Here is a 57,671-nt window from a genome sequence, read left to right as displayed (position 1 = left end):
ATGGATGGAAGTCTGGAGCGGATCGTACTGAAGCGAGATTTCCCGGAGGTACCCCTGTTCCAATTGATGGAGCTGCGCGAAACCGTGATCATTGTCAATCTAGCGTTGTCGGAGAGCATTCTGCGGCGAGATGTCGCAGGAGTACAATTCATTCCGTTGGATTTGGAACAAACGAATTAGAAAGGAGAGGTTATGATGGCGCAAAGTCAAGATCAGGAGGCCCAGATTCATACGGCTGGAGAAGCCTCTAAAAGCTATGTCGTTGCAGGAGCGATACTTAAATGCAATTGCGGGACGCAGCGTACACGATTGAAGATACCATTCAGTCATGGCGTATATATCAAGGGAAAGGCGAAGATGACTGTCGAGGATTATGTTCCAGGTATTCATATTGGATCGTTCGGTAACTGTTCCAATCCAGTTAATCCAGTAGTGGCGGCAAGCACGATGGTTGACATCTATGGGGTTAAGAAAGCGCCTTGCGCTCCCGTGCTGACCATGCCTTGGCTTCATGGAAAGGGAGATACCAAGGTGGAAGGGAAAGCTGCACTGCTCAGTCACTGTACGCACAAGTGTCTGTATGGCGGAGATGTCGTCATAGAGAATGACGGACAGCAATTGGACTTTTGACGATGAATGAAATTACGGAGAAGAAACTCGACCAGATCGGTTATGAGCAAATTCGTCTATATTGGCCTTATCGTGCACAGTGGTTAGAAGGCGTGCAAATTACCCGCCAAGTGAACGAGCATGCGAAACTCTACGTCAGCGGTATAATTCCGGAAGAGGATGGGCCGGGCATTCTTCAAGTTCAAGCTGAAGGGGAATCTATCATACTCAGACAAGTCGATGAAAATGGTAGATCAGTGAGGAGACTCTTCCATGGCGTAATGACATCGCTCTCGGTTCATTTGTCGGGAGGGGTCTATCGATTCGAACTTGAAGCTTTGTCCAACTCCTATCAAATGGATATGCGAATTGAGGAACGAGCCTTTCAAAACAGAGGGTGGACGTTCAAAGAACTAATTCAATTCATTATGAATTCTTACCGCTATTCGGATGTCATGGATCAGGTTACAGAAAATACCTCATTGAGCGGACTTGTATTACAATATAAAGAGACCGATTGGATGTTCCTACGCAGGCTTGCCTCGCGATTCGGTACAGTGCTGGTCCCCGAAATCACAGCGGCATCACCAAAACTGTATATCGGTTTGCCCGCAGGTAAGTTGTGGAAATGGCCAGAAGACCAACCTTATCAGGTTCGTAAGGAGCTGGCCGGAATCGACTGGCACGGCTCCGGAACGGAAGATCGATATATCATTCAGGGCCCCAAGGGATCGCAAGGCGTATTGCAATATACGGTGGAAAGTGTCGAGACCTATGCGTTGGGAGATAAGGTCGAACTTCCGGATGGCAGAGAGCTGACCGTGGTGTATGCCCATTCGCGACTGGAATCCGGATTACTCATGACGACATACCGCATGGTACTCGAAGACCACATTCATGTACCTAGATGCAACCTATCGGACCTGATTGGGTTATCGCTGTACGGCGAGGTGGTCCGCGTGATTCATGATCACATTCAGATCAAATTGCCCATGGACGAGGGCCCGATGACGCAAGGCTCCGCCTGCCCCTATCCGGTCGCGCCAGTTTATGCTGCGGAAGGGCATAGCGGATTATACATGATGCCGGAGATCGGGGATCAGGTGGAATTATATTTTCCAAGTAGTCTGGAATCCGGAGCGTACATTCGTCATTCTATCTCTGAGGGTAAACGTTCCACTAACGGAGGAACAGAGCATAAAGTCTGGGGGCATCCTGCCGGGAGCTCTATCGGGATGTCGCCTGAGGAGGTTACACTGCAAGCCGGATCCGGGTTAACGATTACCTTGAATGATCAGGGGATCGTATTGAATAGTCCAGGCAATCTGTCCATTCAAGGTAGCAATATCCTGCTTGCGGCCGGACAGATCGAAGCTACAGCACCAGAAGCGATTTGGCTGCTTGGCGGGGGTGGTAGCTTCATTTTGGACGGGGAGGCCAACGTACGAGCAGGTCTATTGCAACAGGAGGGCAGCAACAAAGCGCCTGTTCATGTGGCGGATCTGCCTCCGGAGCCGGAGCCACCGCTGATGCCGATTGAGGAGTACGAAGCGGCTCAGGCCGCAGAGGCTGCTGCAGTGACGCAGGCATCAACGACGAACCCGAAAGATGGATCGTTGGCTGGAGCTGCGTTGGCCATCACTGCTATGATTCCGATCCTGGGAGCTCTAGGGGGGATTGCTGCTCAGACAGCCATCGGCGTAGGTATTGCTGCCGTTGCCACGGGTCTCATCGCGAGCGTGCCGAAGATAGGCTCCTTCAAGCCTTCGGCTCTGAATTTGCTGGACCGATTTACGAATGGATTTGCTGAACTGCAACAGCAGGAGAACGAAGCAAAATGGACGATGTTGGGTAAAATGCTGACGGCCGCCAAAGAGTTGACTACATCGACTTCCCACATTGATCTACTCAAGAAGTTGCATCAGCAGCATCAGGAAATTAGTGCCACATACTATGATATTCCAGCTTATATTCGAGAGAAATGGACGAAACAACAGGCGGATCAGGAACTGAAAAGTTCGCTGGATTATTACAATAAAGTGATGGAAAATCCGGAGGAATACGATATTCTTTTTGTAGGGCCTCATTTTGCGAATATTACCTTCGATATTGGCAGGCCTCATATCACGGTAGAGGAACTAGGGAGTTATGATTATTGGAAGGCACAAGGGCTAAGTGTTGAGGAGATGAAGTATCTATCATGGAGGCTAAAGGCCCCCATGAGCGATGAAGCCTTTGCTGAACTATGGGATGGATATTATCAATATGATGCGACGCTGAAAGGCCTGGATACTCAAATTAATTTTAAGGGCAAGGGAGGTTCGGCAGGCGGTTCTGTAGGCCTGAGACGGTCCATCCCGCAGGCAAGTGGAACAACGACGCCCAAAGTGAACACGAGCCCGTCTTCGTCCATCGTGCCCAAAGTGAAGACATTTGTCCGAAAGTATTGGGAAGACAGTCAGAAGATGGGGATCGTGTCTGGTGGAGGGAGTCATTGGAGCAATAATAAGACGAACAAAACAGGTGAGACGGCTTCAGTGAATGGAAAGACAGCAAACAGTGGGGGCGGATCAACCTCTAAGCCTGTAGAGAACCCACCGAAGTCGAAAACAAGTTCGGGTAGTTCACCTTCTTCGAAAAAGAATGAAGGAAATTCAACGACAACGTCGAAACCAAGCACGACACCAAAGACGAAACCAGAAAAAAATGAAACACCGAATGAAGTGAATACGTGGAAGCCGTCTTCAACGAAGAAAAAGGACGAGGTAAAACCACCAGCCGACACGAAACCGCCTAAATCATCCGAATCGGAGAAACCAGAGGAGAATACAAACAAACCGAAGGATAAACTGGAAGGCACTGAGGGGATGGGTAAAGATTTACTGTCTTCCAATGGAAAGTTTAAAGATTCTAAGTTAGAATCGGATTATCAAAAGTATCTTGCTCGTAAATCTAAAGAGGGGAAACCACCACGAGATCGGTTGGAGTGGAAAAAGGCCAGAGATTACTGGTTGAATGATTCGCCAATGGCTAGAGGCAATGCATTCAATAAAAAGTCAGTTGTGGAAGAATGGTATCCATGTAATGAAGTACATTTGAGTAATGGAAAACGTTTGGATTCATACGATCCTATAAAAGGCGAGATAGTATCAAGAAAAGCGACTGATTTAGCAGATATTGAGTTATCTACATTTGAGAGTTATTTAAAGGAAATGAAGGTGAAGTACGAGCCGGGAACAATAATTAGAACAGATAAATACGCTGATTTTAAACCTCCAATTGACGGTCAACCACTTAAGGGAAAACAAATACTTGAGATTCCTGCGTCTAATAAGAACTTTTCAGGGATACAAGATTACATTGATTTGGCAAAGAATAAATATGGGATCGAAATCAGATTTAGGGAGGAGTAAATATGATAGATAAACATACCAAATACACTTTTGAGAAGATAAAATTTATTGAAAGGTATAAGAATCTAGCCACAAAGTATCAATTTAATGTTAGTGAAAGTTTCGAAGACTATGAAAGTAACCAAGTAGTAAAAATTATTAGTGAATTAGGGTACGAGTCCTCGTTTAATAAGAAGGAAAAGTTTTTTAAGATTACAGAAACACAGAATAATTATAAGTTTCAATATGTTATTTCTTTAAAATATGGTGTAGCTGAATTTATATGGTCTCTATGGGAAAATTCCGAACTTAAGATTGGTGGGACATGGGGAATATTAAAAGAACAACTAGATGGTCTGGAAAATGATAAAGTAAGGAAGCCGATATTCCGTAATTACGAAGAATTGAAAGAATTATTAGCTGATGCATTTTTAATTTATGAAGACTTTAAACGAGAGTATATGCACTAATGAAAAACGATTGAGAGGTTTGTAGCATGGCGATTTCAATATATTACTCAGCAAAACGAAAGGAATCATTAACAGATGTCGAAGGAGACCTTATAAAGAAATTGATTTCCGAGTATTCGGTACAACAAGAAATTGAAAAATTCAACAATACAGGAGAAGGATACAATTGGACTGGTTTTGATGTATATGATCTGAAAGATTCGTCTGATCCGGAGATTATTTTTGAAGGTTCTACACAGTTACCTGATAACATGGATGATGCAATCTGGGAAGGTGTTCAGCATTGGACTGCTTTACTGTCACAAATACGATGTACTGTTTTGAATACTGAATGGTATGTGGCGGTAGAAGATCATGTTCTCAAATGGGATGAGGAATATTTAGAATACGATTTATCCCCACCCAGTGCCGAATAAGTCGGGCGGCTGATTTCAAGTAGACTTAACCAATGTAATACTTGTATAAAGATTTCTACATTCCGTTGGTACGCACATCAAATGCTTTGATTTTATAACCTAAATAACGCTATTCCGTTACATTGAACAGGTCGATTATGGTCAGATACCACCATAATTGATCTGTTTTTTGTTATGTTCTTGGAAAAAGAATGAAGGAAAAGGAAATTTAACGACAACGTCGAAACCAAGTACGACACCAAAGACGAATCCAGAAAAAAAGAAACACCGAATGAAGTGAATACCTGGAAACCACCAACGAAGAAAAAGGACGAAGGTAAACTGCAAGCCGATACGAAACCACCTAAATCATCCGAACCGGAGAAACCGCAGGAGAGTCCGAAAGGTACAGAGGGAACGGGTAATAGTGGCAGTGTTGACAGGACAGCTAACCTTGAAAACATAAAAGATTTTGCAAAAGGTAATAAAAAATTTAATGAGGTTCTTGATGATTATGCTTTAATATATGGGGATATTGTAAAATTAAATAAAGTGTGGTCATGGCAAGATGACTTTGTTGGTAAATTAAATTCAGACCAAAGAAGTATGATTAAACAGAGAGCCTTAGAATTACATTCTGATATTCCTACGATTCAAGTGAAGAAGATTCCAGGATTGAAATTTGGATATGCAGACTTTAAAAGAGCAGGTGCAGTATTGCATGAAGATGTATTACCAAAGGACCTTTGGAAGGCAACAGATGCTGTACAATTCAAATGGTTGAATGATAGATTACCAAATAAAGTACAGCCAGAAGGAACAACTTGGAACATAATGAAGAAAGTGGTTTGATGCAACTTGTACCTTTTGGTATTCATAATATTACAAAGCATAATGGAGGAAGAACAAATGGACACTGGGCAGATGCCCCAAGACATTAATTTGAGAGGTGAAATATGTTGGAAATACAAAAAAAAGTATAATTTATCCGCTTCCAGGTAGTAATTTAATTAAGCGTGTAGAAGAAAATTTTGAAATCGAGTTTCCCAAAGATTTTATAGATTTTATATCGAAAAGTAATGGATCTATTCCAATAACTCGATTTTTTGAATTTAAATCGAATAGATATGTGGTTGATCGTTTTCTTTGTTTATTGGACAAGCCAAGCGAGCATGATAAAGGTATGTATGATATTAAGGTTGTTTTCAGTCAATTGGATGAAAGGATACTCTCTGATGGAAATATGACAGGTGCTGAATTAGTACCAATTGCAGCTCTATTTGCAGGAGATTTCGTTTGTTTAGACTATACTGAAAGTAAAATCAATCCAGTTGTTTGTATATGGTATAATGAGGAATCAGATGAGTATGACCCAGTTACAGAAAAGATTGCAGATAATGTTAATCGTTTTCTTGATATGCTAGAAGAATAGGTTCTTCCTATAATGCAATCATATGACAAAAATAATTAAAAAGGCTTATTCCTACTCAAACAATGAGTCAGGAGTGAGTTTTTTTAATGTTTATGAAATGGATATATCGAAGACAGCACCCGAAACTCCGAAGCCTACGGTAAAACCTGGTTCTACCGCCGGACCTCAGAAACCAGCAGGCTCAAAACAAAGCTCTGGCGGTGAATATGGAGTCTAAATGGGCGGATGCGTTGAGAGAGATACCTCCGAAAAAAGTTACTGTAAAAATTGAACCAGTTTATTCAGGTACTTCAATGAGACCCGATTCCTTTGAAGTAACTTATCAAATTGAAGGAAATAGGCCAGTACAAAAAACTATTAAAAATCAAGCTGGAGGTTGATTTCGTTGAGCATGGAAAAAGAGATGAATCAAATATATAATCAAATAGCTGAAACAGTTAATGAAATGATCCCGGAAGAATGGGAAAAATTTCATTACTATGCACAAATTTCTGAAACCGGGGGCGGGACATACTTTTTTTATAACACACCTGAGGATGTGGAAAATTTTAAGTATAGTTTAGAAATCCCTCTTTATTATCATGATTATAAAGATCAATATAAAATCAAAGGCAGAGTTCTATTTGAACTGAGTGAAAAACTAAGAAAGAATTTTATAGATAATGAACAAGAACCTTGGTATTCCTTCACATTATCTATTGATAGGAATGGGAAATTCAAGATTCATTATGATTATACAAATTGGTTTGATACGAAATATAGTTTTGATGACCAGCTACTTATTTGGGAATATAAATATTTGGGTAACATACCAGAGGATGAAAAAAGCAGAAAACTAATAGATAGGTATCTAGAAGAGTATCCCGATAATCCAATATAAACCCATTAAAATGAGTGGGAGTATGAGCTTTAAAGTTACTGTCAAATGAGTCAGGTAATTGACTCCATATGATTTAACTCATGTAATAAAAGTCTGAAGATTTCTCCATTCCAGATTATAAGAAAGTTAAATGCTCTAATTTTATATTCTGAAATCTACTTTTTAGTTACATTAAACAGGTTGATTATGGTCTGATACCACCGTAATTGACCTGTTTTTTTGTTTCTTAGTTTTCTTGCGTTTCAAATTTACTCACAACTGTAGATGAGCTTAATTTTGCATATTCCGTAGTAGACATAACAGGAATAGACAAAAGGAGTTTTATGCACATTGTAGTTCGAATGGAGATAACAAGGCAAAAGACTATGCTGATTTCTCGTTAAAGCTACCTAAACCAAAGTATGAGGCCACTCTTGCACCAGATAGGGGTGGGAATATAAGGAAAAGATATAACACCGTCTTCGAAAACGAATGAACCTAATGCAACGACAACACCGAAAAGTAGCACGACATCGAAGACGAAACCAGAAAAAAATGCTACTCATGGAAGAAATCTCTGCCAAATAAGGTGGAGGGTAATTCTGAAGCGATACAAAACCACCCAAGCCACCAAAACCAAAGGTAGAATAGGATACAAAAAATCCGAAGGAAAATACGGAAGGCACTGAGGAGACGGGTAAAGGTAAGAAGTGAGAACTTTCGGATTTGACATAAGAAGTAATGGAAACGAGGCCAATGATTTCACCTGTCCCTAAAAATGGTAGGATAAAGGTGGACATATCTCAATTGATGGGAATGGAACATGGACATATACTAACAAAAATGGAATATCAGTTAGTTATCCTAATGGGTGTCCTGACTTTTCAGCATTTTACCATCTAACTATTAAACCAGCAGTAACAATAGAAATTACTATTCCTAAAAACCCTCAGGCGGACTCCAAGAAGGCGAACTTAGAAGCAGGACTAAATAAGGATTCTGATCCACCAGTTACTGAACTAAATCAACCTCCAACTGGGTACACTTGGCATCATCATGAAGATGGAAAGACAATGGTTCTTGTCGATGAAGATATTCATAGGGAGTTTAGACATATCGGTGGTCAGTCTACAGTTAACGGAAAAAATGATTATAAAGGAGAATTACCATGGCAACGATTTATAACACAAATAAAAAAATTAAATTAAAAAATATTGAGGAATTTGAAGCAAAATATGCTTTCTTGCTTCCGGTTCAATATCGCGATTTTTTGCTTGAGTATAACGGTGGTAATGTAAAGCCAAATGTTTTCAAAATTTCAGATGATGAAGGAGAGACTGCTCTCAACACACTTTATGGGCTAGATATCAATGAATCCTACGATGAGTTATCAAGTGTGTTTGACTCATTATATGGCGAAATCCCAAACGAATTTATATCTATAGGTGATGATTCTGGAGGAAATCAAATTTGTCTGGGAACTAGCGAAGAGTATGCGGGGAAAATATATATTTTCCTTCATGATATAGAACCTACTGAGAAGATGAGCAATATGTTTCTTATATCTGATTCTTTTGATAGCTTTTTAGATAGTTTATATGAAGTTTAATCTTTAGAAAATGACGGATGCAGAAATGCTAATTTCAACTTGAATTATAAGTCGAAATTGGCTTTTTTATTTGTCTGATCCCTGATCTTTCACCAGTAGCTAAAGCAGAAGTGCAAATTGAGTATATGTTAGGTGGAAAAGGCACATACGGAGGAGCAGCGAGAAGAGCTAATTTTGCTCAATCAGATCAAAGGTTAGCTGAACAACTTAATAATTCTCCTGAAATAGCACGCCAATTTGGTATGGAGTCTGGTAAAATTACTGCTAAAGATATAAAGATTTATCGAGATGGAAATAAACTAACATGGCACGAATTAAATGATGTTAAAACAATGCAACTAGTACCTACAAAGATGAATAGTACTTTTGGGCATCTTGGAGGTGTGGGAGAAATGAATGCAGGAGCGTTTGAACCTGGGGGATTTCTAATAAACAATAAAGAGGGGAGTACACAATGATAAAGAATGATCCTGTTTTTGGAGTGCTCGAATATAACTATGGTTGGACTAGGAAGACTATGTTTCAATTATTCGGAGGAGAACTTGAAATTACATTGATGATTGATGGAGATGAAGATGGAAGATTTGATGAAAAACAATATTCGGCATATCAATCATTGATACAAGATTGGAAACAAGTGCAATTTAACTTATTACAACCTATTTTGGATTATTACATACAAAAAAGAAGTGAATTGGGTTATGATGTTGCGTTTAATGAGAATTATCCATTAGTTGAAACAACAACTCAACTGATGAAGATGATTACTTTAGAGGGGATTGTTGTTCCGTATGGAGACATTAATGAAGAACGTGACATTGGAGTTCTTTTTAGTTGTACATGGGATTCAGAGAATGGTTTAGGGTTGCGTTTATTAGATGAAGAAATAGCTGATGTAGGATACCAAGATGTTGCAATTTGATACCAGGCTAATTAAATCGTATAGCACAACCATATCCAACGAACCCAACATTAAATGATTCAAACATTTGATTAACATTCAAAAGCTCTTTCTTACTTGATTTATGAGTTGGAGAGAGCTTTTTGCGTGTCGAAAATAACTAATGGCTACTTGACGGGGGTGGTAGCTTCATTTTGGACGGGGAGACCAACGTACGAGCAGGTCTATTGCAACAGGAGGGAAGCAACAAAGCGCCTGTTCATGTGGCGGATCTGCCTGCGGAGCCGGAGCCACCGCTGATGCCGATTAAGGAGTACGAAGCAGCTCAGGCCGCAGCTGCCGCAGAGGCTGCTGCAGTGACGCAGGCATCAACGACGAACCCGAAAGATGGATCGTTGGCTGGAGCTGCGTTGGCCATCACTGCTATGATTCCGATCCTGGGAGCTCTAGGGGGTATTGCTGCCCAGACAGCCATCGGCGTAGGTATTGCTGCCGTTGCCACGGGTCTCATCGCGAGCGTGCCGAAGATAGACTCCTTCAAGCCTTCGGCTTTGAATTTGCTGGACCGATTTACGAATGGTTTTGCTGAACTGCAACAGCAGGAGAACGAAGCGAAATGGACGATGCTTGGGAAAATGTTGACGGCCGCCAAAGAGTTGACTACATCGACTTCGGTGACTGATTTCTTTAAGAAGCTGGAACAACAGAACAAGGAGATTAGCCTTGCTTATGAGCAGATTCCGAGTTACTTCCGTGAGAAGTGGGCGCATGAAAAAGCCCAACGTGACCTGCAGAAGTCGCTGGAATTTTTTAAGAGTGTGGAGAAAGACGATGTTCAACATCAAACCTTCTTTTCGCCCTATTACCAAGAAATTTCATGGGCATTAGACAGGGCTGGCATATATCATAATATTACCGTCGAGGAAGTAAAAGATTACGATTTTTGGTTGCGTCAGGACCTGACATTGGAACAGATGAAATATCTGACACAGTTGATTTACAATCCGATTAGCGATGAGAAATTCGTAGAGATGATCTACGATTATGAAATGAATCGCGATTTAATAGAGAACGGAACGATGATTGGTGGTAATCTAAGGGTAAGGACGCCAGACATTGAAGGAAAGGTCATGCAAGTTGTTGGTAACGGATTAAAAACAGCAGCGACATTTGCAAAGAAGAAATGGACAGACGGTCAGAAAATGAGGATCGCTTCTGGTGGAGGAAGTGATTGGAGCGGGGAAAAGTCGAAAAAAACGGGACAAGCAAGTTCTGGTGGCAAAACAGAAGGTGAAACTGAAACTAAACCTAACCAAGCGGGTAGTGATCAGAAGCCACCAAAACAGAAACCAAAAGATACCGAAACTAAGACGAATCCAGAAAAAAATGCTACTCCAAATGAAGTGAATTCATGGAAGAAATCTCTGCCAAATAAGGTTGAGGGTAATTCTGAAGCGGATACTAAACCACCCAAGCCACCAGAACCAGAGGGAGAACAGGATACAAATAAACCGAAGGAAAATACGGAAGGCACTGAGGGGAAGGGAACGGCTAGAATACCTAAGCCAATTGACCCACGTGGAGAACCTATTCAGTTTGTTCCTAATTTTAAACAGGAAGAGATTGCTTTACAGACATATGGAAAATTAAGATCCACTGGTTTAGATGCCGTAGAATTAGAAACCTTTTCACGGAATACAGGACTTAGTTTTGAAGAGGCAAGTCAGTTAAAAACACATGTAATACTGTCAGAACATATTAATTTAGTTGATACTGTTAACGGCAAGTACTATTATAAAGGATACTTTGACCCGGATATTGATATTGCCTATGGATGGAAAAAAGCACTAGAAGGTGAATTGTCAGCAAAGGAAAAAGCATGGTTTAGACAATTAGCCGACCATGAATTGGCAGAAAGTAAAATGATGCAAGAAGGATTGCCGTATCGTGATATTAATTATTTCAAAGATGGTACAACGAACGAAAGTACAAAAGGTGCTCATGAGTTAGCACCACCACAACCCGGCGGATTTCCTGGGTTTAAACCGAAAATTTGAGGTGGAAAAATTGAATTCTAACTTGGAACAAGCCAAAGAAAGAATAAAGAGCATTAACTGGGAAAGTAATGCGATGGATAAACCTTCATATGCAATTTTAGTAACAGAGTTTATTAGAAGAGGTAATATTTTTATGGATTTCAACTCCAAGGAGGATAACAGACGTGCAGTATTTAATGCAGCAGAAATAATTAATTTTGATGTACCTGTTCATATAAAAGAAGAATTTAATAAATTGGTAAACGAAGACATTGATTGGGTTACGGAGTATCTTTGTACTTTTTATCTTGAATGGTCATACGTAGTAGACCAACACGTGCCTATTGCTCTGCAGTTTCACGATCTATATGACCCGATTATTAAGTTGTTTGAGAGAGGTGGAAGGATCAGTTATCATCATAATGAGTTAGTATGTGGGAAACATGCATGGTCGCGTAATTCTGGGGCAATAACTAGGGAACTTTCCCCAAGGGATATTAAAGATGAGGTTCTGGATGCACTCGATAATGAAAAAAATTGAATCATAGAGTAATAAATTTTTTCACAAGACGGACTGTAATACGAAGTGCGATAAATTTCAGAGGCTATTCTAACTTGAACAACGGGTAGGAATAGCCTTTTTTATATGCCTAAATTCAAATGGTGAAGGGACAGGATCATTAAGTAGTGGAAAGATAGAGGATCCAACTCCGAATACCAGTAAGAAGACCCAAACATCCGGAGAACCGGATACTACAGGATCAAATACAGGTACAGGGAAAAAGTCGAGCGAGGGTGAAGGAACAAGCTCATCTAGCTCTAACAAGAAAGAGAATCAGATTCCCGACAGTCATAATCAGTGGAAACAAGATTCATCGAAGAAAAAAGGAAAAGGTAAAGATGGTAAAGAGAAAAAAGAGGAGGAAAAACGTAAAAGGGAAGAGGAAGAAAGACAAAAAAGTGAATCAGAGGCTGATGGGACGGGTGATGTTCCTAAGGTAACAAAAGGTTATGATGTAACACCAAAGTATAGTACTTATGATGACAGACTAAAAAGAATACCAGTTAATAAAGGGGAATGGAGTGGTGAAAGAGAAGAGTCAAAATTTGTTTCAGAGAAACCTGAAGTGAAGAAATATCTAGATGAAGCGGGCGTTGATGGAGTAGAGTATAAGAATGCAATGCCTGATTTTTCTCCTTTTACAAAGGCTGAGGTGAAAATTCCGAATATGACTAGTGACAGAAGAAAGAACTTTGCAATGGCTGATGAAATATTAGCTAAGGAATGGTCGACTCCTGAGAAAAAGTGGACTGCGGGTGATGTTGCAGATTGGCGAAAGGACAATAATTATACTTGGCATGAACTAAATGACCTTGAGGGTATGCAATTAGTATCCAAGCAAAATTAATGGTATGTACATATAATCATTTAGGTGGAGTTGGGGAACATAGAATCAAAGAGAAGCTAGGAGAGTGACGGCATGGCTAACCTTAACCATGAACTATTTGGTGAAATTTCTTACGATTTATATTGGAGCGGACAACAGAAAATGAAAATGTTTGGAAAAGACAAAGCCATAATTTTAAGTGTTGATGGAAATGAAGAAGGTGAATTCCACGATGCTCAAAAAGAAGCATATACCAATCTTATTGGAAATATGGACGATATCATGACTAAAGTAGAAGAGGCTATCTTTGACTATTATCAAGAAGTATACATGGATTATAGAGAAATGCTGGGAGAGGAAGAAGCTGACAAGATTGCATCAATTATTGAAAATAAAGAAGAGTTAGATCATTTAATTGAACCAACTCAATTGATTATCAGAAGAGTGCGAAAAAATGGAGTTAGAAGAATTGGGTTGCTTTTTAATTGTACTTGGGAAATAGAACATGGGCTTGCTGTGAAAATTGAGGATGAAGAAATAGTTGAGGTAGGCTTTCAAGATATAGTACTATAACAGTATGAAGTACCTACCCAGTGAGAAATGAGCCAATTAATCAATTAGTAACACATCTAACCCTATATTACTTGTATAAGATTGCACATTTTCGGTTGTAAGTACATCAATTGCATAATGTTATAACTAAATAGCGCTATTCCGTTTCATCAAACAGGTTGATTATGGTAAGATTCCACCGTAATTGACCTGTTTTTTCATTTTCTTACCTTTTATCAAATTTACTTGCAAATGTATTAATTAAATCAATCATGAGTATAAAAAAAGATGAATCACAAATTTTATTGGAGTAAGGAAATCAAATAACGATTGAGGAGAAGTCAAAAAAAATGCAAATGGCATATAAACAATCCTCCTGGTGCACATGATGTAGCTTCTGATCAAACCTTCATTTGAATTCCCAGGAGCATATGAATATTATTCGAAAAATGTTCTTGGTCAATAAAAATACAGAAGATGGAGCGAAATAATTGATGGAAAATTTTAATCAGGCAATTAAGTGTATTTCTGCAATAGATTGGGGTTGTATTGGAAATAAGCAAGCAAGATCACATGTTCACTTGAGTAAAGAATACTTAAGAAGAGCATCAATATTTCTTCAATCTTATCCTGGTCCGTGTAGGTATCCTTTTATTATCATTTCAAATTCAATAACTAAGTCACAAGTAAGTGTTGATGAATTACAGATACTAAAGGAGATTGACAATAGTTATGTTAGAGAAATTGCTACCAGTTATTTAGAGTTAAACGCACTCATTGATGAAGGAAATCAAATTGCTATTGATAATAAAGATTTGTTTGAGCCAGTAATAAAGCTCTATGAAAGAGGTGGCTATTTCTTTATAAGGGCAGGTTATTTGAATGTAACTGGTGCTACTAATTTTCTTTCGCTTGCAAATCGAGTTAAAAGGGAACCACTTGATATAAGTGAAGAAACCTTGGATGCACTTGACAATGGACATGCTGATTAATTTATGGATTTGCTCGGATTTTAAACAACTTACAATATTAATACAAGATCGTAAAATACATCAACAAATCCAAGACTAGGCTATTCAAACACCTGGATAAGCTTTTCAAAAGCTTTTTCTCACTTGAATTATGAGTAGGAATGAGCTTCTTCATGCTCAAAATCAAAGGAACACGAAAAAAAGATAATATAGGGAGTGAAAAAAATGAGAATGGATGTTAATACGATTGTCGTTCCATTACCAAGCGATGATTTATTAGATGAAGTTGAGCGAGGTTTAGGAGTTTCATTTCCTGAATCTTATAGGAACTTTATTAAGGAACATAATGGAGCTGTACCAATCACAAATATATTTAGTATGAATCAGAAAGAATACATAATAGAAAAATTTCTATGTTTATTGAGTGACAGTGAGTCTGGTCCTATTAATGGATGGTATGATGTTGAAGTTATTATTACACAAATAGGAGATAGATTAACTGATAATGAAGATTTAGTGGGGATGAATGTAGTTCCTATTGCGGTACTTTTTTCAGGAGATTTTATTTGTTTGGACTATAGAGAGAAGAAAGAGCCTGTTGTAGTTATTTGGTTTCATGAAGAGTCAGAGGAGTTTTCTCCTGTGACACAAAAAGTCGCGACCAATATATTAGAATTTTTTGAATTGCTGAGTAAATAAAGTTCTCCTAGTTCATGTTAACGAATGTCCCAGTTGTCAGTATCTTGTAGAGAAATTAGGGGTGCGTTTTGAACGTGAATTGTAAAACTTAAAGAAGATCTGTGGAAATATTTGAGTTGAGCGATGTGAGTGGAGAATTAACAGAAGATAGAAGAGAGATCTGTCTAATGAGAGATGACAAAAATCAGTAAGGAAGTGACCTGATGGAATTTGAATATCATGTAACCATGCGTGATCTGAAGCAGAACGAGAAAGAGACCTTTATCAACATCTGTAATGAAGAGAACGTGAAGCCCGTGTTGATCGTCTTGGACAAAGGTGAATATATTAATCAGCCAATGATTACAGGCATTGTACATAGCACGAATTACGAAGAAGTGAAGAATGTTATTGAAGAAGTTGGGGCGAAGTTTCGGGATAACGGATTCACAGTTGTTCGGACGAAGGTGGAAATTCCGGCTAAGGAAGAAACGTATTTTGATCAGCCGATGCTGGCACAGTCCAAGCCTTATTTCGAATGGCACGGAAAGGTATATGTGGATGATGTGGCCGTCTTTAAACAACTGTGCGCGGATTCGGGCGGAAATATCTCACGGAATTCGCTGCATGCAGATGGAAAGGTGAGATTCGTAACGGTTCGTGAATATGAGAGTGCAGAACATTTTTATCGTAGAGTGGGAGAGATACATACCATTTTGCATACGAACAAGATCGAACTGTTAAAACAGCAATATGAACTGTGCATCTATGACAGCCGGGAAGAACTGGATCGTGGATGGATCTAATTGGATGTTGAGTACGATGAATGGAGGAGGAGAACGAGTGTCAGAAAAAAACATAAAAATGCACCTCCTAAATGAGGATGAGAGATTCATTGTTGTGTTAGAAGCTCTATTAAAACGCGCTTCTCTAGTGAATAGTCCATTTGTATTAAAAGGAAGCTTATTAACAAGACAGTATTTGGAGAATCCCAATATTCGTTATGTGGATGACATCGACTTTCTGTATACAGGTCGAATTGAGACTGAGGATCAGGCCAATGCAGTATTTACAGACTGGATGATCCAGGTAACGGAGATGGACCTGAATGACGGTATCATATTCCGTAGCTTTCGGGAGAATGCCTTCTGGAGAAGAATAGACTACGCGATGGCGGATGATTTTCCTACGGTGAACACGGAGCTTGCCTTTTATATTGATAATGAACCAAGGAATGAAAATGAGTATGAGGATGAACTGCATCTTGATATATCTTTTAACCTCGACTTGGATGAGAAGCCTGTTACTCTATCCTACCAACCCATGGTTGGTGAAGCTTTTGTCGTTCCTTACACTGTACCACTCTCCATCCAAATTGCATGGAAGCTGCATCAAACGATAGTGAGGCCCAGGTTTAAAGACTTGTATGATTTGCAGCATCTGTTGTCTAACCCGTTATACGATCAGCAGGCGCTCAAGGAGACAATGCAGACCCTGGCCAACGAGTGCAGCATGGACCCAGCTATTACGAGAGAGGATATGAAAAAGATACTGGTTGACGATCTGCATGATGTATTTTCGAGGTTGAATTACGATTATGACTTGCAGTATTATGCCGGAAGCCGTAGTCCTGAAGTGTATTTTATGGAATTTGTATCGGAGCTGCGCCAAACGATGAATCACGTTGGTATTAACAGTGACGCATATGAACATTTACCAAGTTGCCCCACGCATACATAAAGATCTTCATGCACTGAAGAAGCAGACCTAAAAGCTTTCTGTAAGAAAACTGCTTCGGGAGCATTCACTTCGCCTTTATTCGTAGATGAGTTTGAAACGAACACCCCAACTCCGATACAATGTTCTCATAGAGTCTGAGAGAATGGATCAAATACGGTGCAGAAATGGAGAAACCAATATGACTGAATTTATCAACGCTGACGATATTAATGACGTAATTCTGGCTGCGGCAGCAAACGAGCTGGAGCAGATGGTGGACAAAATGTGTGAGCTGATTGGCACGCCATTGGAGCAGACGACAGAACTGGAGCGTCAGGTAATGGCTGCTTTTGGTTTTGGTGCGGTGTATGGCATCACTCATCGGGATCAGCTAGCGGAGCCGCAGGCCCATGCCTTGAGCATTCGGATGCTGATTAAACCATTTAATTATAGTGAACAGCAGGCGGTTGATTTTGCCGATGATCTGATTCGAGTGGCTTCCGATCGTGAGGTTCATCCGGTGATGAATACGATTATCCAACGTGGGATTGATGGACACCGCCAATTCAATCAGGAAGACGATGAAGGATTGGAACGTAACATTCAGGAGATTTTAACCGCGGTTCAATCGCAAAATTAGACGGTTTTATTAGATGTGGGAGATGATTGCATTGGATCTGATGAAATTAAGCAAAGAACTCTCATACGCTCTGCGACATGCACCATGGGAGTATGAGTTGGAACTGGATGAAGAGGGTTGGGTGGAAATCTCGCAATTGCTGGTGGCTTTACATGAAAGTCCGCAGTGGAAGGAAGTCACGCAAGCCGATCTGGAGCAGATGATTCAAGCCTCGGAGAAAAAGAGACATGAAATCCATTCTGGCCGCATCCGGGCATTGTATGGACATTCGACGCCACATAAGATATCCAAGATAGCTGCTGAGCCACCGGAAACCCTTTACCATGGTACACCGGCACGCGCCGTGAATTCTATTATGGAACATGGCTTACAGCCGCGGCAAAGGCAATATGTACATCTGTCCGCAGATATTGATACGGCCAATCAGGTGGGGCGAAGACGTGATGATCAGCCTGTCATTTTGAAAATCAATGCTGCTCAAGCGGCCATAGATGGAATCCTCTTTTACCATGGAAACGAAAATATCTGGCTGGCCGATCACATTCCCGCACGTTATATTCTTGAGCAGTGACCAATGAGTGATGAACTGTTGTGGAAAGCATAAATACCTATCTCGAATTACAGCAGTCGCAATCAACGGGTGAGTGTACGGTCATTCGTACAACGGGAATATCATTGTATTGATCTTTAGCTACACAAAAAAGGGACACATCCAACATTTGTTGGTGTGTCCCTTTCTCATATCCAAAACTTACTTGCCTACAATTGCTTTAATACCTTCGCTAAGTGGCTGAGCCGGACGGCCAAGCAATTTCTCTAAAGTATCACTCTCTACAGCCAATGCGCCTTCAAGGATGGCACTTTGCATATCAACGAGCATCGAAACGACAAAATCCGGTAGACCTGCACCTTTCATGATGTCAGCGTAAGCGGCATCGTCCACGTTTTGCACGTTGATGTCCTGTCCAAGCACTTCACCAACAATGGCAGCCAGTTCAGCTTGCGTGCGTAGTTTGCCGGACAGTTCATATACGGTATTCTCGTGTCCTTCGCTTGCGAGTACAGCTGCTGCAGCATGGGCGTAGTCACTGCGGGTAGCCCAGCCTACTTGGCTGTCATTGGTGGCATGAACCCAAGGTGCACCTTGCGTAGCTGCTTGTACACTGCCTGCTTCATTTTCCAGGTACCAGTTGTTGCGCAGGAAAGAATACGGAATGCCGGATTCACGAATAGCTTTTTCTGTAGCGCGGTGGACTTCCGCCAGGGAAAGGGTATTTTTCTCTGCATTCACAACGCTTGTATAAGCGATGAAACCCACGCCTGCTTTCTTGGCAGCGTCAATGGCAGCCTGATGTTGGCGAATACGCGTTTCATTGTCACCATCAGTCGAGATGAGCAACAGACGGTCTACACCGGCAAAAGCTTTCTCCAACGTCTCCGGTTGATCGAAATCACCGTGACGCACGTCAACGCCTTGAGTGCGGAGTGCTTCAGCTTTTTCCGGATTACGTACACTTACTGCCACATCTTTGGCAGAATCCGTTTTTAACAATGCCTCTACAACCAGTGAACCCAAATGACCTGTTGCGCCAGTAACCAAAATTTTCATTTTCTTTTCCTCCTAGGATATGTGTTGTTGGTTGCATATGGATGTAATCAAAAATGTTATAACAGGTGTGATTACAACGAAAGGGTTAAAAAAAGCTCATAATGAGCTTTTTTATTCAGAGACATGAATCTGATCCATCATCTGCTGTATGGTTACACGATTCAAGCGCTGTTCCATGGCTGTCTGAGCCTCAATGAGTTCGGCACGCAAGGTGTGTTCAATCATGTTGCCGACCGGACATTTCGGATTCGGATGTTTGTGAAAGTTAAACAATTCCCCATCCTCCACGACCTCAAGCGCTCGATATACATCAAGAAGGGTAATGTCGGCTGGATCTTTCAACAAGGAAGCACCGCCCACACCGGGTCTGACGTCAATCAGACCCGCCTGTTTCAGCTTGGACATAATCCGCCGAATAATCACGGGATTTGTATTCACACTCTGCGCGATAACATCTCCGGTGCATTCATTGGGCATAACAGCGATCAGGGACAGGGTATGAACCGCAATGGAAAAGCGACTGCTGATTTGTCTCATGGGATAATCACCACCGTTGTAACTATAATAGTTACAAAGTGATTGGTTGTCAATTCTTTTATATCATATGTGAATTGATAGTTGCTGTTATCCTGTAATCGTAGATGATCAAACAAATGATAATTGAACTATCACCTATGTCAAATAAATGAGTTGTGGTTCTTTTGAAGCGTTAAAAAAGAAGTAGGTTTCAAACCTTTTAATGTAATAATAGGGCTTGATTCCTATTATTTTCAAGTTAAATGGAACTATATGGTTTTCTTGTTTGCGTACAGAAGAATAAAAATGACAAAAGCTTCGACAAAATAGAAAATTATGTATGAATTGACAAATGTAAAAGCGATTATATAATGTGTGTATCTACAAGATTGTACATTTAGTTACAAATGATTCCAAATAACAAACGGCGGGAGTGGGACAGGCATGTGGTTTTTGGTTCTATGGTTGTTAGGTCTAATTTCAGGGGGAGTACACCTATATGTGTTAGGTTTTCCCGGAGAAATGAGCGAGATTAGCAGAGTATTGCTGCTTCATCAGTTTGTGGTTACGTTTGGATTGGTTGGAGTGATTGGTTATGTTGTCAACATTGCCAGAGCGGATCAGACAGCCAAAATGTTAGGATGGCCTGGTGGACCATTTCAGGTTAAATACGGTTTTTCCCAGGTAGGGCTTGGAGTTATGGGGATTATGGCCATCTGGTTCCAGGGGAACTTTTGGGTTGGTGTATTGGTAACGATGTACATATACGGATTAAGTGGTCTTTGGTCACATACTTATGTCATGATTAAAAATCGCAAGGCAGATGGAGACAGTATCGGGAATCTCATTATGGATGTGGTGTATCAAACGTTTATCACGGTTCTCTCCGTATTGGCTGGTGGAATCTGGGTAATGCACTAAGCTGTAATTGATTTTTTGCCTTACACAGCTTGAATCTCAATTAAACGATGAGGTGTGGTCGTGATGGTACAAAAAACCGTTGAACTTTCCGAAACACAAAAGGGAATCTATTTTGATTGTCAGGTGAATGATCCCACTTCGTATAACATCTCAGCTTCAATGCAATTTGATCATCTTCAAATGGAGATATTTCGCCGGGCCATCGAATTGCTTATGTATGAGCAAGTGGTGCTGCGTACTCGAATTGAGATTCAAAATGATGTACCCGTGTTATCCGTTCATGAAGATATGGATTATTCACTTACCTTCTGGGACCTAAGTAGCGAGAATCAGGAGAATCCCAAGGAACAACAGTTAGAAGCATTGGTGGATGAATGCATCGGGACACCTTTTGATCTAGAGAAAGGTCCTCTGTTCCGTATAATGATTGTTCAGATGGATAAAAGCCGATATATTCTGACCTTATGTATTCATCATTTAATATGTGATGGCATGTCGCTTGAACTGATGAAAAACAAACTTATTCAGTCATATACGTGTCTTTTTGAAGATCAGCCTGTGGATGTCAAGCTGGATGAAGGATTCATCTCTTATGTTGAGGCAGAGAACAAGAAACTGCACGAAAACAAGTACTTCAAAGAGCGGGAATACTGGTTAAACAAAATGAAGGGAGCGGAACCTCTTTCTCTAAAGCACGACTTTCCAGCAGGTTCTTTACAAGAAGGAATTGGTCATGAACTGCGATTTGATATTTCGGAATCGTTAATGGCTGATATTACACAGATGTCCAAAGATAATGAAGTAACCGTTTTTATGTTCTTTATGGGTGCCTTTGGCATTCTTATGAGCAAATATGTCGGTACAGACGATATCACCTTTGCCTCCCCATATTCTCATCGTCCCGGTATGGACTTGGAAGAAACGATTGGATGTTTTGTCCATATGTTGCCTATGCGATTCCATATTGACCTCGAATCAACTCTAAAACCTCTGCTGCAACAAGTAGCCACAACCTGGATGGATACGTATAGAAACATCGGATATCCCAATAACCTCATTGTCAGAGACAGCATGTTACAGGCTCAACCCGGATCACCATCGTTGTTTGATATCTCCTTTGTTTATGATTCCTATGAGGAAGATATCCTCGGAACTCGTATTCTGGATCAGGATAAGGTTACGTTTCCAGGAGATCTAATGGTGGTGTTGAGTCGTCTACCGCAAGGGGCTCAGTTGAAGCTGCAATATAAACCGAGCTTGTTCCGTGAAGATTCAATGGAGCGAATGGGCCAACGATTTTTATACTTGCTGAATCAACTAGTAACCAATTCTGATCAAAAAATCAGTGAGTTCAGCCTCCTGATGCAGGATGAGAAAGAAAACTTACTGTACCGATTCAATCAAACTTCTTATTTTCCCTACACTCCACAACATATAATGGATATATTTCACGATAAAGTAGCACGTTTCCCGGAGCGGGTAGCTCTAATGGAAGGGAAGCATCATCAGACCTATGCGCAGGTCAACGCAAAAGCGAATCAATTGGCTAGGCAGATTGTTGCGAGTAAAAAAAGTGATAACGCGGCAGTTGGCGTGCAGATGCCACGTTCCTCGGATATGGTCATTGCCCTATTGGCTGTATTAAAAGCCGGATGTGCTTTTGTGCCTGTAGACCCTTCCTATCCTTTGTCCAGAAAGGACTATATTATATCGGATGCAGACATATCCATAGTGCTGGCTATGCAGCCCGAAAAAGATGACAAGACTCTGGATGTCCAGTACATCTACGTTGAGGGAGATCAGGCCTATACGGGGGATGCCTCAAATCTTGAAGAGGCGCTGAATCCGCATAGCCTTGCCTATATCATGTACACATCCGGATCAACAGGCAAGCCAAAAGGAGTCATGGTTGAAAATCATAGCGTAGTCAATACACTGCTTGATCTGGAGCGTCGTTTTCCAATGCAGGCGCAGGATGTTTACTTGCTGAAAACAGCATATACCTTTGATGTGTCCGCCACGGAACTTTTCGGCTGGTTCATGGGTGAAGGCGCACTAAGTATTCTTGAGCCTGGAGCAGAAAAAGACCCTGCTCGTATTGTGTCTACGGTGGCATCACATAAGGTGACGCACATTAACTTTGTTCCAACGTTATTCCGTCTTTTTCTGGAAACGATGGAGCTTCGCTCCGATCTGTCAGCATTGGAAACGCTAAAATGGATGTTTGTTGGCGGAGAGGCAGTCACGCCAGACATCATTGAGAAATTTAACAGGTTAGGCATTAGAGCAAGTCTGGAAAATGTATATGGTCCAACCGAATGCACCATATGGGTTTCTCATTATCCGTTAAGCCATTATGAAGGCTTGGGCAATGTACCGATTGGCTACCCGCTCAATGAGTCCAGATGGTATGTCGTCGGACATCATGATGAGCTTCAGCCGTTAGGTATTCCAGGGGAGCTTTGTCTTAGCGGTGTTGGGCTTGCACGTGGATATCTGAATCTGGAACAGATGACCCGAGAGAAGTTTATCCCTAATCCTTTCTTTCAAGAAGGACAGGACGCAGAACATTTCAGGTACATGTACCGCACAGGGGATCTGGTACGTTCACTCCCAAGCGGTACGATCGAATATCTGGGACGCATTGATTTCCAGGTTAAAATTCAGGGAGCCAGACTGGAGACAGGCGAAATTGAGAATACCCTGTCATCCTATCCGGGTGTCATCCAGACCGTGGTAGTCATGAAATCATTTGAAGGTAGGTCCGGCTTGCTGTATGCCTACTATCTGTCAGAGCAGGAGCTGCCTTCTGTCGAATTGAGAGAGCACCTGTCTCGTTTGTTACCGGCATATATGATACCATCCGTTTTTGTACATAAATCCGAATTTCCATTGAATAGCAGTGGGAAGATTGACCGGAAGGCACTCATGGCAGATATCACGCATGCTCACGCTTCCAGTACGTTCTATACCGCCCCGTCTTCTGAGCTTGAGAAGGTTATAGCCGAAGTGTGGGCCGAAGTGCTCGGTGTTGAGAGAGTAGGGCGCGATGACCATTTCTTTGAATTGGGCGGAAATTCATTTTCTGTCATTCAGGCTCACAATAAACTAAAACATTATACCGATGTGGAGTTCCCTGTTCCTCGTTTTTTCGAATGCCCGACATTGCGTCAATTTGCCGCGCTGGGACCAAAAGATGAGGGAGTTCGGATACCAACTGAAAGGGAACAATTGTTTCAACGAAAAGACGGTATTATGCGTGAGGACATTGCAATTGTGGGCATGGCGGTGAATGTGCCGGGCGCTGAGGATATAAGGGAGTTCTGGAGTAACCTTGTTGAACGACGGGAAAGCATTCACTTTTATAGTGATGATGAATTGAGGGAGCTTGGTGTGGAGGAAGCTCTGCTGCGTTCACCTCGTTATGTCAAGGCAAAAGGACGTGCCAACGGCATCGATGAGTTTGACGCAGGGTTCTTTGACTATACTCCCGGTGAAGCCAAAATGATGTCTCCCCAATTCAGACTTTTGTATCAGGGAATATGGGAAGCGCTGGAGGATGCAGGCTGCAGACCGAATGAAGCGGGTAAGGTGGGTGTGTTCCTTGGCGGGTCCGATGACTTCGAATGGTACCGTCAAGTGCTTTTTAACGATGCTAACTATAGCAGTAAATACGAAGCATTTACCCTCAGTACCAATCATTTTCTCGCTACCCGAATGGCTTATAAGCTTAACTTAAAAGGGCCGGCCTATACCGCTCTGACGGGATGTTCTACTTCACTGGTTACACCTCATCTGGCATGTCAATCTTTGATCGTTGGAGAATGTGATGTGGCCGTGGCTGGTGGGATTACCGTGGAGTTGCCCAATGAAGGGGGTTACATATTTGAGGATGGCATGATGTTCTCCACAGATGGACACTGTCGTCCATTTGACGCGGCAGCCAGTGGAACCGTCTTCTCCAATGGTATGGGAATTGTGGTGCTGAAGCGGGTAACCGATGCTCTGCGGGACGGAGATCATATCTACGGGGTCATCAAAGGCTCAGCAATTAACAATGACGGACAAGAGAAACTCAGTTTTCTTGCTCCTAGCGTAAGCGGACAGGCTGAAGTCATTCAGGATGCTTATAAGGTAGCCGGAGTAGACCCGGAAACGGTGAGTTATATCGAAGCACATGGTACGGGAACGTTGCTTGGTGATCCAATTGAAGTAAACTCGTTAACTCGGGCCTTTGCTTCCGACCAAAAGCAATTTTGTTATCTGGGTTCGGTAAAGGGCAATGTGGGACATATGGATACAGCCGCAGGTGTGGTTGGTTTAATCAAGGTAGCGCTCAGTCTTGGACAAGGTTATATCCCTGGAACAGCGAATTATGAGCAGCCTAATCCCAAAATTGATTTTTTGAATACGCCTTTTAAAGTTAATGCACAAGGTGTGGACTGGAAACAGGGCCATGTTGGAGTCATGCGCGCAGGAATCAATTCATTTGGTGTGGGGGGCACGAATGCTCACATGGTATTGGAGGAGGCTCCCGAGATGGAGAAGTGCAGTCCGGATGATGACGTAAATATATTGCTTTTTTCCGCCAAAACAGAGTACTCGCTGAACCGCACCGCTGAACGGATTATGGAACATCTGACTCAGCACCCGGAGCAATCTGTATCGAACGCAGCGTGGACCTTGCAGTCAGGTAGATCTGTTTTTGCGTATCGTAAGGCACTCATTCTGGATAAGACATGGAAGGATAATCCGGACAAGCTGATACAGCAGCTGGGGAAAGCACGCGTATACCATTCAGCTCAAGGCAACCGTCCCGTATACTTTATGTTCCCCGGACAAGGCAGTCAGTATCAGGGAATGGGTGCAGAACTATACAGATCTACAGAGCAAGCAGGACTAGCTCCAATCTTTAGAAGTTATATTCAGGAAATATTGGACCTTCTGCCTGCGGAAGAACGAGAAGAAATGCTGTCCGTTGTATACGGAGATCAGCAGCCTGAGCGAATAAACCAGACAGAGTACAGCCAATTCGCACTGTTCATGACAAGTTATGCGCTGGCCAAATCGCTGCTGGATCTGGGCATCAAGCCAGATGGCATGATCGGGCATAGCATTGGTGAATTGGCTGCCGCAGCGGTAGCGGGTGTGTTCGAACTCGGAGATGCTGTCAAGTTAGTTCGACTTCGCGGACGTCTGATGCAGCAACAACAACCCGGGGTCATGCTTGCCGTTATGGCGGATGCACAGCAGGTGAAGTCACAACTGGAGGAAGACATGTGGCTTGCCCTGGTGAATACTACAGGTTCCAGTGTAATTGGTGGGACAGCTGAAGCCATTTCACGGATGGAAGCCAAGGCTGAAGGACTGGGCTGGAAATGCATTCGTGTGAAGACCTCCCATGCATTCCATACGCCAATGATGAATCAGGCTGCCGAGGAATTTAGACGTTATCTAGCAGAGCATTCACTTCATACGCCACAGATCCCATTACTGTCCAACACCAGTGGAACATGGGCGCTTGGAGATGAAATCACACAACCTGACTATTGGTCCCGTCATATTTTACAGCCGGTGTTGTTTGAATCAAACCTGGCTGAAGTGTTGAAGGATGAGCGGGCTGTATTAATTGAAGTAGGTGCAGGACGAACGCTAAGTTCCTTTGCCAGACAGCACAGTCAATCAAGAGATTCCCAGGCGGTACTGAATATGCTGCGTCACGTAAGGGAAACGGAGCAGGATAGTATCTATGTGAACCGCAGACTTGCGGAGTTATGGTGCGAAGGCATTGAACCGGACTGGAAGGTGCTCAAAGGGCAGACGGTACGACGCAAATGCTCTCTGCCTACTTATGTTTTCAACAAACAATCCTATCCTGTCAGTGTTTCTCTTTCTGGGTCATCAGCAGCGGAAGGAATGGGTACCGGGGATGATACGGGGCATGCAGAGCAGGGTAAGGGAAGTGGCTCTACTCTAGTAAAAGGGACAGTTTATACAGGTGATTCCGACCAACTGAAACAGATTGTCCTGGACGCATATCGAACGATTTTTGGCATCGATGATCTAGATGAAGAGGTTAATTTCTTTGCGGTTGGAGGAGATTCTCTCAAAGCAGTCAGCTTGTCTGCATGGATCCGGTCTCATTTTGGAATTCAGCCTGAGGTAGCAGATATTTTCAATCATTCAACGCCTATTCAACTGGCGGAGCATCTCTATGTCATGGCGAAACCAAAAGTGGACCAACAGACCATTCAATCTGCACCCACTATGGATGCGTATCCAATCTCTTCTGCACAGATGCGTATGTTCACACAAGCGATGCTTGATCCAGGCAATACGGCTTACAACCTACCATCTGCAACCATTATTGAAGGTGAATTGGACCGTATAAGAGTTGAGGCTGCTTTGCAGAAGTTGATACAGCATCATGAGGCGCTCAGAACATCGTTTGAGATACGGGGCGGTCAGATCGTTCAGATCATCCAACCTTCGGTTCGCTTAATTATGGGCTATGCAGAGCAGCATGTGGCAGATGACCAAGAGTTGCCTGCGATGATCGAGACATTGATTCGTCCTTTTGATCTGGGGAGTGCTCCGCTTATGCGGGTTGAACTGATTAAGATAGGCGAGCGCAGGCACCTGCTATTCTTTGATATTCACCATATTATCGCAGATGGTACATCTGTCGAAATCATCACTCGTGACTTCAATGATTTATATTTTGGCAAAGAGCATGCAGTCCGATTGCAGTATAAAGATTACGCGGTATGGCAGCAGCAGCGTCTCGCTTCAAATGAATACAATTTACATCAAACATACTGGTTGGACCATCTTGGCCCTTCTTTACCTGTGCTGGAGCTCCCACTTGACCATGAACGTCCATCACAGCGATCCATGCAAGGGGGACGTCTCCATTTCACGTTGAATCGTTCGGTAACACAAAACTTGCACGAGCTGGCTTCCTCATCGGAAGCATCCATGTATATGGTAATGCTAAGTGTGTGGAATCTTCTTCTCGCACGCCGCTCAGGTCAGCAGGACATTGTGGTAGGAACGCCTGTTGCAGGAAGGATGCAAGAGGAGTGGAAAAAGACGGTAGGCATGTTTGTCAATATGATTGCGATGCGGAATTTTCCAACGTTTGATCGTACGTACACTGATTTTTTACGCGAACTTAAACAACATACTCTGGATGCTTTTGCGTATCAGGAGTATCCGTTTAATGAGCTTGTGGCACAACTGGGCGTGACACGTGAGTTGAACCGAAATCCGGTATTTGATGTTTGTTTTGATTATCAGAACATGGATTTGCATGGACTTGAACTTCATGGTTTGCAATTCAGTTCTTTTCCGGTGGAGACAGGTACGTCTACTTATGATCTGTTAATGACTTGTCAAGAAAACAGGGAGAAGCAGGTGATTGAAGGATATATCGAATACTCGCTGGATCTGTTCCACCGGGACACAGTGGAAGGTATGATGCAGGAGTTTATCGGACTCTGCCAAGAGGTTGTACAACAGCCTAATCTGTCTCTGAGCGAACTGTTTGAGAGAAACGAACGTTCTCATGAGCACCCAGTCCATCGTCTTGCTGGTCCACGTCTGGATTACAATTCTGCGGGGGGGCTGCATCGGCTGTTTGAGCTGCAGGCAGAACACACACCAGACAAGAAAGCTCTCCTTGTATCATCCGGAGCCTCTTTTACCTACAGGGAGCTTAATGAAAAAGCTAATACGCTGGCTTGGAAGCTGATTGATCAAGGTGTGCGCCGGGATGAACCTGTAGGCATATTATCCAGACGAGATGAATCGTTGATCATTATGCTATTGGCGGTGCTGAAAGCTGGGGCGGCTTATGTGCCTCTGGACCCTGCTTTTCCGCCGCAGCGCATCGTGAATATGATCGAAGATAGCCGAATGAACGTATTGCTGTGTACGCCTGATGAAGAAGGCACAGTGACTTTTAGCGGAGAGAGATTTGTGTATGATCCAACTGCCCAGGATGTGCGCTCATCCGTTAACCCGGACATAAGCTTCCTGTCTTCGGACCTGTCCTGTGTGATTTTTACCTCAGGATCAACGGGGCGTCCCAAAGGGGTCATGATTACTCATGAGGCGATGGTCAATTTTGTTGAGGACATCAGGCACCGACATATTTTTGCACATGAGACAGATCGCATCATCAGTGTAACGACCATATCTTTTGATATTTTCGGATTTGAAGTGTGGACACCATTATGCACCGGATATTCGCTGTATCTGGCCAATGAGCAGGAGCAGCTTGACCCGGCTCTTGCTTCACGTCGAATACGTGAATATGGTATTACGCACATTCTTAGCACGGTCTCACGCATTAAGGCATTTGTCGAAAATCCGGAATTTGCTCAGGCGCTGGGCAATCTGCGGTGTGTTCTTACCGGAGGGGAAAATGTCCCTGTGGGACTCCTCACCGATCTGAAGCGGCTTACGCCTGCTCGAGTCTTTAACATGTATGGACCAACGGAAACTACGATCTGGTCAACGACCAAAGAATTGAATGACACAGCCGCGATTACCATTGGCAAGCCCATTACCAATACAGAGATTTATATTCTGAATGATGAAGGTGAAATACTGCCACCTGGAAGTTATGGAGAGCTGTGCATTGCAGGAAAAGGAATATCCCGCGGTTATCTGCACAATGCAGCCGAGACCGATGCCCGATTCATTGCAAACCCCAATGTTTTGGGAGGCCGTTTATACCGAACTGGCGATCTGGCCCGTATACTGCCGGATGGGGATGTTGAGTTAATGGGACGGTTGGATCAGCAGGTGAAGATTCGTGGCTACCGGATTGAACTGAACGAGATTGAGCAGGCAGCGATGAATTATGAACGTGTAAGAGAAGCTGTCGTTAAGGTAGAAGGGGCCGAGCAACATTCATTGCAATTAATCCTTTTCTACAGTCTGAAGCCTGGGATTGAGCCTTCCGTTATGGAAGATGAAGACGTACAGCTTCGGACCTGGTTAAAGCAGCGGCTTCCACAGTACATGATGCCTTCTCGCTTGATTCGTCTGGAAAATCTGCCTGTGCTGCCTAATGGCAAACTGAATCGCAATGCCCTTCGTCTGGCTGATTTTAAAACGGGAGAGAAGGCTAATCCGGCTCTGGTTTATGGCTCATCGATTCAAGGAATGGAGCAGGCAAAAGTTGATCTGGAGCAGATGCTTATTGCAGCGTGGAAGGAAATATTGAATCTGGATACGGTTAATATCCATGATCACTTTTTTGACATCGGAGGCAACTCGCTGGGGCTTATTCTGATTAATAATCGGCTGAATGCCTATCTGGATAAAAGCGTTCCGCTGGTGCAATTGTTTGAGCATTCCTCCATTGCATCACTGGTCAATCATCTGGTGGCGGAGCAGATGCTGCCGACAGTTACACAACAGGTACAAGAGGAGAGCGGGAATATCGCTTCGGTTGGATATCCTGTTACGAACCCGGGCCCGACAGCAGCTCCCAAAGAGTATGTGAGGAGCACAGTTGAAAACAGCAAAGTGGAGCAGAGCAGACCGGAACAGAGTATCCCGTTTGCTTCAGAACACAGTAGCAGAATTTCTTCTTCGACGGATATCGCAGTCATTGGCATGGCAGGGCATTTTCCCGGTTCAAGAAATATTGAGGAGTTCTGGGATAACCTAATGGCAGGTAAGGATGGTATCACCCGTCTGAATGAGGAGGATCTAACCGCTGCGGGTGTACGACCGGAAGACTTCAAACATCCCGATTATGTACGGGCCAAAGGTGTACTGCAAGACACTGAGTATTTTGACTCCGGATTTTTCGAATATCCGCATCAGGAATCCAACATGATGGATCCGCAAATACGGCTGCTGCATCAGTGCTCATGGGAGGCGCTTGAGCATGCCGGGTGTGATCCTTACAGTTTTGAGGGAGCTATAGGATTGTTTGCCGGAAGTGGACTGAGCTTGCCATGGATGGTGCAATTTCTAGGTCGTTCCGGTAATTTGCTACAGGCTTTTGAAGCCATGACTTTGAATGAAAAGGACTATATTACAACCCGAGTATCTCACAAATTAAATCTGAGAGGGCCAAGTATGGCCGTACAGACCGCATGTTCGACTTCTTTGGTCGCCATCCACCAAGCTGCTGAATCGCTGATCCGGGGAGAGTGTGATGTGGCACTTGCGGGAGGTGTCTCTATCTCCTATCCGCTCAAAGAAGGTTATCACTGGCATGAAGGCATGATTTATTCAAAGGATGGTCATTGCAGACCGTTTGATGAGCAGGCATCTGGTACTGTGTCTGGTAATGGATGCGGAATGGTTGTGCTCAAGTCACTCCGCGACGCGCAGAGAGATGGAGATCATATCTATGCAGTCATTAAAGGTTCAGCGATTAATAATGATGGCATGGACAAAATTGGATATACGGCACCGAGTGTGGCCGGGCAGGTCAAGGTTATTCAATCAGCCCTCCATCGTTCGGGAGTGTCTCCTAAAGAGATCTCCTATCTGGAGGCGCATGGAACAGGAACCAAATTGGGGGACCCGATTGAAATTGAAGCGCTCAGGCAGTCATGGGGAACAGATCGTAGAAATTATTGTGCTCTAGGTTCTGTGAAAGCCAATATTGGGCATCTTGATGCGGCAGCAGGTGTCGCCGGTTTTATTAAAACCGTACTGACGCTTTATCACAGGGTGGTTCCGCCACAGATTCACATGAATCGGGCAAATCCGATGTTGGAGCTGGAGCATAGTCCCTTCTATATCAACAGGGAGCCACAGCCACTAGAAGACGCGAAGCGTATCTTGCGAGCAGGTGTCAGTTCGTTTGGGATCGGGGGGACCAATGCTCACGTCATTCTGGAGCAGCCGCCCGTCCAAGAGAGCCAAGTCAATTATGAATCTTTGCTTCTGCTGCCCTTCTCGGCCAAGAGTGAATCTGCGCTGGAACGCACGTACGATTCGGTTCTACAGGCGATCCATGCATTGCCGGAGCAGTTGCCCAATGCTGCGTGGACGCTACAGAAGGGAAGAAGCAGATTCATTCATCGTAAAGCGCTAATCGTTGTAGACGGTTATATTCCGCCAAGCGAGCAGTCTGTGGAGTTTGAGACACAGGCAAGTGTGATAAATGGGAAGCCTAAGGTCATGTTTTACCTCAGCGGAAATGCAAATTGGGAAGCGCGCAAGATTCGGGAACTATATGCTTCTGTGTATCGGAGCCAGGTCTCAGAGATATTCAAACAGCACTTTGAAGAGATACTGAACCTCTTTGAGTCCAAGGAACAGTATGCCATTCGCCAAGGCATAGGGCGATCGTTAACCGATTCAAGGCTTGAGCGCATGCAGTGCTTTGTTGTGCAATATGCTCTTTATAAAACCGTGATGCAGCTTGGTGTCAAGCCAGATGCTGTCTGTGGACAAGGCGTTGGCGAACTGGTGGGGTTGGTTATTAGTGATGCACTTGATCCAGTACATGCCGTAGGGCTTTTATACAATATGGAGCATTGGTCACTAGAAGAAGGAGCATTGTCAGATGCTTTGACTGGAAGGATGACAGATGCAACTGTAACAGACCATGCGTCGAGTATTGCACCACTGTTATCTCCAAATTTCCTGTTTACGCTGCTAAATCGCAAAACGCTTTCTGAATCTGATGGGCATACGTTGTGGATCGTTTCGAATCAGCTGCAGGATACAGAACCAATTGTCCCGGATTCATTTTCAGAGTCAAACATCATTGCTCTTACTGGAGATCGTCAGAGCTTGCTTGAGGCAGACGTGTATTTAATGAAAGTACTTGCTTTTTGCTGGTGCTCTGGCATGGAGTTGGATTGGGAAGAGTTAAACGGAACGGGGGGTAGGCAAAAAATTTCCCTGCCGACGTATTCCTTTGATCCCATTGTTCATCAACATGATGTTGCGTTGTATCAGCTTGCAGCGGGTTCTATCGCAGCATTAGACCAATCTCCATTTGGGAAAGTCAGGGTTCAACGGACTGATGATGAGATAAGGCATGTATTGTCGCAATTGTGGCAGGAGTTGCTTGGTAATGGAGAAGTCGGCCTTGAAGATGATTTCTTTGAGCTTGGGGGTCATTCATTAAAAGCGGTTTCCTTGGCGTCGAGGATTAAAGAAATGTTTGGACTGAATTTGGGGCTGGAAGAGGTTTTTGATCATTCTGTGTTTGAACACATGGTCCAATGGATTGCTGAACATCAGGCTACAAGTGACTCTGATTCAGTGAACCCAATCTTGCCTGTACCTAAGAAAGAGAAATACAAGACCACTTCTGCACAGCGAAGAATGTATGTGGTGCATGAGTGGATGAAAGGTGAGAGTACGGCGTACAATCTCGCCAGTTCCTATAGGGTAAGAGGAAAACTTGACCCTACCCAATTCACATTAATAATGGATGCACTGGTAGAGAGACATGAAGCATTCCGTACCAGATTTGAAATGATTGACGGTGAGCTTTTCCAGGTTGTCGAGGATCAGGTTCCAAGCGTGGTGGAGTTGCTGGAATTGGAAACGGCAGGGTTAGAGCAGGTCATGGAATGGATCAAGCCTTTTGATCTGACCAGCGCACCATTGGTTCGTGTTAAGCTCATTCGCCTTTCTCAAGAGGAACACATCTTATTCATAGACATGCATCATATCATTTCGGATCAGAGTTCCATTGCGATCCTGATGCAGGATTTTGCACGCATGTACAGAGGAGAAACATTGCAATCTCTTGACATTCAGTATAAGGATTATGCGGAATGGCGAGATGAAGCTGCGTCACATGGACAATCTGTTGAAGACGCCAAGTTTTGGATACGGGAATTCGAGGACATGCCTGCACCGGTTGAATTGCTTACAGACTTCCCAAGGCATGGCGCGTCATCCTACAGCGGAGACAGACGTTCCATTGAACTTGGTGAGTCGTTAAGCACACAGGTCAATGACTTCTGTACTCAACAAGGGCTTACACCCTACATGTTGTTCATGGCAACTTTGAATCTATTAATCTGGAAGTATACGGGTCAGGGAGACTTGGTCGTTGGTACAGCGGTTGCGGGGCGTGAGAAGCCAGAACTTAATAACGTTATGGGTATGTTCGTGAACATGCTCGCCATTCGCACCAGCATGGACAGAGAATGGTCCACAGAGGCGTATTTGAATGAGATGCGTGGCAAGCTGTTATCTTGTTATGAGCATCAGCATTATCCTTATGAAGCACTTGTGCAACAACTTGGTCTGTTCGGTGATTTAAGCCGCAACCCCCTATTTGATGTGGTGTTAAATTACATTAATATGGGAACCGATGATCCTGAAGCCGGGGAACTGATGCTTGAACCATGGGTCGAAGGTAAGGTGGATGCCAAATTTGATCTGACTTGGACACTGGTCGAGCATAAGCAATGTTACACGGTTGAACTTGACTATCGCTCGGATTTGTTTAAAGCGGAGTCCATGGAACTGATGCTGGATAAATTCCGGTATATCCTGTCTCAGATCACAACAGGGGATAATGAACGAATTGGTCAGATTAAGCTCACTACACCGGAGGAAGAGGAATGGCTGCTGTACGGAGTCAACGATAATGCAGCCCAGTATCCGCGAGATGCGACCATTTCCCAATTATTCGAGGAACAAGTTCATGTGCATGCACAGAAGACAGCATTGGTCTGGGAAGACGGTGAATGGAGCTATGCGGATCTGTATGAACGTGTTCAGTGGCTGGCGTGCAGGTTGCTTGGACAAGGGATAAAATCAGGCTCCAGTATTGCTCTCATTCTGGACCGTGGACCGATCCAGATGATCAGTATTCTTGCTACACTCCAAGTGGGTTGCAGTTATGTTCCGATCGACCCGGCTTCGCCGCCATCGAGAATTGAATTTGTTTTGCAAGATTGCGATGCGGCTGTGTTATTGACTGAAACGGCATATGTCTCCACATGGCAATCTGTAGTACCTTGTATCGTGCCGGCAGATGAACTGGCAGCATTTGATTCAGGAGACATGCAGGAGCCCGTTGAACATATGAACAAGACTGCTCTTGACCCGGCTTATATCATTTATACATCAGGGTCAACAGGAACCCCAAAAGGGACTGTGATGAGTCATCGCAATGTGACCAAAGTCATGAAAAATAGCAATTTTGTCACCGTTGTGCCAGAGGATCGTATCCTGCAAATTTCTAACTATGCGTTTGACGGTTCCATTTTTGATATTTTTGCTTCATTAATAAATGGCGCTACTCTTGTATTAATCTCAAAAGAGACCATTTTGGATATGGCTCGTTTGGCGGATGTCATCCGACAGCAACGGATTTCAGTATTTTATATTCCGACATCCTTGTTTAATTTGCTGGTGGATTGGGATGCTGATTGCTTGAAGAGTGTGCGTAGAGTGATGTTTGGTGGTGAAGCTGCATCGGTGAGTCATGCCAACAAAGCGCTTGCATGTGTAGGGCCGGGCAGGCTGTTAAATGGATATGGGCCAACGGAAGCAACCTTTTTTGCCTCCTACCACTTATTAATGCAAACAGAGCCTTATACTGGCTCACTGCCCATAGGTTACCCCCTGTCTAACACAGCCTTGTATGTTCTGGATGATGAGCTGAAGCCTGTACCACCCAACGTTCCAGGTGAACTGTATATCAGTGGGGATGCGGTAGGTATTGGATATCTTAACCGTGAGGATCTTACCCGAAAACACTTTCTTGATGATCCCTTCCGCACGGGAGAACGAATGTATCGGACAGGTGACATCGTCAAACGTCTGATTGACGGCAGTCTGATTTTTATTGAACGTTCGGATTTCCAGGTCAAAATTAGAGGTTTTCGCATTGAGTTATCAGAGATAGGCAATTGCATGGAGCGTCTTTCGGGAGTTCGTGATGCCTTTGTCATGACAGCTACAGAATCATCAGGAAGCCTATACATTGCCGCTTTTTATACAACCGATACTGGAGCAGATGCTGAGTATATTCGAAGAGAACTTCACCAGCAACTGCCAGAGTACATGGTGCCTGCACGAATTATTCGACTGGATCATCTTCCGATTAATGCCAATGGCAAAGTGGACCGAAGAGCATTGTTCGAGAATTTGGTTGAAGAGCAGCAGAGGTCTCTGGAAGTGAATTCACCTCGGACAAAAACGGAGCGTGTCATTCTTGCCGCCATGCGACAGATTCTGGGTAATCCGGGCATTGGTGTGGAAGATCACTTCTTTCAAAATGGGGGGCATTCGCTCAAAGCAATTGCATTCACTCAAATTTTGTCAAAAGAAGGAATTGCCATCAATGTGAACGAATTATTCCAATATCCGACAGTTAGAGGACTTGCCAAATTGGTAGACATTAATCCTCCGGCGTCAGTTTGGTCCGAAGATAGCCTGCATATTCAGTCCCCGATAGTCATACCACAGGACATAACACTTCATGAGAAACAACTGGACAGCCTGGTCCTGCACGTTTTAAACAGCTGCAATCAGGTTTCATCTTTTATGGCGGGCATGACCCCTATGGGTCGATTCCCACTATCTCCAATTCAACAAGCACATGCTTCTACGACTTCACGAGCAAGCGGATTTACAACAACGCTGGAAGGCGAATTGAATGAACAAGCTGTAAAAAGCCTGATTCTTGGGGTTATATCCCGGCATCAGTTGCTGCACAGCATGATATATGAGGAAGAACAATTGTATTGGCATCCATGTGATATGTCATTAGCGGCGGACATGCTGCAACAGCTTATCCCATATCTTGATATTCGTCATTATGCTTCGGATACGATTGAGCAGTTGGAGTACAAACTGGTTCAGTCTCTGTTACACAAAACGTATACGTTGAAGGAACTACCATGGCGTCTGTGTATTTTGCGTACAGGAGCCACAGAGCATAAGCTGATTTGGAGTTTTGATCACCTTGCGTTTGATGGTATGAGTGCCCAGATCATCAAGCAGCAACTTGAGTCGAAGGCATTATATAGACCGCAAGGTGTAGGGACAGAGAGTGATCTTCTGTACCAAGTACGAAATTATGAGGATTATGTAAGTTTTCTGTCACAAGGCCCCATAGGGGTATCTGAAGATGAAATGAAGAAACAATTTTCACTTCAGGCATGGAATAGATGTAACACCATCGTCATGAACAAGTTGAAGGAAACAGAAACATTGCTGCCTTCAGCGATGACTGTCGAGTTGTCCCTTGCAGGGAAGGAGCCTGCAGATGTTTGGTGGACATGCTTTGAAACTTTTGCCAACATCATTGCGGCTTATCTGAACATAAGCCAATTGCCAATAGCCCTGGTGCATTACGGAAGGGAGTATGGCGAAGAATCCTACTATGATTATGTGGGAGAATTCCTAGATCTCATTCCAGTGCTGGTAGACAGTGAATTCACACAGGAAGATCTGTTGAAACGTCTGGAATTTACGAAGCAACACAGCATTAACTTTATGGCACTTACACATGATTCTTCCCTCTCGGCACAATATGATGGCATACAGGAACAATTGGGAACTGCCTACAGGCAAGTAGAACAGGAGCCGCGTCAGATGATTCTGTTTAATTATCAAGGCTTCATCTCCAGCAGCGAAGCGATCCCAATGTCGTCTCAGTCGTCGGATGACCAAGATTCGAATTCGGCACTTGCCCAATTCGAATGGGTCATTCGCTACGACGAAGAGTGTCTGTACGTACATCTGGCCTGTCAGACTGGTCTGGACATCAAACGTATGAAACAGCTGATTGATGACAAGCTTGGTAGCGATGTGAAAGTGGTAGTTCACAATGAGGCAATGGAGGTGCAACATGTCCAGTAAATCCATACAGCGAGGACCCGAGCTGATTGTGCCAGAACATTATTCAACAGTGGCTGAGATGCTAATCTACATTGCAGATACTCATCCAGAAAAGGGAATGACCTATATCAGCTCTTCAGGTGACGAACAGTTTGAATCCTATCCTGAATTACTGATGCAGGCGCGCAAGTACCTGCAGTCTCTTCAGGAGCAAGGCATTCAACAAGGACAGGTCGTTATTTTGGAAATTGACCAGTCACAGGAATTTTACCGTACCTTTTGGGCTTGTATGCTGGGGGGCATTATTGTCGCCCCGGTTAGTCCTCCGGCTGCCTGGGAACCAGGCTCAGCCGGTCTGGAGAAATTCACGAAAGTGTGGGAGGTACTCGGGCGTCCGGTAGTGATCGTCGAGGAAGCCTACATGCCCAAGTATAAGCAGCTTGCGGAAAGTCCGGTATTCAAAGGTCTTATGTTGATTAGCGTGAACCAGCTTCAGGCAGGCCAACAGATGGCTGATCTATGCCCAACCTCTCCTGATGACATTGTGTTTCTGCAATTCTCATCAGGAAGCACGGGAATTCCCAAAGGCGTGCAGTTAACAAATCACAATATTATCGCCAACAGTATTGCATGCAAGACTTTTCTTGGAGCTGAAGAAGGAGATAATGTGTTTACCTGGTTGCCGCATACGCATGATATGGGGATATTTGGACAGCATCTGACACCCGTCCTGAGTGGAGCCAACATCATGGTGATGTCACCTTATACTTTCGTACGGTCCCCTTATCTGTTCTTGCGCAAGATTACGGAGCATCAGGGAAAATGGTTTTGCTGTACCAATTTCGGTTTCGAATGGATGGTTCAGAAGATCCCGGATTCCAAGCTCTCAACGCTTGATCTGTCTTCACTGCGTATGACCTTGAATGGTGCAGAGCCTATATCAACGTCTGTTATCGAGCGATTTGTCAAAAAATTCAGCTCTTGTGGCTATCGTCCCAATATGATGTTTCCTGCGTATGGCATGGCAGAAGCGACAGTAGGTGTATGTACCTCCAGACTGGGAGAAGAGCCACGAATTGAACGTATTTCGCGTTCACGGCTGGTGCAGGAAGGACTGGCTGTGCCAGTCCAGCTGCCTAGCAGTGATAGCCATACTTCGGATGTGATTGAATTTGTCCATGAAGGATATCCCATGACAGGGATTCAGATCCGGATTGCGGATGAACAGGGTGAAGTGCTGGATGAGCGGGTTGTTGGCGAAATCCAGATCCGTGGGGAATCGGTAACTTCCGGATATTACAGTCTCCCTGAGATCAATCGTGAAATGTATGTGGATGGGTGGCTTCGCACTGGAGACTTGGGTTATATGGCTGACGGCTCCCTGGTTGTAAGCGGACGAATCAAGGACATTGTGTTTATTCGGGGACAGAACCATTATGCGCATGATCTTGAAGAAATTTTGTACCAGAATAGCAGCATTCCGAGAGGGAATCTGACGGTAGTCGGGCACTTTAACAGCCTCAAACAAGTAGAGGAGCTGCTTGTATTTGTTAAATACAAATCGGGCACTCCACAGTTTCTGGATGTGCGACAGGATCTGATCCAACGTATGAGGGCTGGATTGGGTATTGAGATCACCCATGTTCTCCCAATCAAGGTTATTCCCAAAACGACGAGTGGCAAGGTCCAGCGGTTCATGCTGAGAAACGAATATGAGCGTGGAGCATTTACCAAGGACATCGAGGCCATTGAAGAACTGATTCGCGAAAACACACAACAGCAAGGACACGAGACGGTTTCCGCATCGTCTTTGGAGTATACCGTACGTAAAGCCTGGGCCGAAATTCTTCAATTGACCGCAGGAAAGATTGAGATGGATACTTCTTTTCTCGCACTTGGAGGCAATTCCATTCTCTCCTATCAATTACTTGACAAGCTGTCTGCACATATGGGACGTGAATTAGGACAAGAACTACTTGTTTTTTGCAGTACAGTACGTGAGATGGTGGAATATCTGCAGGAACTTCCAGCAGAAACGAAGGACTTTGAACAAGCTGAAACCACAGATAATCACCTGAATGTACATCGTGCTATTGCTATTACCGGACTGTCTCTGCGTCTGCCTGATGCCGACACCCAAGAGCAGTTCTGGAGCAATTTGGTTAACGGGTTAGATAGTGTTGACCGGGTTAGCCTAGAGCGTGCAACACGTTCCAAGCAACCCGATTGGGATGACTGGATTGGGGAACTGAAGCAACCGGATACGTTTGATCATGAGTTCTTTGAAATCCCGTCTGAACAAGCTGCATTTATGGATCCGCAGCATCGCAAGCTGCTGGAAGTTGCTCATGAGGCGCTGGAGGATGCGGGTATGCTCGTGGACCATGAGGATAAGCGTGATGTGGGTGTGTATGTAGGGATTAACCCTAGCACATACTTCGATCTGGTTGTTGATTATATGAACCGGAGTTTTGGAAAGGCTGTTCATTCTCACGCTATGGTAGGCAATATGTCCAATATTGCAGCAGCCTCCATTTCACACATGTACAATTTCACAGGACCGGCACTGTCCATAGATACGGCATGTTCTTCCTTTCTGGTAGCACTGACACAAGCTGTGGCGGGCATTCAGGACAAGCGTATCTCTGGGGCAGTTGTAGGTGGAGCGAACATTTTGGCTACACCGCATGTTCATCAACTATCACGCAATGCTGGAATCTGTTCTTCCACTCAACATACGAAGGTATTTGACCGGGAAGCAGATGGTTCAGTCCTGGGGGAAGGTGCTGTTGTTGTATATCTGGAGCCGCTAACAGAGGCAGTTCGCAACAATAAGCATATTTATGGTGTGATTCGCGGGACAGCGGTGAATAACGACGGATATTCCCTGGGCATTATGGCACCCAACCCTCAGGGGCAATATGAGGTACTCCGTGCCGCTTATCGCGATGCCAACCTAAACCCGAGCGAGATTTCTTATATTGAAGCACATGGATCGGGGACAAGGATTGGAGATCCAATTGAGGTGAATGCCTTGCTCCGACTGTTCCGAGAAAAGGGATATACAAGCGACAATTCAATTGGATTAGGTTCAGTCAAAACCAATATTGGTCATTTATTTGCAGCCTCCAGTGGAGCCAGTCTTGCCAAGGTTCTGCTCAGTATGCAGCATGGGGAACTGGCACCAAGTCTGCATATGGATAATCCGAATCCGGCCCTCCGACTGGACCAATCGCCGTTCCATATCGTTAGCGAGCGTAGATCATGGGATGTACCTGAAGGAAAAACACGGAAGGCAGGCATCAGTTCGTTTGGCCTGGGAGGTACGAATGCCCACATTGTGCTGGAAGAATGGAAAGCCCCTGTCCGTGCAGATGCCCCGGCACGAGGCCAATTGTTAACGTTCTCTGCGAAATCAGAGGAGGCTTTAAAAAAGCTGATTGATAACACGGAGCAATATGTGAAGAAACATGCGGACCTGGCACTAGAGGATCTTTGTTTTACCCGGAACAGATATAGAAAACATTATCGGTATCGTGCAGCAGTAGCTGTCAGCTCCACCGGAGAGTGGAACATCGAAGAGATGGAATTTGGCTTCAAGCCTAGAAACCGAGCTGCTCGTGTCAATATTGTGGTTGGGGGGCATGAGATTCGCGGAGAAGATGAAGCGGAAGCACGCCAAGTAATCAGGCCAGACGTTTCTAATGAAGATACGGTATCTACCTTGAACTACTGGGTGACCTTGCTTGAGACACTTGTACGTCTGGTCCCTTCCATTCAAGAGATTCGAGGAATAGCTTCAGGAGAGGAGCTTGTATCCCGTTTACATCTGGATGGCGAGGAACATCACAACGCTCATGCAAGCCAATCCATTCCAGTGAACAACAGAGTGACGTTAGAGAGTCTGCAAGACACACCTGGCAAGATGGCAAACGCCGACATTGTAATTATGATTGCTGCAGATCAGACAGTGCAGCAGCTTGCATACAGTGGCAAGGAGAGCTTCATCCGCCTGTCTGCCGAGCCGACACTTACCATGGAGGATCAGCTTGCTTTATTGCTGGGACAGCTTTATGTACGTGGTGCTGCGCTGGATTGGGAACAGTTACATCCGAATGGCTCTGGCCAGATTGTACATCTGCCAGCACACCCATTCGAGCCATATGTACATTGGATAGATGTGAATCAGGGAACGGAGGTCATGATATGACAAAAGAAGAAATTGAGCTTTTTATCAAAAGCGAGATTGCTGCAGCGTTGAATCAGGAGCCAGAGGACATCGATGAAGAGATGAATTTTCTGAAAATTGGTGTCTCATCTGTGCAGGCGCTCAAGATCATTAACCGTGCGCGTAAGCATCTTCAAGTTGACATCAGTCCGGTCGCGTTGTTTGAATACAAAACAATTGCCGAGTTCGCCGCCTATCTCAATGAATCTCTTCTTCAAGAGGGGGTTGCCGAATGATTGAAGTGGATGTAGAGCAAGAGATCATTCATGAAGCTGAATTGTTTGCTGCCCGTGAAATTCGTCCTTATGCTCAACAGATTCAAGAGCAGCAAGCCATTCCCAGAACATTGATCCGTGCCATGGCTGAAAAAGGTTACTTGGCTGCCTCGATCCCGGCTGAATATGGCGGAATGGGTCTCGGTCCCAAGGCGTACGGGCTGTTGACTGAAGTATTTGGCAAGGCTCTTCCAGCCGTTCGCAGCTTGTTAACGGTACATACTTCACTTGTAAGTGAAACTTTGGTACGTTTCGGAACGCCTGAGCAAAAATCGTCCTGGCTGCCCAAGTTGGTGAAGGGAGAATGGATTGCTGCCTTTGGCCTGACTGAACCGGAAGTTGGTTCGGATGCAAAAAGTGTAAAGACCGAGTGGAGAGAAGAATCGGACTGTTATGTTTTGAATGGAAAAAAGAAGTGGATCACGTTTGGACATTTGGCAGATGTATTTATCATTATTGCCTCGAATCAGGGACGAAGCACTGCTTTTTGGGTCGAACGCCAGTTTGAGGGGGTACAGACCAAACCTATTGAAGGTGTCATGGTTGCGGGCGAGACAGGTATAGCTGAGATTGATCTCCATGAGGTGCGTGTACCAAAGAATCACATGATTGGACGTCTGAATGAAGGTTTTGAGTACATCGTAACCGGGGCGCTGGACCAGGGCAGATATAGCATAGCCTGGGCAGGGCTGGCGATTGCGCAGGAAGCACTGGATGCCATGGTGACTTACTCAAGGAAGCGGAAGCAATTTGATCAGAAGCTGAGTCATTTTCAGCTGATTCGCGGCATGATTGGAGATGCGGTGACAAAAGTCCATGCAGCACGAGCATTATGTTTACGTGCAGCCGAGCTGAGAGAAGCCAAGGACCCGCAGGCCGCCATGGAGACAACAATCGCCAAATATTTTACGTCCAAAGTTGCTGTTGAAGTTGCAAGCGATGCGCTACAGGTTCATGGTGCGAACGGAATTAGTAACCAATATCCTGTTGCCAGGTTGTATAAGGAAGCCAAAATTCTGGAGATTATTGAAGGTTCTTCTCAGATGCAGCAGGAGATGATCTCGCATTACGGATTAAAAGCCTATTACAAGCGTGGCGGTAGCGTATGACGTTCTGTGCGCTATTTCCCGGCCAGGGAAGCCAGTATATCGGAATGTGCAGCGAGTTGTTGGACAGTGAGCCGGAGGCGAATCAGATCTTTGCGGAAGCGAGCGAGGTGATCGGATTTGATTTGAAAGCACTGGTTATGGAAGGGACCCTGGATCAATTGACGGTCTCTGAATATGCTCAGCCTGCTGTACTGACGGCAAGCTACGTTCTATTTGACTCATTTGTTCGGCGGACTGGAATGACTCCAGATTATGCAGTAGGTCACAGTTTGGGGGAAATTTCGGCTTTAGTAGCGGCGGGTGCATTGCGATTTGCTGATGGAATCCGTTTTACAGCTCAGCGTGGTGCGTTGATGCATCGCTCCATTCAGGAGCAAAAAGGAAGAGCGGGTATTGTTGTTGATGTAACCCAAGAAACGCTTGAAGAATTAGTCGAGAATATTCGTCAGAACGAGTATGTGACGATCTCCGGTTATAATTCACCGGGACAGTTTGTCGTCGCAGGTACTGCGAAGGGTCTTCAATTGCTGGATGATAAGGTGGATGGCTACGGTGGGGAATTCATTCCTTTTCGCATGATGCCAATGAAGGCAGATGCACCTTATCATAGCGAGTTGATGCAGTTCATTCAGCCTGAGCTTGAAGAGATGCTTGCAGGGATTTCCTTCTCTGCACCGGTGTTTCCCATATGCTCTACAGTACATGGTGAGTTCATTCGCGGAGCCGAGGACATTCCTAAGCTGCTGAGCAGCCAGCTTTTGCAACCCATTCGCTGGAATCAGGCATTGGCACGCGTTCAAAATCTGGGAGCAACGGTATGGATCGATATCGGTCCAGGCCAGAGCGTAAGAAATATGCTGGCTGAGAATAAGACCTTGCCTGCAGCCTATTCGCTGGATGACCCGCAAGATCGATCCAGGTTACTGGAGCGATATGAAGCAGTAAACCAGACAAGTGGGGGAGGGGATACGGGATGATCACGGAGATGATGCAGTACAATCAGCGGGTGAAACAATGGCTGCCTGGAGGTGTGCACTATAATTTTCACCTTCCTTGGGAAGAGACGCCGCTCCATTTCAAGCATGCATCCCGAAGCAGAGTGACGGACATGAACGGCAACGAGTATTTGGATCTATATGCCCGCTTTGGTGCCCTCATTGTTGGCCACGGCAACGAGGAGTATAACGAGTGTCTGAAGGATACCATTGACCGTGTTCTTTCCGTAAGTCATTGCGATCTGGATGCAGAGGCTCTGGAACTGATCCATCAATATGTACCTTCAGCAGAGATGATTCGTTTTGGGTTATCAGGAACGGAGATTGTCCAGAATGCACTTCGTCTTGCCCGGGCGTGGACAGGTAAAAATCGCTTTGTACGTTTTGAAGGCCATTATCATGGCAATGCGGACAATATTATGGGTGGCAAGACTGCACGTACAGGTATGCCTGTACCCTCAGACTATCCTGGTGACATGAAAGGAACAAAGGGGAGGGCAAGGGATGCCATGGAATCTCAATCCTACCTCCTGCCATGGAATGACGCAGCCCGTCTGGAGGAACTATTTCGCCAGCATGGAGACGACATTGCAGCAGTAATCATGGAGCCGGTTTGTGTAAATGGAGGCGGAGTCATGCCTGCTCCGGGTTATCTGCAAAAAGTCAGACAGTTATGTGACCAGTACCAGGTCGTGCTCATTTTTGATGAGATTATAACAGGATTCCGTATGGGACTCGGTGGTGCCCAACAGTTATTCGGTGTAACACCCGATCTGACTACACTTGGGAAGGCAATCGCCGGTGGCGGAGTTCCGGTGTCAGCCCTGGTTGGCCGAGCAGATATCATGAAGTTGCTTGTAGACAAAAAAGTAATTCATGCGGGTACGTTTAATGGCTATCCATTAGGTACAGCTGCTGTAAAAGCTACGCTGGAAATGTTGGGACGCAATGGAGGACAGGCGATGCACAGCATGAACCGCCACGCTGAGATGATGCATGACATACTCTGCCAGGAAGCAGTGAAGGTGGGTCTGCCTTTAATTGTTCAGGGGCCGTCCGGCTGTGCTTCTTATCACTGCTGCACGGAGCCGCTTACGGATACGGCTGATTATACGTTTGAATTGATGTCTTTTGATATTTTGCTAAATAGCAAGCTTGCTGAGCACGGTATTCTGGTATCTACGCTCTCGCGGATGTATCCGAATATCCTGCTTGATATGCAAGATGTTGCCTGGTTCAGTGAGCGTGTCCCTGCAGCACTTGCAGAAATGAAAGAGCTCTACGACGAGCTGGTCTGATGGTAGCTCAATACGGAGGTGATTAGGTATGCATAATCGACTCATTGCAATCATTGGCGCAGGGGTGATGGGATGCGCCACGGCACTGGATGTCGCGAGGGCTGGTTATCGTGTAATTTTGCAGGATATTTCGGCGTCGGTCATCGAACACGCCCCTGATGTTATACGTCGTGAATATCGTTCAGCTTGTTTCCTGAAGCAAGGGTACGGTCAGGTGCCCTTGGATCAGATCATGGAACGAATCTCGTTCCAGACACAAGATGAAGGTGTGGAAGAGGCAAGTATCATTATTGAAAATGTAACCGAGAACCTGGAGTTGAAAAAGGAAGTTTACGTACGACTATACCACACGGCTCGTCCGGATGCTTTATTTGCGCTAAATACAAGCTGTATTTCCGTGACAAAGCTCGCTTCATTTTTGCCTGACCCAGGTCGAGTCATTGGGGTGCATTTGATGAATCCGGTTCCCGTTAAATCCATGGTGGAGGTGATCAAAGGACATCATACAACGCAGGGTACGGAACATGAGATGGTAGCGTTTTTGGAAACTCTTGATAAAAGTCCAGTTGTCATAGAGGATCTGCCTGGGTTTGTCTCTAATCGCCTCTCGCACTTGTTAATGAATGAAGCGGCGTACATTGTACAGGATGGAATCGCTACACCCGAGCAGGTGGACGCCATTATGAAGAAAGGCTTCAATTATCAGATGGGGCCGCTGGAGACGGCGGATCTGATTGGTCTGGATACGGTCGTGCATTCATTGAAAGTATTGTACGACAGCTATCAGGACCCCAAATTCAGATGCTGTCCGATGTTGCAGAAAATGGTTGATGCAGGACAGTGGGGGCGGAAGACGGGTCAAGGATTCTATGCCTACTAAGATGAAGGGTGGCATGACCATGGAAAAGCTCAAGGATATCAAATGCATCGTTTGGGATCTGGACCACACCATATGGGATGGAGTTTTGCTTGAATCTGCAGATGTGCAACTGAAGCCGGGCTTAAAGGAGGTGATTGAAAAACTGGACCAGCGAGGTATTTTGCATTCTGTTGCCAGTAAAAATGATGCAGAGCTGGCTTGGACGAAACTAAACGAACTGGGCATCGCCGAATATTTTCTATATCCCGAAATTCATTGGGATGCGAAGTCCGTCTCTGTTCAGCGGATTCAGCAGAACATTAATATCGGTATGGATGCCATTCTGTTTGTGGATGATCAACCTTTTGAACTGGAAGAAGTGCAAAGTGTACATGCTGACATTCAGGTACTTCATGCGGATCAATATGAAACCATGCTTGATGACCCAAGGCTGATGCCCCGATTCATTACAGCCGACTCTGCGTGCAGAAGGCAGATGTATCAGGCGGATACGCTCCGTAAACAGGCTGAGGAACAGTATGAAGGACCTTCAGAACAATTTCTGGCTACGCTCGGCATGAAATTTTCCATCTACGAGGCTACTGAGGATGATCTTCAACGTGCAGAGGAACTTACCGTTCGTACCAATCAGCTAAATGCAACGGGAATTACCTACAGTTACGAGGAGTTGCATCAACTGATGACCTCGCAGGACCATATGTTATTGGTGTGTGAACTCGAAGACAAATACGGAACGTATGGCAAAATTGGGCTTGCACTTATTCACATGCAGCAGAAAGTATGGCGACTAAACATGCTTCTGATGTCTTGTAGAGTGATGTCCAGAGGAGCAGGGAGTGTACTGCTAACGTATATCATGCGTGAAGCTCAGAAGCAGGGCAAACAGATGCTTGCGGACTTCAGGGATACCGGAAGGAACCGGATGATGAATATCAGCTATCGCTTTGCCGGTTTCAAGCAGCAATCTGCAGATCAGGAAGGAAGAGTACTGTTTTATCATGATTTGCAGCAGGCTGTAGAGTTTCCAGATTACATTGAGGTTTTAGTGCCTGAGGGGCAACATCAATAACAAGGGGGAAGGGCAGTGGATTATCGTCAGGAAATTCGGGAGTTTATCGGGAACAACCTCACCATGGATCATGAGGACACTCAAATTAATGATAATGACAATTATTTTGAGCAGCGGTTCGTCAATTCGCTCTTTGCGATGCGTTTGGTGGACTTTGTAGAGCGTAGATTCCAGATTGAGATAGCAAATGAAGATCTGGATTTGGCTAATTTCTGCACGATTAACCGTTTGCATGATCTTATTGAGAGAAAGTTGACTGAGAAGGAGGCGGCACTATGATTACAGCTAATCAGGCATCCATTCGTCCAGTCACAAGTCCGGCAACCAGCCCGTCCAACAAATATATGTATTTGTTTTTGGGAATTTCCTTTGGCACATGTTATGGAATCGCAAGTTTGTTCATGTTCTTTGCGGATTTTATTGTACCCATAACAGGTGAGTTAACCCTGATGCATCCACTTGCGATCGTTGCTCTGTATTCACCTTCCATTGCCGGATTAATTACATGTTATGTGATGGGCGGAACGGAAGCATTAAAAGGAATGTTTATGAAGCTGGTTCCGCGCAGACAGGACCTGTTCTGGATACCGCTCATTATTGGAATTTCCATCATCTTTGCATCAACAATGCACTTTGGTTCCTTGTTATTCGGCATACCGGTCCCTGAGTTGACATATAGTGTACCTGAAATGATCTGGTTGGGAATTCTGAATCTGATCAAGGAGACGGGACTGATTGGTGGGCTGTTTGGCTGGATCGGATTTTTGCTTCCATTCTTGCAAGGGAAGTTAAAAAATAATATAACAAGTGGTCTGATTACCGGCCTGTTGTTCGGATTATGGGTGCTTCCGGGATACTTGATTTCCTCTTTTGGCACCTCAACCACTTACATATACTACGTTGTTCAGCTTATGGCATTTATCGTGTTCCAAAGTTATATCTTCAATGCAACCAAAGGTACACTTCTGTTTTATCTGCTTGCATTCTGGCTTGTAGCCACAGGAAGTCAAATTGATTTGTACTACTTTAATCCGCAAGTTCAAATTATGCAATTCTTCTTTTTTGTAATATCGGCTATTGTCATACATGTCATCTTCAAGCGTAAAAATGTGGATACTTCACTTCAGACATTCCCTGCATATGTTCTGGAAAGAAAGTAAGCCTGGTTATGGTGGTGAATAAGTGATGGAACCGATCTATTTGGAGCAGCTACAAAAGGGGGAGGGAAACAGACAGATAGTCTGTTTTCCTTATCTCGGTGGGAACTCCAACAGTTTTCAGCCCCTAGTGCCTTACCTTCCTGACACGGAAATTTGGGCGTTTACGCCCCCGGGTCATGGTCTGAACACCGAAAGACCCCTGGAGCATATGCAGCAACTCGTAGAACTGTATACCAGCAAGCTGCTGGATGTTATACAGCCCGGCAGTCTGTTATTTGGACATAGTCTGGGAGGAATTACAGCCTACTTCGTTGCGCAGCGCTTATGTCAGGAACGTCCAGATGTAGCTAAAACGCTACGGCTTGTGTTATCTGCCTGCAACACGCCTGACGAATGCGGGATGCAGAATTATGATCGGATGTCAGACGGCAATCTGATTGATCATCTGTTTTCCTATGAAGCTCTTCCGCAAGAACTGATACATGAAAAAGAATTATTGAATTATTTTCTGCCCGTCATCCGGGCGGATTTCAGGATGCTGGAATCTGCAGCAACGCTTGAGTATGAGCCGCTCTCATTGCCGGTGTTGTATCTGTGGGGAGAACGAGATCGTACCGTTACCCTTCAATCAGCGTTGAGATGGGGCCGATATTTTAACACACCCATGAAGCTTCAAACCATCAAAGAGGGTGCTCACATGTTCATGATGCATCAACCTTCAACGGTGGCGCATTGTCTGACAAGCTTTATGACTCCAGATAAATAGGAACAACTTGTAGATGAGAGGAGCCATGTTCGTTTATGCTGCTACGAATGCTGAGAAACGATATAACGAGAAAAAAAGGGATTACGGCTGCGTTATTTATTTTTGTGCTGCTGGCCGCCTTGCTGGTATCTTCGGGGTCACGAATGATTATGGAACTGACGAGTTCCATCCAATATCTATTTTCTGAATCCAAAACACCACACTTTGTGCAAATGCATGCCGGAGAACTCGATCAGGCCAAAGTGAACACATGGGCTGAAGAAAATGCCATGGTCCAGCAGCATCAGATTGTGGAAATGGTCAACATTGACGGCTCTAATCTGTTTCTCGGAGCAGAGTCCGAAAAGAACAGTGTTATGGACATTGACTTTGTTACACAGAATCAGGGTTTCGACTATTTGTTGAATCTGGACAGTGAGATTATTCAGGTTAATGATGGCGAGATCGCGGTTCCGGTATATTACATGCAGCAAAATAAATTGAGCGTGGGCGACCAGGTTCGGATCGATAATGGTCAATTTGAGCGTTCTTACACCATCGTTGATTTTGTCCGTGATGCTCAGATGAATCCATCGGTTGTGCACTCCAAACGTTTTATTGTGAGTGATGGGAATTTGCAGGAATTGAAGCAGAGCATCGGAGAGATGGAGTATCTCATCGAATTCCGGTTGACGGATCCCGGACTGACGAGTGAATTTACCCAGGCTTACCAAAATGCCGGACTTCCCAACGCGGGTCCAGTCGTAACCTATGGGCTGTTCCAGGTATTGAATGCGATGACCGACGGAGTTATTGCAGCCGTTATTATTTTGGTCAGTCTTGTACTGATTCTGATCGCGATGCTTTGCATCCGATTCACAATGCTTGCGACCATCGAAGAGGATTATCGTGAGATTAGTGTCATGAAGGCGATTGGGATCGCAGAGAAGGATATTAAGAGACTGTATCTGATGAAGTATGTATTTATGGCGGGATTTGCATCCGTGCTTGGTTACATTGCATCACTTGGCGTTAACAGACTATTTGTTTCCAACATCATGTTGTATATGGGAAAAGCACCTGCAACCCTGTTGCATTTCGCGATTCCGTTATTAGCTGCTGGAATAATATTTGCCATGGTTGTTCTGTTCTGTCGAACGGTACTGCGGCGTTTTCGTTCCATCTCCGCGGTGGATGCTCTCCGTACCGGGAGCCTGGGAGATACACAGATCATTCGAAACCGGCTCAGTTTGTCTCGCAATCGCTGGTCTTCCGTACCTGTCTTTCTTGGTCTGAAGGAAGTCATACAGCGAATCAAGATGTTCCGATTATTGTTGTTCGTCTTTGTAGTCAGTTCATTTATCATGATTGTGCCGGTCAATTTCCTGAACACTTTGCAGGCGCCAAGTTTTATTTCTTATATGGGTGTTGGACAAAGTGATATTCGCATTGACTTGAGGCACACAGATGATGTGGAGCAGCGTTATGACAATCTGGTTGCCCAGATCCAAAATGATAAAGACATCAAAACATATTCCCCATTGGTAACAAGCCAGTTCAAGATTAAAAATGCGGAAGGAAGTTACGACAATCTGAGTGTAGAAACTGGGGATTTCAGTATTTTCCCATTGTCTTATGTTAGCGGTAATGCGCCAACAACCGAGAATGAAATTGCGTTATCTGATGCAAACAGTAGCGAGCTGCGCCTGAAGACTGGTGAGCAACTTACCTTGCTGGTTAATGGCAAGGACCAGATGATGACAGTCAGCGGAATATACCAGGACGTTACAAATGGTGGCAAAACGGCGAAGGCCTTATTACCTTACAACAAGGATAGTGTGTTGTGGTATGTGGTCAGTTTGGATCTGAATAATCGCGGCGACATGGCTACCAAAATTGCTGAATATGAGGCGGCTTTCTCGCCAGCCAAAGTAACCGATCTTCAAGGTTATCTGGATCAGACGTTAGGCGGAACCATCCAACAATTGAAATTGGTGACGATGCTGGCCTTGGTCATCGGTGTCTTCATATCTATTTTAATTACAGCACTGTTCCTTCAGATGTTAGTAGCCAAGGACAACAACGACATTGCTGTACTAAGAAGCCTTGGGTTTGCCTTGTCTAAAATCAAGTTCAAGTATGTCGTGATGTCACTTGTCATATTAATCTTAGGGGTTGTTACTGGAACGATATTGTCGAATACGTTGGGTCCGTTGCTGGTTAGTGCCATTATGTCGACGTTCGGTGCTTCCAATATTGTTTTTGTTGTTAACCCGTTACAGGCATATATCTTGTGTCCATTGTTACTTGCAGGCACGATTGTACTAACAGCATGGATTAGCATCCAATCGATCAAGGAAACGAGCATATCCAAAATGATTGTCGAATAGGGAGGATCAACGATGACAACTATACTTGAGGCTAAAGACGTGAATAAATCGGTAGCGATCGGCGAGAATGAAGAACATAACATCTTAAAAGATATCAACCTTCAATTAAAAAAGGGAGAATTTGTTTCCATCATGGGGCCATCTGGCTCAGGTAAGTCTACCTTACTGTACAACATAAGTGGTATGGATCAGATTAGTGCTGGAAGTGTCTATTTTAATGGCAAAAAAATATCGGCATTTCAGGAGAGGGATCTGGCAAGTCTACGTTTGACCAAGATGGGGTTCATCTTTCAAAATATTCATCTGCTCAAAAATCTGAATCTATTAGACAATATCGTACTTTCCGCGTATCTGGCCAAGAATAGCAGCAGAGAAACGATTAATACACGGGCGATGTCATTAATGAAAAAAATGGGGATTGATGAGCTGGCCGGGCATAACATCACCCAAGCCTCAGGCGGACAGCTTCAACGGATTGCCATCTGCCGTGCGCTGATTAATAATCCAGATATTTTATTCGGCGATGAACCAACGGGGGCGCTGAATTCCAAATCAACGTATGAGATCATGGATATTCTGGGCGATATTAATGCAACGGGTACAACCATTCTGCTGGTGACCCATGATGTGAAAGTCGCTGCCAGATCGGAACGTGTACTGTTTATGATGGACGGTAAGCTGGTTGCAGACAGAAATATTGGAAAATATGCAAGAGAGCGTCAGGATCTAAAAACAAGGGAAAGTCATTTGGCGCAATGGTTAACTGAAATGGGGTTCTAAAAAAAGAACTCCATGACTACAATAGACCGACAGTCGGTCGAACGTATCGGAGGCCAGGATATGAGACTGATAAAAAACCCGGAAGAACGCAGGAATGAGATTTTGGATGCCGCCGAGATTCTGTTTGTAACAAAGGGATATACCAAAGCTACGGTCATGGATATCCTACAGGCGTGCAACATTGCCAAGGGTACATTTTATTATTATTTTCAGTCCAAGGAAGAGGTTATGAACGCCATCGTTATGCGTTTTATTCTGAGCGGGGAGGCATCGGCTAGGCACGTGGTGTCCGATCCCAAACTGAATGCCCATGACAAAATTTTTCGCATCATGATGGCGCAGAATCAGCCAGACGGCAGAAAACATGATCTCATCGAGCAATTGCACAGTGTTCATAATGTGGAGATGCACCAAAAGAGTCTTGTAGAGACGGTAATTCGATTAAGTCCCATCTTGGCCGAGGTGGTAGAGCAGGGCATTCAGGAGGGGGTATTTCATACACCTAACCCAAAGGAATCCATCGAATTCCTGCTTGTATCGTCACAATTTTTGCTGGATCGAGGCATCTTTCAATGGGAGGAGGAAGAACTCCAAAAAAAGGTTGAAGCATTCACACATATTATGGAACGTGTGCTGGGAGCAGAAAAAGGAAGCTTCGCCTACGTCACTCGTCTTTATTTTCCGAATCAAGGTTAGCCGAGAAAGGAGTATCATCCATGGAACATACCGTTCAAAAATCATTTAAAAAGTTTCTGGTAGTATGGTTCGGTCAGCTCATCTCCATGATTGGGATTGGACTGACAGCCTTCTCCCTGGGGGTGTATGCCTTCGAAAAAACGAATACGGCAACAAGTGTTGCATTGATCACCTTATTCACGTTTCTGCCGAATATCCTGCTTCGACCTATTGGAGGGGTACTGGCCGACCGATTCGACCGTCGAACGATGATGATTATCGGCGACCTGGGGTCGGCAGCCGGTTTGATTTTCATTCTGTCGATTATGCTCACAGGTGATATCCAATTATGGCATATCTATGTGGGAGTGGCCTTTAGTTCGGTGTTTTCCGCGCTGCAGAGCCCGGCATATAAGGCCTCTGCTACGGACCTGCTGGATAAGGATCAGTTCTCGAAAGGAAGCGGTCTTGTACAACTGGCTGAATCCTCGAAGTTTCTGTTTTCACCCATCATTGCGGGCATTCTGCTTAGTATAACAACCATTGAAGTCATTCTTGTCATTAATATTCTGACATTCCTGGTTGCCATTCTGGCTGTGCTGGTTATTCGGAAGAGCATGAAGGTGGAGCGAGAGGATCAAGAAGACAAAAACTGGATCACCGATATGCAAGAGGGCTGGAGGGAAGTTGTAACCAACAAGGGAGTACTGTTGCTGGTGGTGATTATTTCACTTGTCACCTTTTATCTAGGATTCCTGGAGACACTCATTGGTCCGATGCTTCTGTCATTCACGGATGCAAAGACACTTGGAACGTTTCAGTCTGTTAGCGCCATCGGCATGCTGATTAGCAGCTTGTGCATCGGCATATTTACAATAACAAAGAGATACGCAAGTGTGCTTGTGATGGGTCTGATCTTGTGCGGTTTGTCCTTCTCGCTTCTGGGGATATCCACCAACATTTATTTTATTATCTTCGCAGGTTTTCTGTTCCTGTCATCGCTGCCGTTTGTCAATATGAGCGCAGATGTGCTGGTGCGAAACAATATCGCCAACGAAAAGCAGGGCAGGGTATGGGGAATCATTGGTATTCTGTCACAACTCGGGTTTATTATCGCGTACAGTTTGGCTGGATTTCTGGCCGACCATGTGTTTAATCCGTTGCTGATGGAGGGGGGAGCACTGGCTTCGTCTGTTGGTCAAATTATTGGAACTGGGCCAGGCAGAGGTATTGCCTTTCTGTTTATCATCGCGGGTCTGTTTGTTATTCTGATCGCAATAATCACATCCCGTTTGAAAATGATCAAATCTCTGGAGCAGAGCCCAGATATAGCGACTCCATCCGATGTTGGCGGATTGGCGCACGATTAATTCGAATCCAACAGCGTAAGCCCTTGTCCGCAGCAGCGTGTGATGCTTCTTCTGTACGAAGAAGTTATTCACACGATGAGCAGACAAGGGCTTTTTTGTGCTGAGGAGTCAGCAGATGTAATTAGACAAGATGCGTTTGTGTATTGGATTGTCGGTGGAGCTTACCCTTTAACAGCCCCAGAAGTTAGTCCTCCTACAATATACTTTTGCCCAATGAGGAACACAATCAACACAGGCAATGAGGTGAGCACAATATCGGCACTGACCAGATTCCACTGGGCACTGAATTGCCCGAAGAAGTTATATACAGCCAGTGTCATCGGCCACATCTCCACTGTATTCAGCATATAGAGTGGGGCAGTAAACTCATTCCAGACACTCAGGAAATTAAGAACAAATACCGTTACCAGCACCGAGGTTAACAAAGGTACAATGATTCTCAGGAACAGCTTGATCCCATTACATCCGTCCATGATCGCGGCTTCATCCAGCTCCTTCGGGATGTTAGACACAAACGCATACGTAATGAACAGCGAGATTGGAATACCCATAGCCGTGTAGAGCAGAATCATGCCGACATGTGAATTGATCATACCCATGGACTTCATGACTTCCATCAGCGGAATGTAGTTTAGCGGCAGTGTGATACCGAGAATCAGGAAGAAGTACAGAAACTTGCTGAGCTTCGAATGGTTGCGTGATAACGTGAAGGCTGAGAAGGCCACAACAAACACCAGTAGCAGAGAAGAAGCCCCGGAATGCAGCAGACTGTTGAAAAAAGAACCGCCCAAGTGTCCCTGTTCATAGACGATTTTGTAATTTTCGAAGATAAACTTCTCGGGCAGCGTCAGCTTCAGCACTTTGGCCTCGGCGTCCGACTTGAATGAATTCAGTACAATGACCACAAAAGGAATCAGGACCACCAGGCTAAGCAGCCAGGCGAGTGCATTTAACCCGATCGAAGCCAATCTTTTTCTCAATCGCATGTCAGTATTCCACCTTTCGGTTCATCAAACGAATGATGAAAAAGGAGATGATCGCCATGATGACAAACAGAATGGTAGATAGCGCACTCCCCAGTCCCCAATACCCTTTGGCAAAAGAGGAATAGACAGCCGTGTTAATGACATCTGTTGCGTTACCGGGGCCACCGTTGGTTAGCACGTATACGGCATCGAATACTCTCAGCCCATACGTAATATTGAGTACCGTGGCGATGGTAATGGTAGGCATCAGCATCGGAATGGTGATCCGGAACAGCTTTTGCCCAAATCCGGCGCCGTCAATGGACGCTGCCTCGTAATAATCCCGGGGGATGGCGAGCAGTCCGGCGATGAACAGCACCATGATGTACCCCATGCCTTTCCACGTGTCCACTGCCATGATGGATGGCATGGCCCAGGTTAGGGAGCCCAGCCAGTTCTGGGCGAGAACATCCAGCCCTAATGAACGCAGGGTTACGTTAACGAACCCGTTGTTTGGGTCGAGCAGACTTTTGAACACAAGCCCAACAATCAGGAACGACAGCACCTGTGGGGAGAAGATGATCATCCGGTGCAGATTCGCGGCCTTTACACCGCTGACCAGCAGCAGGGCCAGAAACAAGCCGAGAACCGTCTTGGCGATGGATGTAACCAGGGTGAAGAGGACTGTGTTTTTGATAAAAAGCAGATAGGTCGGATCACCCGCCAGAATAGTGCGGAAATGCTCCAGACCGATAAAGTTCTTCTCCGAACTATAACTATTCCAGTCAGTGAAGGAATAATAGATGCCCAGCAGGGCGGGAGCAACGATGAACAACAGATATAATACAATCGCTCCAGATGAGAAATACCAGGGATAGATTTTGTTTGCATTCATAACCGGTAACACCTTTCCTTCCTGCCAAAATACATGAGCGGGCAAACGCCCGTTGCATGTAACACTGTTCAGCGTTTATATTTATCTGAAATATGCGCTGTTACTGCCACTTCTCATCTTTCAGCACTTTGGCTTGTTCAGCACGACGTTTATCAATATTTTGCAAAATCTGATCCGGTGTCATTGCGCCAGCGAACATGCCTGACAAGTCCTTGCCAATATCCATCCATTGTGGATCAATATATTTCACAGCGGCCTGCATGACCGTACCTTTTTCATGATTTTTCTCATAATCAATATAGTCCTGTGTCAGCTTAGGTTCGATTTCCGGCCAGCAGATCGTCAGATTGCCTTCACCTTCATCGAACACACGTTGCAGATGATCATGCTCTGTAATCCAGCGGAAGAATTTCAGCACTTCTTCAGGATGTTTACTGTTTTTGTTACCAAACATGGCAGCTGAACCGCCGGGATTCACACCAATCGTCTGATTATCTCCCCACGGCATGACAAAGAACCCCATATTGTCTTTCATTGCCGGATACGCTTCGGAAACTTCCTTTTCCGTCCCTGGAACCCGAAGCAACATAGCAGCTTTTTCCTGACCAAACGCTTCAATTCCCGCTTCTACCGTATTGGACAAGAAGTCTTTGCCGAAATAACCGAGATCCGCAAATTCTTTTAACTGTTCAATGACCGTCTTGAGTTGCGTCATATCTGCGACTTTCATCTCATTGTTATTTAATTTCTCGTAGGTTCCCGCTGTTGTTTGCTCATAGTTAGGTCCCGTTTCGAACAAAGGCAGAACCTGATACCACCCGCTGGCAGGTGCCTGATAGAACGGAATAATGTCTTTATCCTTAATTTTCTGGCTGATCGCCTTGAATTCGGCATAGGATGTAGGAGGCTCTATGCCGAGCTCTTGGAAGATACGTTTGTTATAGTACACATACCAGATTTTCGTTGGCGCAAAAGAAACCCCATACACCTTTTCATTGTGACTGACGGTTGGCAAAATCTCTTCAGACATCCGACCTGTGAATTCCTCATTGGTTAGGTCAATGGCATTTTCCTCCGGTCTTACGTTAGCCGGCATGCTCAGTGGGTCCACATCAACATTGAAAATGTCAGGTGCTTCGCCAGAGGCCAGCTTTACCTTGATCAGGTCACGCCACTGTGCGTCAGGTACGACCTGAAAATCAATTTTGACACCGGTCTCCTGCTCATATTCCTTGGCCATCGTTTGCATGATGCCTGTACGCGGTATACCGGATTGGCTTGTTCCAAACGTGAGAGTCACCTTACCCGAACCTTCCGTACTTTTACCTGAGTTGCAC

Annotated in this window: 44 protein-coding genes and 1 pseudogene (2 of these 45 cut by a window edge); 40 read left to right on the top strand and 5 right to left on the bottom strand. The window is 44.5% G+C overall.

Translation table 11 applies throughout. The annotated features are described in order from the left end of the window. From NZ043_RS00500 to NZ043_RS00385, 24 genes and pseudogenes are all read left to right on the top strand, one after another. Positions 1–180, top strand: partial view of a hypothetical protein gene (locus tag NZ043_RS00500; protein ID WP_339310171.1) — the 3' portion only. 336 nt of this gene lie to the left of the window's left edge; the window shows 180 of its 516 coding nt (coding positions 337–516); the start codon falls outside the window, past its left edge; its stop codon occupies positions 178–180. Between the two features lie 15 nt (positions 181–195). Continuing rightward, a complete protein-coding gene (locus tag NZ043_RS00495; protein ID WP_339312605.1) occupies positions 196–630 on the top strand; it encodes a DUF4280 domain-containing protein in 435 nt (144 codons plus the stop codon). Between the two features lie 2 nt (positions 631–632). Beyond that, a complete protein-coding gene (locus tag NZ043_RS00490; protein ID WP_339310169.1) occupies positions 633–4,022 on the top strand; it encodes a hypothetical protein in 3,390 nt (1,129 codons plus the stop codon). Positions 4,023–4,024: 2 nt separating this feature from the next. Then, positions 4,025–4,471 carry a hypothetical protein gene (locus NZ043_RS00485; RefSeq protein ID WP_133385604.1) on the top strand — a complete coding sequence of 149 codons (447 nt, stop codon included), beginning with the start codon at positions 4,025–4,027 and terminating at the stop codon, positions 4,469–4,471. Positions 4,472–4,497: 26 nt separating this feature from the next. Next, positions 4,498–4,887 carry a hypothetical protein gene (locus NZ043_RS00480; protein WP_133385603.1) on the top strand — a complete coding sequence of 130 codons (390 nt, stop codon included), beginning with the start codon at positions 4,498–4,500 and terminating at the stop codon, positions 4,885–4,887. Positions 4,888–5,163: 276 nt separating this feature from the next. Continuing rightward, on the top strand, positions 5,164–5,718 hold the full coding sequence (locus tag NZ043_RS00475) for an HNH endonuclease (RefSeq protein WP_240768066.1): 555 nt from the start codon (positions 5,164–5,166) through the stop codon (positions 5,716–5,718). After that, positions 5,718–5,807 carry an HNH endonuclease gene (locus NZ043_RS00470; RefSeq protein WP_339312603.1) on the top strand — a complete coding sequence of 30 codons (90 nt, stop codon included), beginning with the start codon at positions 5,718–5,720 and terminating at the stop codon, positions 5,805–5,807. The genes NZ043_RS00475 and NZ043_RS00470 overlap by 1 nt, the downstream gene beginning before the upstream one ends. An 8-nt stretch (positions 5,808–5,815) precedes the next feature. Continuing rightward, complete coding sequence (locus NZ043_RS00465) at positions 5,816–6,298, top strand: SMI1/KNR4 family protein (RefSeq protein ID WP_133385602.1); 483 nt, start codon at positions 5,816–5,818, stop codon at positions 6,296–6,298. 146 nt (positions 6,299–6,444) lie between these two features. Beyond that, positions 6,445–6,678, top strand: a complete 234-nt coding sequence (locus tag NZ043_RS00460; RefSeq protein WP_276324000.1) for a DNA/RNA non-specific endonuclease — start codon at positions 6,445–6,447, stop codon at positions 6,676–6,678. Positions 6,679–6,689: 11 nt separating this feature from the next. After that, complete coding sequence (locus tag NZ043_RS00455; RefSeq protein WP_133386021.1) at positions 6,690–7,178, top strand: immunity protein YezG family protein; 489 nt, start codon at positions 6,690–6,692, stop codon at positions 7,176–7,178. 779 nt (positions 7,179–7,957) lie between these two features. Further along, positions 7,958–8,365, top strand: a complete 408-nt coding sequence (locus NZ043_RS00450; protein ID WP_339312600.1) for an HNH endonuclease — start codon at positions 7,958–7,960, stop codon at positions 8,363–8,365. Beyond that, positions 8,326–8,766 (top strand): SMI1/KNR4 family protein, encoded by a 441-nt coding sequence (locus NZ043_RS00445; RefSeq protein WP_133385601.1) that lies wholly within the window; start codon positions 8,326–8,328, stop codon positions 8,764–8,766. Before NZ043_RS00450 ends, NZ043_RS00445 begins: the two co-directional genes overlap by 40 nt. 77 nt (positions 8,767–8,843) lie before the next feature. Then, positions 8,844–9,224 (top strand): annotated as a pseudogene (locus NZ043_RS00440) (HNH endonuclease); the annotation flags it as partial. Next, positions 9,221–9,688 carry a DUF2004 domain-containing protein gene (locus tag NZ043_RS00435; protein ID WP_133385600.1) on the top strand — a complete coding sequence of 156 codons (468 nt, stop codon included), beginning with the start codon at positions 9,221–9,223 and terminating at the stop codon, positions 9,686–9,688. The pseudogene NZ043_RS00440 and the gene NZ043_RS00435, both read left to right, overlap by 4 nt. 206 nt (positions 9,689–9,894) lie before the next feature. Further along, on the top strand, positions 9,895–11,724 hold the full coding sequence (locus NZ043_RS00430) for a hypothetical protein (RefSeq protein ID WP_133385599.1): 1,830 nt from the start codon (positions 9,895–9,897) through the stop codon (positions 11,722–11,724). A 10-nt stretch (positions 11,725–11,734) separates the two neighbouring features. Continuing rightward, positions 11,735–12,244 carry a hypothetical protein gene (locus NZ043_RS00425; protein WP_339310166.1) on the top strand — a complete coding sequence of 170 codons (510 nt, stop codon included), beginning with the start codon at positions 11,735–11,737 and terminating at the stop codon, positions 12,242–12,244. Between the two features lie 586 nt (positions 12,245–12,830). Next, on the top strand, positions 12,831–13,112 hold the full coding sequence (locus tag NZ043_RS00420; protein WP_133385597.1) for an HNH endonuclease: 282 nt from the start codon (positions 12,831–12,833) through the stop codon (positions 13,110–13,112). A 72-nt stretch (positions 13,113–13,184) separates the two neighbouring features. Continuing rightward, the gene (locus NZ043_RS00415; RefSeq protein ID WP_133385596.1) at positions 13,185–13,664 is read left to right on the top strand and encodes a hypothetical protein; all 480 of its coding nucleotides are present in this window, start codon (positions 13,185–13,187) and stop codon (positions 13,662–13,664) included. A 473-nt stretch (positions 13,665–14,137) separates the two neighbouring features. Further along, entirely contained in the window at positions 14,138–14,635 is a 498-nt protein-coding gene (locus tag NZ043_RS00410) for a hypothetical protein (RefSeq protein ID WP_133385595.1), read from the top strand. Positions 14,636–14,839: 204 nt separating this feature from the next. Next, on the top strand, positions 14,840–15,313 hold the full coding sequence (locus NZ043_RS00405) for an SMI1/KNR4 family protein (RefSeq protein ID WP_133385594.1): 474 nt from the start codon (positions 14,840–14,842) through the stop codon (positions 15,311–15,313). Between the two features lie 203 nt (positions 15,314–15,516). Continuing rightward, positions 15,517–16,098, top strand: a complete 582-nt coding sequence (locus NZ043_RS00400; protein WP_133385593.1) for a hypothetical protein — start codon at positions 15,517–15,519, stop codon at positions 16,096–16,098. Positions 16,099–16,135: 37 nt separating this feature from the next. Further along, positions 16,136–17,032 carry a nucleotidyl transferase AbiEii/AbiGii toxin family protein gene (locus tag NZ043_RS00395; protein ID WP_339310164.1) on the top strand — a complete coding sequence of 299 codons (897 nt, stop codon included), beginning with the start codon at positions 16,136–16,138 and terminating at the stop codon, positions 17,030–17,032. A 178-nt stretch (positions 17,033–17,210) separates the two neighbouring features. Next, on the top strand, positions 17,211–17,651 hold the full coding sequence (gene imm48 / locus NZ043_RS00390; RefSeq protein ID WP_133385592.1) for an Imm48 family immunity protein: 441 nt from the start codon (positions 17,211–17,213) through the stop codon (positions 17,649–17,651). Between the two features lie 31 nt (positions 17,652–17,682). Continuing rightward, positions 17,683–18,222, top strand: a complete 540-nt coding sequence (locus NZ043_RS00385; RefSeq protein WP_133386019.1) for an RNA 2'-phosphotransferase — start codon at positions 17,683–17,685, stop codon at positions 18,220–18,222. Between the two features lie 180 nt (positions 18,223–18,402). Here NZ043_RS00385 and NZ043_RS00380 read toward each other — a convergent pair whose 3' ends face one another. Together NZ043_RS00380 and NZ043_RS00375 are read right to left on the bottom strand one after the other, a co-directional pair. Continuing rightward, positions 18,403–19,260, bottom strand: coding sequence for an SDR family oxidoreductase (locus tag NZ043_RS00380; RefSeq protein WP_133385591.1), 858 nt, complete (start codon positions 19,258–19,260; stop codon positions 18,403–18,405). Between the two features lie 111 nt (positions 19,261–19,371). Beyond that, the gene (locus NZ043_RS00375; RefSeq protein WP_036668516.1) at positions 19,372–19,797 is read right to left on the bottom strand and encodes an Rrf2 family transcriptional regulator; all 426 of its coding nucleotides are present in this window, start codon (positions 19,795–19,797) and stop codon (positions 19,372–19,374) included. Positions 19,798–20,220: 423 nt separating this feature from the next. On the opposite strand from NZ043_RS00375, the gene NZ043_RS00370 reads away from it, so the two are divergent. From NZ043_RS00370 to NZ043_RS00295, 16 genes are all read left to right on the top strand, one after another. After that, entirely contained in the window at positions 20,221–20,697 is a 477-nt protein-coding gene (locus NZ043_RS00370) for a DUF6790 family protein (RefSeq protein ID WP_026080959.1), read from the top strand. A 63-nt stretch (positions 20,698–20,760) separates the two neighbouring features. Further along, positions 20,761–37,521 (top strand): amino acid adenylation domain-containing protein, encoded by a 16,761-nt coding sequence (locus tag NZ043_RS00365; RefSeq protein WP_339312598.1) that lies wholly within the window; start codon positions 20,761–20,763, stop codon positions 37,519–37,521. Then, a complete protein-coding gene (locus NZ043_RS00360) occupies positions 37,511–41,710 on the top strand; it encodes a beta-ketoacyl synthase N-terminal-like domain-containing protein (protein ID WP_165980231.1) in 4,200 nt (1,399 codons plus the stop codon). The genes NZ043_RS00365 and NZ043_RS00360 overlap by 11 nt, the downstream gene beginning before the upstream one ends. Then, positions 41,707–41,964 (top strand): acyl carrier protein, encoded by a 258-nt coding sequence (locus NZ043_RS00355; protein WP_017687150.1) that lies wholly within the window; start codon positions 41,707–41,709, stop codon positions 41,962–41,964. The genes NZ043_RS00360 and NZ043_RS00355 overlap by 4 nt, the downstream gene beginning before the upstream one ends. After that, positions 41,961–43,112: an acyl-CoA dehydrogenase family protein gene (locus NZ043_RS00350; RefSeq protein WP_091028294.1), complete on the top strand. Its 1,152-nt coding sequence runs from the start codon at positions 41,961–41,963 to the stop codon at positions 43,110–43,112. Before NZ043_RS00355 ends, NZ043_RS00350 begins: the two co-directional genes overlap by 4 nt. After that, positions 43,109–44,089 carry an ACP S-malonyltransferase gene (locus tag NZ043_RS00345; RefSeq protein WP_133385588.1) on the top strand — a complete coding sequence of 327 codons (981 nt, stop codon included), beginning with the start codon at positions 43,109–43,111 and terminating at the stop codon, positions 44,087–44,089. The genes NZ043_RS00350 and NZ043_RS00345 overlap by 4 nt, the downstream gene beginning before the upstream one ends. After that, positions 44,086–45,405: an aminotransferase class III-fold pyridoxal phosphate-dependent enzyme gene (locus NZ043_RS00340; protein ID WP_133385587.1), complete on the top strand. Its 1,320-nt coding sequence runs from the start codon at positions 44,086–44,088 to the stop codon at positions 45,403–45,405. Before NZ043_RS00345 ends, NZ043_RS00340 begins: the two co-directional genes overlap by 4 nt. Before the next feature lie 28 nt (positions 45,406–45,433). Further along, a complete protein-coding gene (locus NZ043_RS00335; protein ID WP_339310159.1) occupies positions 45,434–46,285 on the top strand; it encodes a 3-hydroxyacyl-CoA dehydrogenase family protein in 852 nt (283 codons plus the stop codon). 19 nt (positions 46,286–46,304) lie between these two features. Further along, the gene (locus NZ043_RS00330; protein WP_133386018.1) at positions 46,305–47,354 is read left to right on the top strand and encodes an HAD-IIIC family phosphatase; all 1,050 of its coding nucleotides are present in this window, start codon (positions 46,305–46,307) and stop codon (positions 47,352–47,354) included. Positions 47,355–47,369: 15 nt separating this feature from the next. Then, positions 47,370–47,633 carry an acyl carrier protein gene (locus NZ043_RS00325; RefSeq protein WP_017687156.1) on the top strand — a complete coding sequence of 88 codons (264 nt, stop codon included), beginning with the start codon at positions 47,370–47,372 and terminating at the stop codon, positions 47,631–47,633. After that, on the top strand, positions 47,630–48,514 hold the full coding sequence (locus NZ043_RS00320; protein ID WP_206105767.1) for a hypothetical protein: 885 nt from the start codon (positions 47,630–47,632) through the stop codon (positions 48,512–48,514). Before NZ043_RS00325 ends, NZ043_RS00320 begins: the two co-directional genes overlap by 4 nt. Before the next feature lie 25 nt (positions 48,515–48,539). After that, positions 48,540–49,280 carry an alpha/beta fold hydrolase gene (locus NZ043_RS00315; protein ID WP_091028304.1) on the top strand — a complete coding sequence of 247 codons (741 nt, stop codon included), beginning with the start codon at positions 48,540–48,542 and terminating at the stop codon, positions 49,278–49,280. Positions 49,281–49,315: 35 nt separating this feature from the next. Further along, entirely contained in the window at positions 49,316–51,649 is a 2,334-nt protein-coding gene (locus NZ043_RS00310) for an ABC transporter permease (protein ID WP_133385586.1), read from the top strand. Between the two features lie 12 nt (positions 51,650–51,661). Continuing rightward, positions 51,662–52,429 (top strand): ABC transporter ATP-binding protein, encoded by a 768-nt coding sequence (locus NZ043_RS00305; protein ID WP_017687160.1) that lies wholly within the window; start codon positions 51,662–51,664, stop codon positions 52,427–52,429. A 60-nt stretch (positions 52,430–52,489) separates the two neighbouring features. Next, positions 52,490–53,125: a TetR/AcrR family transcriptional regulator gene (locus tag NZ043_RS00300; RefSeq protein ID WP_133385585.1), complete on the top strand. Its 636-nt coding sequence runs from the start codon at positions 52,490–52,492 to the stop codon at positions 53,123–53,125. A 20-nt stretch (positions 53,126–53,145) separates the two neighbouring features. Next, positions 53,146–54,474: an MFS transporter gene (locus tag NZ043_RS00295; RefSeq protein WP_133385584.1), complete on the top strand. Its 1,329-nt coding sequence runs from the start codon at positions 53,146–53,148 to the stop codon at positions 54,472–54,474. 161 nt (positions 54,475–54,635) lie between these two features. Here the strand turns inward: NZ043_RS00295 and NZ043_RS00290 are convergent, their stop codons facing one another. The 3 genes from NZ043_RS00290 to NZ043_RS00280 form a co-directional block, all read right to left on the bottom strand. Continuing rightward, the gene (locus NZ043_RS00290; protein ID WP_133385583.1) at positions 54,636–55,460 is read right to left on the bottom strand and encodes a carbohydrate ABC transporter permease; all 825 of its coding nucleotides are present in this window, start codon (positions 55,458–55,460) and stop codon (positions 54,636–54,638) included. A gap of 1 nt (position 55,461) precedes the next feature. Then, the gene (locus tag NZ043_RS00285) at positions 55,462–56,334 is read right to left on the bottom strand and encodes a sugar ABC transporter permease (protein ID WP_091028318.1); all 873 of its coding nucleotides are present in this window, start codon (positions 56,332–56,334) and stop codon (positions 55,462–55,464) included. 100 nt (positions 56,335–56,434) lie between these two features. Further along, positions 56,435–57,671 carry the 3' portion of an ABC transporter substrate-binding protein gene (locus tag NZ043_RS00280; protein WP_256332210.1) on the bottom strand. 68 nt of this gene lie beyond the right edge of the window, so 1,237 of the gene's 1,305 nt are visible here — the last part of the coding sequence; the start codon falls outside the window, past its right edge — the gene reads right to left on this strand; its stop codon occupies positions 56,435–56,437.

The sequence above is a fragment of the Paenibacillus sp. FSL k6-2145 genome (genome assembly GCF_037976585.1).
Taxonomy (GTDB): Bacteria; Bacillota; Bacilli; order Paenibacillales; family Paenibacillaceae; genus Paenibacillus.
This window is presented reverse-complemented; position numbering and strand designations above follow the sequence as displayed.

Coding starts and splice junctions, on each gene's coding strand:
- NZ043_RS00350 (WP_091028294.1), top strand. CDS start 41,961: ATGATTGAAGTGGATGTAGAGCAAGAGATCATTCATGAAGCTGAATTG.
- NZ043_RS00415 (WP_133385596.1), top strand. CDS start 13,185: ATGGCTAACCTTAACCATGAACTATTTGGTGAAATTTCTTACGATTTA.
- NZ043_RS00320 (WP_206105767.1), top strand. CDS start 47,630: ATGATTACAGCTAATCAGGCATCCATTCGTCCAGTCACAAGTCCGGCA.
- NZ043_RS00285 (WP_091028318.1), bottom strand. CDS start 56,334: ATGAATGCAAACAAAATCTATCCCTGGTATTTCTCATCTGGAGCGATT.
- NZ043_RS00435 (WP_133385600.1), top strand. CDS start 9,221: ATGATAAAGAATGATCCTGTTTTTGGAGTGCTCGAATATAACTATGGT.
- NZ043_RS00375 (WP_036668516.1), bottom strand. CDS start 19,797: ATGAGACAAATCAGCAGTCGCTTTTCCATTGCGGTTCATACCCTGTCC.
- NZ043_RS00400 (WP_133385593.1), top strand. CDS start 15,517: ATGGAATTTGAATATCATGTAACCATGCGTGATCTGAAGCAGAACGAG.
- NZ043_RS00485 (WP_133385604.1), top strand. CDS start 4,025: ATGATAGATAAACATACCAAATACACTTTTGAGAAGATAAAATTTATT.
- NZ043_RS00365 (WP_339312598.1), top strand. CDS start 20,761: ATGGTACAAAAAACCGTTGAACTTTCCGAAACACAAAAGGGAATCTAT.
- NZ043_RS00310 (WP_133385586.1), top strand. CDS start 49,316: ATGCTGCTACGAATGCTGAGAAACGATATAACGAGAAAAAAAGGGATT.
- NZ043_RS00305 (WP_017687160.1), top strand. CDS start 51,662: ATGACAACTATACTTGAGGCTAAAGACGTGAATAAATCGGTAGCGATC.
- NZ043_RS00315 (WP_091028304.1), top strand. CDS start 48,540: ATGGAACCGATCTATTTGGAGCAGCTACAAAAGGGGGAGGGAAACAGA.
- NZ043_RS00380 (WP_133385591.1), bottom strand. CDS start 19,260: ATGAAAATTTTGGTTACTGGCGCAACAGGTCATTTGGGTTCACTGGTT.
- NZ043_RS00295 (WP_133385584.1), top strand. CDS start 53,146: ATGGAACATACCGTTCAAAAATCATTTAAAAAGTTTCTGGTAGTATGG.
- NZ043_RS00470 (WP_339312603.1), top strand. CDS start 5,718: ATGCAACTTGTACCTTTTGGTATTCATAATATTACAAAGCATAATGGA.
- NZ043_RS00480 (WP_133385603.1), top strand. CDS start 4,498: ATGGCGATTTCAATATATTACTCAGCAAAACGAAAGGAATCATTAACA.
- NZ043_RS00345 (WP_133385588.1), top strand. CDS start 43,109: ATGACGTTCTGTGCGCTATTTCCCGGCCAGGGAAGCCAGTATATCGGA.
- NZ043_RS00490 (WP_339310169.1), top strand. CDS start 633: ATGAATGAAATTACGGAGAAGAAACTCGACCAGATCGGTTATGAGCAA.
- NZ043_RS00290 (WP_133385583.1), bottom strand. CDS start 55,460: ATGCGATTGAGAAAAAGATTGGCTTCGATCGGGTTAAATGCACTCGCC.
- NZ043_RS00495 (WP_339312605.1), top strand. CDS start 196: ATGGCGCAAAGTCAAGATCAGGAGGCCCAGATTCATACGGCTGGAGAA.
- NZ043_RS00340 (WP_133385587.1), top strand. CDS start 44,086: ATGATCACGGAGATGATGCAGTACAATCAGCGGGTGAAACAATGGCTG.
- NZ043_RS00330 (WP_133386018.1), top strand. CDS start 46,305: ATGGAAAAGCTCAAGGATATCAAATGCATCGTTTGGGATCTGGACCAC.
- NZ043_RS00410 (WP_133385595.1), top strand. CDS start 14,138: ATGGAAAATTTTAATCAGGCAATTAAGTGTATTTCTGCAATAGATTGG.
- NZ043_RS00360 (WP_165980231.1), top strand. CDS start 37,511: ATGTCCAGTAAATCCATACAGCGAGGACCCGAGCTGATTGTGCCAGAA.
- NZ043_RS00445 (WP_133385601.1), top strand. CDS start 8,326: ATGGCAACGATTTATAACACAAATAAAAAAATTAAATTAAAAAATATT.
- NZ043_RS00405 (WP_133385594.1), top strand. CDS start 14,840: ATGAGAATGGATGTTAATACGATTGTCGTTCCATTACCAAGCGATGAT.
- NZ043_RS00300 (WP_133385585.1), top strand. CDS start 52,490: ATGAGACTGATAAAAAACCCGGAAGAACGCAGGAATGAGATTTTGGAT.
- NZ043_RS00355 (WP_017687150.1), top strand. CDS start 41,707: ATGACAAAAGAAGAAATTGAGCTTTTTATCAAAAGCGAGATTGCTGCA.
- NZ043_RS00455 (WP_133386021.1), top strand. CDS start 6,690: ATGGAAAAAGAGATGAATCAAATATATAATCAAATAGCTGAAACAGTT.
- NZ043_RS00370 (WP_026080959.1), top strand. CDS start 20,221: ATGTGGTTTTTGGTTCTATGGTTGTTAGGTCTAATTTCAGGGGGAGTA.
- NZ043_RS00335 (WP_339310159.1), top strand. CDS start 45,434: ATGCATAATCGACTCATTGCAATCATTGGCGCAGGGGTGATGGGATGC.
- imm48 (WP_133385592.1), top strand. CDS start 17,211: ATGACTGAATTTATCAACGCTGACGATATTAATGACGTAATTCTGGCT.